Origin of the sequence: Catellatospora sp. KI3 (assembly GCF_029948125.1) — a bacterium.
GTDB lineage: Bacteria > Actinomycetota > Actinomycetes > Mycobacteriales > Micromonosporaceae > Catellatospora.
This window is the reverse complement of record NZ_JASAMB010000025.1, coordinates 1-57,671: the sequence shown is the minus strand read 5'-3', so window position 1 is coordinate 57,671 and position 57,671 is coordinate 1. Positions and strand designations below refer to the sequence as shown.

General features: G+C 72.5%; 47 protein-coding genes and 3 pseudogenes. 12 read left to right on the top strand and 38 right to left on the bottom strand.

All coding sequences use genetic code 11. The features are described from left to right. Window positions 1-165: 165 nt before the first annotated feature. On the bottom strand, window positions 166-843 hold the full coding sequence (locus QEZ54_RS30395; RefSeq protein WP_281308173.1) for a uridine kinase: 678 nt from the start codon (window positions 841-843) through the stop codon (window positions 166-168). A gap of 35 nt (window positions 844-878) precedes the next feature. Here QEZ54_RS30395 and QEZ54_RS30390 point away from each other — a divergent pair, with 35 nt between their 5' ends. Then, window positions 879-2,060: a nucleoside 2-deoxyribosyltransferase domain-containing protein gene (locus QEZ54_RS30390; RefSeq protein ID WP_281308172.1), complete on the top strand. Its 1,182-nt coding sequence runs from the start codon at window positions 879-881 to the stop codon at window positions 2,058-2,060. Between the two features lie 45 nt (window positions 2,061-2,105). Here QEZ54_RS30390 and QEZ54_RS30385 read toward each other — a convergent pair whose 3' ends face one another. Beyond that, the gene (locus tag QEZ54_RS30385; RefSeq protein ID WP_281308171.1) at window positions 2,106-3,005 is read right to left on the bottom strand and encodes an inositol monophosphatase; all 900 of its coding nucleotides are present in this window, start codon (window positions 3,003-3,005) and stop codon (window positions 2,106-2,108) included. A gap of 361 nt (window positions 3,006-3,366) precedes the next feature. Between QEZ54_RS30385 and QEZ54_RS30380 the strand changes: the two genes are divergently transcribed. Both QEZ54_RS30380 and QEZ54_RS30375 read left to right on the top strand, forming a co-directional pair. Beyond that, entirely contained in the window at window positions 3,367-3,666 is a 300-nt protein-coding gene (locus tag QEZ54_RS30380) for a hypothetical protein (protein ID WP_281308170.1), read from the top strand. Window positions 3,667-3,909: 243 nt separating this feature from the next. Beyond that, entirely contained in the window at window positions 3,910-6,402 is a 2,493-nt protein-coding gene (locus QEZ54_RS30375; RefSeq protein ID WP_281308169.1) for a DEAD/DEAH box helicase, read from the top strand. Window positions 6,403-6,560: 158 nt separating this feature from the next. Here the strand turns inward: QEZ54_RS30375 and QEZ54_RS30370 are convergent, their stop codons facing one another. Next, entirely contained in the window at window positions 6,561-7,793 is a 1,233-nt protein-coding gene (locus QEZ54_RS30370) for a threonine/serine exporter family protein (protein WP_281308221.1), read from the bottom strand. Window positions 7,794-8,150: 357 nt separating this feature from the next. After that, on the bottom strand, window positions 8,151-8,777 hold the full coding sequence (locus tag QEZ54_RS30365) for an alpha-ketoglutarate-dependent dioxygenase AlkB (RefSeq protein ID WP_281308168.1): 627 nt from the start codon (window positions 8,775-8,777) through the stop codon (window positions 8,151-8,153). 241 nt (window positions 8,778-9,018) lie between these two features. Between QEZ54_RS30365 and QEZ54_RS30360 the strand changes: the two genes are divergently transcribed. Then, window positions 9,019-11,193: a serine/threonine-protein kinase gene (locus tag QEZ54_RS30360; RefSeq protein WP_281308167.1), complete on the top strand. Its 2,175-nt coding sequence runs from the start codon at window positions 9,019-9,021 to the stop codon at window positions 11,191-11,193. Between the two features lie 4 nt (window positions 11,194-11,197). On the opposite strand, the gene mscL is transcribed toward QEZ54_RS30360, so the two are convergent. The 6 genes from mscL to QEZ54_RS30330 form a co-directional block, all read right to left on the bottom strand. Further along, entirely contained in the window at window positions 11,198-11,635 is a 438-nt protein-coding gene (mscL, locus tag QEZ54_RS30355; protein ID WP_281308166.1) for a large conductance mechanosensitive channel protein MscL, read from the bottom strand. An 84-nt stretch (window positions 11,636-11,719) separates the two neighbouring features. After that, on the bottom strand, window positions 11,720-12,751 hold the full coding sequence (locus tag QEZ54_RS30350; RefSeq protein WP_281308165.1) for an NAD(P)/FAD-dependent oxidoreductase: 1,032 nt from the start codon (window positions 12,749-12,751) through the stop codon (window positions 11,720-11,722). Next, entirely contained in the window at window positions 12,748-13,266 is a 519-nt protein-coding gene (locus QEZ54_RS30345) for an isoprenylcysteine carboxylmethyltransferase family protein (RefSeq protein ID WP_281308164.1), read from the bottom strand. Before QEZ54_RS30345 ends, QEZ54_RS30350 begins: the two co-directional genes overlap by 4 nt. After that, window positions 13,263-14,345, bottom strand: a complete 1,083-nt coding sequence (locus tag QEZ54_RS30340) for a type III polyketide synthase (RefSeq protein WP_281308163.1) — start codon at window positions 14,343-14,345, stop codon at window positions 13,263-13,265. Before QEZ54_RS30340 ends, QEZ54_RS30345 begins: the two co-directional genes overlap by 4 nt. Window positions 14,346-14,517: 172 nt before the next feature. Next, a complete protein-coding gene (locus QEZ54_RS30335) occupies window positions 14,518-15,093 on the bottom strand; it encodes an SRPBCC domain-containing protein (protein WP_281308162.1) in 576 nt (191 codons plus the stop codon). After that, window positions 15,090-15,452, bottom strand: a complete 363-nt coding sequence (locus tag QEZ54_RS30330; RefSeq protein WP_281308161.1) for a metalloregulator ArsR/SmtB family transcription factor — start codon at window positions 15,450-15,452, stop codon at window positions 15,090-15,092. Before QEZ54_RS30330 ends, QEZ54_RS30335 begins: the two co-directional genes overlap by 4 nt. Before the next feature lie 123 nt (window positions 15,453-15,575). On the opposite strand from QEZ54_RS30330, the gene QEZ54_RS30325 reads away from it, so the two are divergent. After that, window positions 15,576-15,785, top strand: coding sequence for a heavy metal-associated domain-containing protein (locus tag QEZ54_RS30325; RefSeq protein WP_281308160.1), 210 nt, complete (start codon window positions 15,576-15,578; stop codon window positions 15,783-15,785). Window positions 15,786-15,854: 69 nt separating this feature from the next. Here the strand turns inward: QEZ54_RS30325 and der are convergent, their stop codons facing one another. From der to QEZ54_RS30290, 7 genes are all read right to left on the bottom strand, one after another. Then, window positions 15,855-17,273, bottom strand: coding sequence for a ribosome biogenesis GTPase Der (gene der, locus QEZ54_RS30320; protein WP_281308159.1), 1,419 nt, complete (start codon window positions 17,271-17,273; stop codon window positions 15,855-15,857). Between the two features lie 76 nt (window positions 17,274-17,349). Further along, window positions 17,350-18,018 (bottom strand): (d)CMP kinase, encoded by a 669-nt coding sequence (gene cmk / locus QEZ54_RS30315; RefSeq protein WP_281308158.1) that lies wholly within the window; start codon window positions 18,016-18,018, stop codon window positions 17,350-17,352. Between the two features lie 177 nt (window positions 18,019-18,195). Continuing rightward, entirely contained in the window at window positions 18,196-18,525 is a 330-nt protein-coding gene (locus QEZ54_RS30310; protein ID WP_281308157.1) for a hypothetical protein, read from the bottom strand. Beyond that, on the bottom strand, window positions 18,512-18,940 hold the full coding sequence (locus tag QEZ54_RS30305; protein WP_281308156.1) for a YbaB/EbfC family nucleoid-associated protein: 429 nt from the start codon (window positions 18,938-18,940) through the stop codon (window positions 18,512-18,514). Before QEZ54_RS30305 ends, QEZ54_RS30310 begins: the two co-directional genes overlap by 14 nt. After that, window positions 18,921-19,571: an endonuclease V gene (locus tag QEZ54_RS30300; RefSeq protein WP_281308220.1), complete on the bottom strand. Its 651-nt coding sequence runs from the start codon at window positions 19,569-19,571 to the stop codon at window positions 18,921-18,923. The genes QEZ54_RS30305 and QEZ54_RS30300 overlap by 20 nt, the downstream gene beginning before the upstream one ends. A 66-nt stretch (window positions 19,572-19,637) precedes the next feature. Next, window positions 19,638-20,180, bottom strand: a complete 543-nt coding sequence (locus tag QEZ54_RS30295; RefSeq protein WP_281308155.1) for an NUDIX domain-containing protein — start codon at window positions 20,178-20,180, stop codon at window positions 19,638-19,640. Window positions 20,181-20,261: 81 nt separating this feature from the next. After that, a complete protein-coding gene (locus QEZ54_RS30290; protein WP_281308154.1) occupies window positions 20,262-20,981 on the bottom strand; it encodes a hypothetical protein in 720 nt (239 codons plus the stop codon). A 194-nt stretch (window positions 20,982-21,175) separates the two neighbouring features. Here QEZ54_RS30290 and QEZ54_RS30285 point away from each other — a divergent pair, with 194 nt between their 5' ends. The 5 genes from QEZ54_RS30285 (at window position 21,176) to QEZ54_RS30265 (ending at window position 30,168) form a co-directional block, all read left to right on the top strand. Further along, the gene (locus QEZ54_RS30285) at window positions 21,176-22,177 is read left to right on the top strand and encodes a hypothetical protein (RefSeq protein WP_281308153.1); all 1,002 of its coding nucleotides are present in this window, start codon (window positions 21,176-21,178) and stop codon (window positions 22,175-22,177) included. A 1,649-nt stretch (window positions 22,178-23,826) separates the two neighbouring features. After that, window positions 23,827-26,604, top strand: coding sequence for a hypothetical protein (locus QEZ54_RS30280; protein ID WP_281308152.1), 2,778 nt, complete (start codon window positions 23,827-23,829; stop codon window positions 26,602-26,604). Then, entirely contained in the window at window positions 26,601-27,371 is a 771-nt protein-coding gene (locus QEZ54_RS30275) for a hypothetical protein (RefSeq protein WP_281308151.1), read from the top strand. Before QEZ54_RS30280 ends, QEZ54_RS30275 begins: the two co-directional genes overlap by 4 nt. Window positions 27,372-27,467: 96 nt before the next feature. Further along, window positions 27,468-27,884 (top strand): hypothetical protein, encoded by a 417-nt coding sequence (locus QEZ54_RS30270; protein WP_281308150.1) that lies wholly within the window; start codon window positions 27,468-27,470, stop codon window positions 27,882-27,884. Between the two features lie 1,177 nt (window positions 27,885-29,061). After that, window positions 29,062-30,168, top strand: coding sequence for a S8 family serine peptidase (locus QEZ54_RS30265; RefSeq protein WP_281308149.1), 1,107 nt, complete (start codon window positions 29,062-29,064; stop codon window positions 30,166-30,168). On the opposite strand, the gene QEZ54_RS30260 is transcribed toward QEZ54_RS30265, so the two are convergent. The 14 genes and pseudogenes from QEZ54_RS30260 to QEZ54_RS30195 all read right to left on the bottom strand — a co-directional run bounded on the left by QEZ54_RS30260 (window position 30,112) and on the right by QEZ54_RS30195 (window position 48,718). After that, window positions 30,112-30,918, bottom strand: coding sequence for a pseudouridine synthase (locus QEZ54_RS30260; RefSeq protein ID WP_281308148.1), 807 nt, complete (start codon window positions 30,916-30,918; stop codon window positions 30,112-30,114). The genes QEZ54_RS30265 and QEZ54_RS30260 overlap by 57 nt on opposite strands. Next, window positions 30,905-31,561 (bottom strand): annotated as a pseudogene (gene scpB, locus QEZ54_RS30255) (SMC-Scp complex subunit ScpB); the annotation flags it as partial. The pseudogene scpB and the gene QEZ54_RS30260, both read right to left, overlap by 14 nt. Window positions 31,562-33,083: 1,522 nt before the next feature. After that, window positions 33,084-34,025: a segregation/condensation protein A gene (locus tag QEZ54_RS30250; protein ID WP_281308219.1), complete on the bottom strand. Its 942-nt coding sequence runs from the start codon at window positions 34,023-34,025 to the stop codon at window positions 33,084-33,086. Between the two features lie 78 nt (window positions 34,026-34,103). Beyond that, window positions 34,104-35,033 carry an AAA family ATPase gene (locus QEZ54_RS30245; RefSeq protein WP_212831028.1) on the bottom strand — a complete coding sequence of 310 codons (930 nt, stop codon included), beginning with the start codon at window positions 35,031-35,033 and terminating at the stop codon, window positions 34,104-34,106. A 219-nt stretch (window positions 35,034-35,252) separates the two neighbouring features. Continuing rightward, a complete protein-coding gene (ald, locus tag QEZ54_RS30240; RefSeq protein WP_281308147.1) occupies window positions 35,253-36,365 on the bottom strand; it encodes an alanine dehydrogenase in 1,113 nt (370 codons plus the stop codon). Window positions 36,366-36,602: 237 nt separating this feature from the next. Continuing rightward, entirely contained in the window at window positions 36,603-37,190 is a 588-nt protein-coding gene (locus QEZ54_RS30235) for an NUDIX hydrolase (protein WP_281308146.1), read from the bottom strand. A gap of 84 nt (window positions 37,191-37,274) precedes the next feature. Then, window positions 37,275-38,978, bottom strand: a complete 1,704-nt coding sequence (locus tag QEZ54_RS30230) for a CTP synthase (RefSeq protein ID WP_281308145.1) — start codon at window positions 38,976-38,978, stop codon at window positions 37,275-37,277. A 40-nt stretch (window positions 38,979-39,018) separates the two neighbouring features. Beyond that, window positions 39,019-41,187, bottom strand: a complete 2,169-nt coding sequence (locus QEZ54_RS30225) for a hypothetical protein (protein ID WP_281308144.1) — start codon at window positions 41,185-41,187, stop codon at window positions 39,019-39,021. Next, window positions 41,187-42,272: a glycosyltransferase family 4 protein gene (locus tag QEZ54_RS30220; protein ID WP_281308218.1), complete on the bottom strand. Its 1,086-nt coding sequence runs from the start codon at window positions 42,270-42,272 to the stop codon at window positions 41,187-41,189. Before QEZ54_RS30220 ends, QEZ54_RS30225 begins: the two co-directional genes overlap by 1 nt. A gap of 157 nt (window positions 42,273-42,429) precedes the next feature. Continuing rightward, window positions 42,430-44,058 (bottom strand): lipid II flippase MurJ, encoded by a 1,629-nt coding sequence (locus tag QEZ54_RS30215; RefSeq protein WP_281308143.1) that lies wholly within the window; start codon window positions 44,056-44,058, stop codon window positions 42,430-42,432. Between the two features lie 215 nt (window positions 44,059-44,273). Further along, window positions 44,274-45,107, bottom strand: a pseudogene (locus QEZ54_RS30210) (hypothetical protein); the annotation flags it as partial. Window positions 45,108-45,115: 8 nt separating this feature from the next. Continuing rightward, window positions 45,116-46,045: a copper transporter gene (locus QEZ54_RS30205; protein ID WP_281308142.1), complete on the bottom strand. Its 930-nt coding sequence runs from the start codon at window positions 46,043-46,045 to the stop codon at window positions 45,116-45,118. Window positions 46,046-46,070: 25 nt separating this feature from the next. After that, window positions 46,071-47,249, bottom strand: coding sequence for a putative cytokinetic ring protein SteA (steA, locus tag QEZ54_RS30200; protein WP_281308141.1), 1,179 nt, complete (start codon window positions 47,247-47,249; stop codon window positions 46,071-46,073). A gap of 122 nt (window positions 47,250-47,371) precedes the next feature. Next, window positions 47,372-48,718, bottom strand: a complete 1,347-nt coding sequence (locus QEZ54_RS30195) for a hypothetical protein (RefSeq protein WP_281308140.1) — start codon at window positions 48,716-48,718, stop codon at window positions 47,372-47,374. A 307-nt stretch (window positions 48,719-49,025) separates the two neighbouring features. Between QEZ54_RS30195 and QEZ54_RS30190 the strand changes: the two genes are divergently transcribed. Continuing rightward, the gene (locus tag QEZ54_RS30190) at window positions 49,026-49,349 is read left to right on the top strand and encodes a multidrug efflux SMR transporter (RefSeq protein ID WP_281308139.1); all 324 of its coding nucleotides are present in this window, start codon (window positions 49,026-49,028) and stop codon (window positions 49,347-49,349) included. Window positions 49,350-49,620: 271 nt separating this feature from the next. On the opposite strand, the gene recN is transcribed toward QEZ54_RS30190, so the two are convergent. The 7 genes and pseudogenes from recN to QEZ54_RS30155 all read right to left on the bottom strand — a co-directional run bounded on the left by recN (window position 49,621) and on the right by QEZ54_RS30155 (window position 55,958). Next, complete coding sequence (recN, locus tag QEZ54_RS30185) at window positions 49,621-51,369, bottom strand: DNA repair protein RecN (RefSeq protein WP_281308138.1); 1,749 nt, start codon at window positions 51,367-51,369, stop codon at window positions 49,621-49,623. Window positions 51,370-51,429: 60 nt separating this feature from the next. Then, window positions 51,430-52,332, bottom strand: coding sequence for an NAD kinase (locus QEZ54_RS30180; protein ID WP_281308137.1), 903 nt, complete (start codon window positions 52,330-52,332; stop codon window positions 51,430-51,432). A gap of 17 nt (window positions 52,333-52,349) precedes the next feature. Continuing rightward, a complete protein-coding gene (locus tag QEZ54_RS30175) occupies window positions 52,350-53,168 on the bottom strand; it encodes a TlyA family RNA methyltransferase (RefSeq protein WP_281308136.1) in 819 nt (272 codons plus the stop codon). Window positions 53,169-53,175: 7 nt separating this feature from the next. Next, window positions 53,176-53,403: a hypothetical protein gene (locus tag QEZ54_RS30170; RefSeq protein WP_281308135.1), complete on the bottom strand. Its 228-nt coding sequence runs from the start codon at window positions 53,401-53,403 to the stop codon at window positions 53,176-53,178. Then, complete coding sequence (locus tag QEZ54_RS30165; protein ID WP_281308134.1) at window positions 53,400-54,143, bottom strand: hypothetical protein; 744 nt, start codon at window positions 54,141-54,143, stop codon at window positions 53,400-53,402. Before QEZ54_RS30165 ends, QEZ54_RS30170 begins: the two co-directional genes overlap by 4 nt. Window positions 54,144-54,267: 124 nt before the next feature. After that, a pseudogene (locus QEZ54_RS30160) lies at window positions 54,268-55,053 on the bottom strand (HAD-IIA family hydrolase); the annotation flags it as partial. After that, window positions 55,050-55,958: a tetratricopeptide repeat protein gene (locus tag QEZ54_RS30155; RefSeq protein WP_281308217.1), complete on the bottom strand. Its 909-nt coding sequence runs from the start codon at window positions 55,956-55,958 to the stop codon at window positions 55,050-55,052. The gene QEZ54_RS30155 and the pseudogene QEZ54_RS30160, both read right to left, overlap by 4 nt. Here QEZ54_RS30155 and QEZ54_RS30150 point away from each other — a divergent pair. After that, complete coding sequence (locus tag QEZ54_RS30150; RefSeq protein ID WP_281308226.1) at window positions 55,860-57,581, top strand: hypothetical protein; 1,722 nt, start codon at window positions 55,860-55,862, stop codon at window positions 57,579-57,581. The genes QEZ54_RS30155 and QEZ54_RS30150 overlap by 99 nt on opposite strands. Window positions 57,582-57,671 lie beyond the last annotated feature (90 nt).

Here is a 57,671-nt window from a genome sequence, read left to right as displayed (position 1 = left end):
ATCACCACACCACCAGCCACCACCGCCCAGCGCAGCCCCGCCCCCGCCTCGCCCGCGCCCGCCCCCGCCTTGCCCGCGCCCGCCCCCGCTTTGCATCGACGTTGGCCTATTACGTAGACAAAATAGAGATCATCTTCTTCGTGATAGGCCAACGTCGATAACAGATCAGGACTCGATCGCGGGGTGGCGGGGGTCGTTGAGGGATACGACCACGTCGGCGAACGTGTGCGGGGCGACCTCGTCCTCGTAGCGGGCGTACGCCGGCAGCGTCCAGGCCTGCTCCGGTGGCGTACGGCGGGCCAGGGCCGCCGCCGAGGCGCGCAGGTGCACCGCCAGCTCGAACGGCAGCCCGGAACCCAGCAGGAACGCCCCGCTGACCAGCACCACCGACCCGGGCGGCAGCAGCTGGTACGGCGCCCGCGTCGCCCGGTCCACCGCCGCGTCCCACAGGCTCGGCAGCACCCGGCCGCTGCCCCCGGGCCCCGTCGGCTCCAGCACCTCCCGGCGCAGCCCCGCCTCGTCGACCCACCCCTCGTAGAACGAGTCGGGGTTGGTGCGGCCGAACTCCAGCCGCAGCGAGGCCGGGCGCAGGAAGTCGGCCGTGCGCACGTGCAGCACCGCGTGCCCGCGGGCCCGCAGCGGCCCGACCAGGTCGGCGGCCAGCTCGTCCGGCGCCGTCGCGACCGCCCCGTCGACGGCCACCCGGGTCCAGTCCCGCTGCTCGGCCAGCCCCGCGACGCGTTCGGCCAGTCCGTCCCGCAGCCGCTGCGGAGAGATCGCTCGCACCCGGCCACCGTACCGCCCGGCACACCCGGTAAGCCGTCCTAGGAATCTGGGCAGCATCCGCTGGAAACGTGGTGCGGCTAGGCTCCGCCCTCATGTCCACCCTGTACGAACCCACCGAGGTCGCCGTCGTCTACGCCGGGATGGAACCACCGGAGTGGTGGGACGCCGCGCTGTTCCTGGCCGGGCCGACGCCCCGCTCCCCCGACGTCGCCTCCTGGCGCCCGCAGGCCGTCGAGCTGCTGCGCGAGCTGTGGCAGGGCCCCGGGCGGCTGGCCGTGTTCGTCCCGGAGACGCAGGCCGGCGGGATGCCGCACGGCTGGGACGCCCAGGTCGCCTGGGAGGACGCCGGACTGCACCTCAGCGACGTGATCGTGTTCTGGGTGCCGCGCGACCTGGCCACCCTGCCCGGGTTCACCACCAACGTCGAGTGGGGCCGGTGGGAGGGCAGCGGCCGGGCCGTGCTCGGCGCCCCGCCCGACGCGCCCGGCCTGCGTTACCTGCGTCACTACGCCCAGGTGCACGGCGTGCCGGTGGCCGGCACGCTGGCCGCGACGCTGCTGGCGGCGCTGGCCGCGATCACCCCCGGGCAGCGGCGCGCGCAGGCGCACCGGCGGCTGCCGCTGCCGCTGTGGCGCGACGCCGCGGTGCGTACCTGGCTGGCCGCCCAGGAGGGGGCCGGCAACCGGCTGCGCTCGGCGCGGGTGGCCTGGACCTGGCCGGGGCCGGACGGGCGCCCGTTCTTCTGGGCCGCGCACGTCGCGGTGGAGGTCGCCGCCGAGGGCCGGATCAAGGACAACGAGGTGGTGCTGGGCCGCCCGGACATCAGCGTCGTGGTCGCGTACCTGCCCGCGCCGCGAACCGCCGACACGAAGATCGTGCTGGTACGGGAGTTCCGCAGCGGCGCGGTCACCACCGACGGGTACGTACACGAGCTGCCCGGCGGCTCCACCCGCCCCGGCACCGGCCCGGTCGACCCGCTGGCCACGGCCGTGGCCGAGCTGGCCGAGGAGACGGGCCTGCGCGTCGCCCCAGCGCGGCTGCGCCCCCACGGCGCCCGCCAGGTCGCCGCGACCCTGTCGGCGCACCGCGTCCACCTGTTCAGCGTCGAACTGACCGAGGCCGAGCTCGACGGCCTGGCCGCCGGACCGCGCGAACACGGCGTGACCGCCGACGGCGAGCGCACCACCGTGGAGATCACCACCTACGGCGAGCTGCTCGCCTGCCCCGACGTCGACTGGGGCACGGCAGGCCTCGTCACCACCGCCCTGCGGTAAGGAAGGGGCCCTTCTTATCGCATTCCGAGGTGGAAGGGTCCCTTCCTAACGCGCCGCGGGCGCGGGCGCCAGCGGGGCGGGCGGCTGGGTGGCCGGCGGGAGGTCGATGGTGAGGGGGTGGGCGGTGGCGGGTTCGTCGGCGAAGGCGGCCAGGACGGCCGCGGTGCACTCGGCGTCGGCCGCGGCGACCAGCGGCAGTGCGTTGCCGCCCGCCAGGCGGAACGGCACCCCGGCGGCGGTACGCGCGACGCCGCCCGCCTCGGCGACCAGCAGCAGCCCGGCCGCGTGGTCCCACGGGTTGTCCCAGGTCACCACGATCGCCCCGCGCCCGCCCCGGGCCAGGGCGATGTAGTCCAGGCCGGTGGTGTCGTAGTACGCCATCGACACGCCGCGCCGGGCCAGCGCGTGGAATCCGCGCCGATCGCGCTCCTTCCACCAGCGCGGGTTGGCCACGGTCACGTCCAGGTGCCGCAGTTCGGGGCCGGGCGGGCGGACCCGGACCCGTTCGCCGTCCACCCAGGCGCCGCCGCCGGCCCGGGCGGTCGCGATCAGGTCCAGCGCCGGGGCGTAGGTCCAGGAGGCGAGCAGCTCCCCCTGGTGGGCGAGCGCCACCAGGACGGTGAACCGCGGGCTGCCGTCGACGAAGTTCGCCGTACCGTCGATGGGGTCGATGATCCACGCGGGGGCGTCGCCCGCCAGCAGGTCCAGCACCCCCGGGTCGGCCGCGACCGCCTCCTCGCCGACCACCACCGAGCCCGGCAGCAGGGCGGTGAGCTCGCGGGTCAGTTCCCGCTCGGCCGCGTGGTCGGCGATCGTGACCAGATCGCCCGGTTTCTTCTCACTCACGTCGGCGTCGGCGAGGCGGCCGTACCGCGGCATGATCTGCTCCGCGGCCACCCGGCGCACCACCTGCTCGACCCGCGCCATGTCCCTGTCGTCAAACACCCGCCCAGCCTGCCACGACCTGAGCGAAGTACCCGCAACCGGCACGTTGCCAGACCGTTAACCGCGCGCGATCTTTGACCTTCCCGGCCAGGCCCGACGCCCCCCGTCCGCCGGTCCGGTCTGGACGGTCCGCCGCGCTGTCCCGCTGCGCGCCAGGCCGACCCGACCGCTGGCACCTGCCGCGAGTCGAGCGGTCCGCGGATTGGCACCCCGCCAACGAGCTGCCACCGGGAGGGGCGGCCGACCAGCCGATCTGTCGAGTATGTCCATTCCGTCCCCAACGCCACCCGGTCTCCCCTAGCGTGAGCCTGGGCCGATTCAGCATGGTGCTGCGGCCGTCAGCCGAGGAGGCAAGGCAACAATGGCGAAGAACAACCGACCCGAGCGCGATTCCCGCGCGCCCCGCCGCAACGAGGCACCGCGCGCGGCCCAGCCGCACACCAACCACGCCAGTGGCGGCATTGCGGCGCATCCGGCCGACCAGCACCAGGACGCCCAGCAGGGCTCGCAGCACCAGGGCGCCCAGCCCCAGGGTGCGCAGCAGCAGGCGGCGGCGACCGCCGTCGTCGCCGGCACAACCCAGCGCGAGCACGCCGCCCCGGCGCCGACGTCGATGAAGGCCAAGAAGGGCAACCAGCCCAAGCACAGCCCGAAGCGCTGACGGTTCACCACGGAGGGCCCGGGGCGACCCGGGCCCTCCGTCGTACCCGGTGACGGGTCAGGCGAGTCCGGCGGCGAAGGGGTCGACCGCCGCGTGCCGGCCGGGTCACCCGGGCGCGCCGCGGACCAGACGAACCCGCTCCGACGGGGCATGCTGGAGGCGGCGCGCACCACCAGCCGCGCCGAGCAGGCGTGGCTACGCGACGTGCTGGCCCGATTCGAAACGTGAGACAATTTGCGGACCATGTCGCTCACTGATCAGATCCCCGCGGAAACCGACCCCGACACCCTCTACGAGGCCTTCGCCGACTGGGCCGAGAGCCAGGGCTTCTCGCTGTACCCAGCCCAGCAGGACGCGCTCATCGAGATCGTCTCCGGGGCGAACCTGATCCTGAGCACCCCCACCGGCTCCGGCAAGAGCATGGTCGCGCTGGGTGCCCACTTCGCCGCGATGGCGCAGGGCAGGCGCACCTTCTACACCGCGCCGATCAAGGCGCTGGTCTCGGAGAAGTTCTTCGCGCTGTGCGCCGCGTTCGGGCCGGAGAACGTCGGCATGATGACCGGCGACGCGGCCGTGAACCCCGACGCGCCGATCATCTGCTGCACCGCCGAGATCCTCGCCAACCTCGCCCTGCGCGACGGCGCCGACGCCGACGTGGGCCAGGTCGTCATGGACGAGTTCCACTTCTACAGCGAACCCGACCGGGGCTGGGCCTGGCAGGTGCCGCTGATCGAACTGCCCGACGTGCAGTTCATCCTCATGTCGGCCACCCTGGGCGATGTCAGCCGGTTCGTGGAGGACCTGACCCGGCGCACCGGGCGGGCCACGGCCGTGGTCAGCTCCGGCGAGCGGCCGGTCCCGCTGATCCACTCGTACGTGACCACGCCGCTGCACGAGACGATCGAGGAGCTGCTGAGCACCAAGCAGGCCCCGATCTACATCGTGCACTTCACCCAGGCCGCCGCCCTGGAGCAGGCCAGCGCCCTGATGAGCATCAACATGTGCACCCGGGCCGAGAAGGACGCCATCGCCGAACTGATCGGCAGCTTCCGGTTCACGGCGGGCTTCGGCAAGACCCTGTCCCGCCTGGTCCGCCACGGCATCGGCGTGCACCACGCGGGCATGCTGCCCAAGTACCGCCGCCTGGTCGAGCTGCTGGCCCAGGCGGGCCTGCTCAAGGTCGTCTGCGGCACCGACACCCTCGGCGTCGGCATCAACCTGCCCATCCGCACCGTGCTGTTCACCGGCCTGAACAAGTTCGACGGCCAGAAGATGCGGCTGCTCAAGGCGCGCGAGTTCCACCAGATCGCGGGCCGGGCCGGGCGCGCCGGCTACGACACCCTCGGCACCGTCATCGTGCAGGCGCCCGAGCACGTGGTCGAGAACGAGAAGGCGGTGGCCAAGGCCGCGGGCGACGCGAAGAAGCTGAAGAAGCTGGTCAAGAAGAAGCCGCCGGAGGGCTTCGTCGGCTGGGCCCAGCCCACCTTCGAGCGCCTCGTGTCGGCCGAGCCCGAGCCGCTGACCTCCAGCTTCCACGTCAGCCACGCCATGGTCCTCAACGTGATCGAGCGCGGCGGCGACGCCTTCGCCAACATGCGCCACCTGCTCACCGACAACCACGAGACGCGTGCCGCGCAGCGCAAGCACATCCGCCGCGCCATCTCGATCTACAAGGCGCTGCGCACCGCGGGCATCGTCGAGCAGACCGAGGACGGCCGCATCCGGGTCACCAACGAGCTGCAGCTCGGCTTCGCGCTCAACCAGCCGCTGTCGCCGTTCGCCGTCGCCGCGATCGAGCTGCTCGACCCGACCGCGCCCGGCTACGCCCTGGACGTCGTCTCGATCATCGAGGCGGTCCTCGAAGACCCCCGGCAGATCCTCTACGCCCAGCAGGACAAGGCCAAGGGCGAGGCCGTCGCCCAGATGAAGGCCGACGGCATCGAGTACGAGGAGCGCATGGCGCTGCTCGAGGGCGTGACCTGGCCCAAGCCGATGGAGGAGCTGCTGGAGGTCGCGTTCGAGTCGTACCGCAAGGGGCACCCGTGGGTCGACGACCACCGGCTCTCCCCGAAGGCGGTCGTCCGCGACCTGTTCGAGCAGGGCATGACCTTCACCGAGTACGTCAGCTTCTACAACCTCGCCCGCTCCGAGGGCCTGGTGCTGCGCTACCTCGCCGACGCGTACCGGGCGCTGCGCCAGACCGTCCCCGAGGACGCCAAGACCGACGAGCTGCTCGACCTGATCGAGTGGCTGGGCGAGCTGGTGCGCCAGGTCGACTCCAGTCTGCTCGACGAGTGGGAGCAGCTCCAGTCGGGCACCTCGACGGCGGACAAGCTCGCCGCCGCGGCCGCCGCGGCCCCGCCCGCGGTCACCCGCAACGTGCGCGCGTTCCGGGTGCAGGTGCGCAACGCCCTGTTCCGGCGGGTCGAGCTGGCCGCGCGGCGGCGCTGGGACCTGCTCGGCGACCTCGACGCGGAGTCCGGCTGGGACGCCGACGGGTGGCACGAGGCGCTGGCGCCGTACTTCGAGCTGTACGACGAGATCGGCATCGGGCCCGACGCCCGCGGCCCGGCGCGCCTGATCCTGGAGCAGCGCGCCGAGATCTGGCTCGCCCGCCAGATCCTCGACGACCCGGAAGGCCACCACGACTGGGGCATCAGCGCCGAGATCGACCTGGCCGCCTCCGACGAGGCCGGCCACGCCGTAATCCGCATCACCGACGTCGGCCAGCTGTAACCCGCTCCCGCGCGCTCACCCTCGGGCCAGGCGCGCGGGTTCGGCGCGGGTTCGTGCAGTTTCAGGGAAAGTGCGGGAATCTTGGCCCGCATTCGTGCACTTTCCCCGAAACCGCACGAACGGTCGGCCCAGCCGGACGCCGCGCCCGCGCGGTCTGATCAGACCGCGCGGGCCGTCGCGAGGCGGGAGGATTCCTTGACGTTGGCCATGAGGCTGGAGCCGACGAGGACGCCGAGGGATACCGCGACCACCGTCAGCAGGGCGGTGACCAGGTTGGACTTGCCGCCGGGGGCCAGGGCGAGCAGGCCGGTCGCGCCCGTGGTGCCGATCAGGCCGAGTGCGCCGGGCACCAGCAGCCAGAACGCGGGCAGGAAGACCACCTGGGCGGGCGGGCCGCCCAGCCGCTGCACCACGATCGCCATCGGCACGATCACCAGGCCGCCGACGAAGGCGGCGAACAGGCTGTCGGCGAGCAGGCCGGCACCGTACTGGGCGCCGTACGCGATGAGCAGGGTGAGCAGCAGCCAGGGCAGCGAGCGGGCCGGGGCGGAGCTGTAGATGAAGATGCCGAGCCCGAACAGGACGACCCCCGCCCACGCGGCCCACAGGCCGAGCCGGTCGGGCGCCGGTGCGAGGGGGCCGGGTCCGGCCAGCTGCATGCCGGCGTAGATGCCGAAGGTGAGCAGCAGCAGCACGTACACCCCGGCGACCAGGCGGCTGGCGCCGCTGATGATCGAGCGGGTCACCATCTCCTGCGCTCCCAGCGTCAGCGCCGCGCCGGGCAGGAACGTGGCCAGCGGTGGGATCAGCAGGCTCGCGGGGTCGGTGCCCACCTGCGGACTGAACCGGTACGCCACCACGGTCACCGCCATCGCCGCGGCGACCGGCAGCGCCAGTGACAGCACGTGCACCCGGTCGGCGAGCAGCCGCAGGATGCCGACCAGCAGGCCGAGCCCGGCCAGGATCAGCAGCGCCCGCGCCTCGCGGACGAACATCAGGCCGATCCCGACGGTCAGCACCCCGTGCCCGAGCACGGACACGATCGCGCCGAACCGCGGCGGCGCCGCCATGATCTCCTCAAGCTGCATGATCGCCTCGGCGGGCGGCACCGGCACCGCCTTGACCTGCTCCATCAGCTTGTACAGCGCGTCGACCTGGTCCAGCCGCAGCGGGGCCTTGTCGGCGTTGGCGAAGTCGACGGTGACTCCGCCCTCTCCGGCCACCCGCACGAACACGCCCGTGGGCACCACCAGGAACTCCACGTCGCGCAGCCCGTACGCGTCGGCCAGCGCCGACAGCTCCTCCGGGATGCGGCTGGCCGTCTCCCCGGCCAGGCACAGGGCGGCTCCGCACTTGCGGAAGAACTCCAGCATGTCCTCGGGGGGCAGCATCACCGCCGCAGTATCACCCAAGATCCTCCCCCGCAGAAGCCCCCGCCCACAGGTAAGGAAGGGACCCTTCTTATCGCAATACGTAGTGGAAGGGGCCCTTCCTAACGCCGCAGGCGGGCGAGGAGTCGGAGGGCCTGGCTGGGGTTGCCGTTCATGGTGGTGAGGGCGACGGGCCCCTGGCGCAGCGGGTCGCATTCGGACAGCAGGGCGCGCAGGCGGGCTGGTTCGTGATCGCGGCAGACCCCGCCGTCGCGTCGACGCCGGTGAGTTCGGTGAATCCGAGCCCGGCCAGGTCGTTCACCACCCGGCCCTAGCCGATGCGGGTCCCCATGCCGCTGCAGTCTGGCGGCGGACGGGTCAGGCCACGTTCACCGGGCGGAACTGCACGCTGACGCGCGGGCCGACGTGGCGGGCCGTCTTCGGGATGCAGTGCTCCCAGGTGCGCTGGCAGGAGCCGCCCATCACGACCAGGTCGCCGTGGCCGAGCGGGAACCTGATGCTGTCGCCGCCGCCGCGCGGGCGCAGCAGCAGCGGCCGGGGCTCGCCGAACGACACGATCGCGACCATGGTGTCCTGCCGGGCGCCCCTGCCGAGGGTGTCGCCGTGCCAGGCGACGCTGTCGCGGCCGTCGCGGTAGAGGCACATGCCCGCGCTGACGAACGGCTCGCCCAGCTCGGCGGCGTAGTGCGAGCTGAGCCGCTCGCGCGCCTCGGCCAGCACCCGGTGCGGCAGCGGCTCGTCCGGGCCGTACCAGCGCAGCAGGCGCGGGACGTCGACGTCGCGGTCGTACATCTCGCGGCGTTCGGCGCGCCAGGCGACCTCGTCGAGCAGCGTCTGCAGCACCGTCTCCGAGCCGGCGACCCAGCCGGGCAGATGGTCGACCCAGGCGCCCCGGGCCAGCTCGTGCCGGGTCGGGGCGAGCGGTCCCAGACTCGCCTGCTCGGCGAGGTCGAACATCGACGGCTGATGCGCGACTGGGGCCATGGCTGCGATGATACACCCGATCTAGCACAGGCGTTCTAACGGGTGAGCCTCGCGGCGGTCCGGGCGGACGGCCGCACGGCCACGATCGGGGGCCGCCGAGCGGTCAGCCCGTGACAGCGCCGGTACCGGCGACGCGGTCCGTCCGATCCGGAAATAGGTCCGTGTCGCAGTGTGCGAATCGAGGGATCGACGGGGATAGTATGCCGCCGGGATTTAGTTGAATCGTGTATGAGGGTGAGCTATGCGTCCGCTGGAAACCTCAGACCCCATCTCCGTCGGCTCGTACCGGCTGGCAGGGGTCCTCGGTGGCGGCGGCATGGGCCGCGTCTACCTGGGACACTCCCCCAGCGGACGCCGCGTGGCCGTCAAGGTGATCCGGCCGGAGCTCGCCGCCGACCCGGTGTTCCGGCGCCGGTTCGCCCGCGAGGTCGCCGCCGCGCGCTCGGTCAGCCCGCTGTTCACCGCGGCCGTGGTCGACGCCGACACCCAGGCCGAGGCGCCGTGGCTGGCGACGGCGTTCATCGACGGCCCCAGCCTGGAGCGCCAGGTGGCCGAGCAGGGGCCGCTGCCGGAGCCGGCGGTGCTGACGCTGGCGACCGGACTGGCCGAGGCGCTGGCCTCGATCCACCGGGTCGGGCTGACCCACCGCGACCTCAAGCCGGCCAACGTGCTGCTCGACGACGACGGCCCGCACATCATCGACTTCGGCATCGCCCTGGACGCCGCCGATGAGCGGATGACCACCAGCGTCAACGTGGGCACGCCGTCGTACATGGCGCCGGAGCGGATCCAGGGCGAGGAGAGCGGCCCGCCAGGGGACGTGTTCTCGCTGGGCGCGCTGCTGTACTTCGCCGCCACCGGCCGCACGCTGATCTCCGGCGGCAGCATGTTCGAGCAGATCAACCAGGTCACGCAGGGCCGCTTCGACCTGAGCAGGCTGTCGCCGACGCTGCGGCCGTTCATCGTACGGTGCATCAGCCTGCGCCCGCAGGACCGGCCGACCGCGGTCGAACTGGCGCGCATCCTCATCGGCACCGGCGTGTCTGGCCCCACCCCCGGCTGGTACGAGGCCAAGGCGCCTGGGGCGCTGCCCGGCGGCGGGCCGCTCAACCCGCCTACCCCGCCGGAGGGCTGGCCGCACCCGGCGCCCTCCCGGCTGCCGCGCCTGTCCCGCCGTACCCTGTTCATCGCCGGCGTAGGCGGCGGGGCCGCACTCATCGCCGGCGTCGGCTGGGCCCTGGGCCGCGGCTCCGGCTCCCCGAACGCTCAGGCCAGCCCGCAGCCCAGCCTGCACATCGTCTCCGACGAACCGGACCCGAGCCGCACCGGTGACACCGGCGGCCGGGGCGACGTGGTGGCCCAGGCCGCCTCGCACGCCACGGCGGAGAAGCACCGGCTGGTCATCGACAGCAAGGGCCGGATCATCGGCGCCCGCGGCACCCGCGTCTTCGCCCGCGACGTCCGCGACGACAAGGAGGTCTGGACCAGGCAGCTCAACGGCGCCCAGCAGCTGTCGGTGTACGACTGGGGCCCGTCGGTGCTGGTGACCGGCGGCTCGAAGATCTGGCGGGTCAACGCCAGCTCCGGCGGCGTCGAGTTCGACGTCGACACGACCGGCACCGTCACCGCCGCGCTGACCAGCCCCGAGCTGGCCTTCATCCAGCAGAACGCGAAGCTGCTCGCGTACACCCGGGCCGGGGTGCGCAGTTGGGAGCTGCCGTCGCCGGAGCAGCCGCTGACCGCCGACTCGCGCTGGCTGGTCACCCGCAGCCAGTCCGGCAGCACCGTGACCATCACGCTGCGGGCAGCGGGCTCGGGCGACCGCGCCTGGCAGCAGCAGTTCCAGGCCGGTCCGGACCAGGGCCCGCACGGTGGCGGCCCCGGCGGACCGGGAGACGGACCCGGCGGACCCGGCGGACCGGACGGGCCGCCGCCGGACCAGGGCTGGGCCGTCGCCGAAGCGCGCCTGGTCGGCGAGCAGCTGCTGGTACGCGACGGCGCCGAGGTCCGGCTCATGCGGCTGTCGAACGGCAGCCTGGTCTGGCGGCGCGAGTGGGACAAGCCCGTGGCCACCATGACCCTCTTCGGCGACCAGGTGGTCCTCGGTGCCGACCGGATCGTGGCGTTCCGCCTCGCCGACGGCGACGACGCCTGGCTCGGGCCGAACCTGCGCGGCTCGCGCCTGGCCGTCGCCCCCGACAGCAGGACGCTCTACGTCGTCGGGGAGGAGCACATCGCGGCGATCACCCCGGACGGCCGGACCGCCTGGAACGCGCCGCTGCCCGCCGCCGACGAGGGCGCGGTGGAGGTGCTGCTCATCCGGCCGCCGCTGGCGTACCTGGTGCTGCGCCAGCCGCCGTTCCCCGACTCCAACGAGCCCGACGTGCTGGCGGTGGCCCTGGAACCGCAGCCCTGACCGGTCAGCGGTCGGCGGACTGCTCGGCCTCGGTGCGCGCGGCCTGCGTCGGCACCCGCCCGGCGACCAGCGCGTCCCGGATCTCCGTCAGCAACCGGATGTCCTCGGTGATGGGCTTCGGCTCGGGCTCCTTGCCCTGGTCCCGCCGCTCCGCCAGCTTGTTCATCGGCAGCACGACCAGGAAGTACAGCACCGCCGCCGTCAGCACGAACGTGATCACCGCGTTGATGAACGCGCCCAGGTCGATCGCGTTGTTCACGCCGGGCAGCTCGAATTTCAGACCGGAGACGTCACCACCAGCGCCGATCATCTTGATCAGGGGCTGCAGGAACGAGGCGGTGAACTGGTTGACCAGGGTCGTGAAGGCGGCACCGATCACCACACCGACCGCCAGGTCGACCACGTTGCCGCGCATGACGAAGTTCTTGAAGCCGTTCAGCATGCACCTCACCGTACGTCAGCAGCGGTGATGCTCCCAGCCACGACACCGGTTCCGGGAAGATGATCTCCGGTGAACCGGCTCACATCAGCCCGCGAGCAGGTTCACGATCCGCCCGAACAGGGCCGGGGCGGCCGCGCACGCCGGCACCACCGCGCGACGCAGCGGGCGCGGCACCGTGGCCAGCACCAGACCCCGGGTGAGCAGCCGGTACGTGCGGGTGCCGCGCCGCCACTGCGCCTCGTAGCGCTCCGGCCGCCCGGCCACGATCACGGCCACCGCCGCCTCGGCCTGCCCGAACGCGAGGCTGATCCCCTCGCCGGTCAGCGCGTCCTCGTACCCGGCCGCGTCGCCGACCAGCAGCACCCGGCCCCGTACCCGTTCGCGCACCCGGCGCCGCAGCGGCCCGGCCCCGTGCACCGGTCCGGTCGGCGCCGCCCCGGCCAGCCTGGCCGCCAGCCCCGGAAACCCCGCCAGCAGCTCCGCGTACGACGCCCCGGCCCGGCGGTGCAGGATCGCGACGCCTACCTCGTCGGGCGCGACCGGGGTCACATACGCCTCCGCGTACGGCGACCACCACACCTCGACCAGCTCCGACCAGGGCGCCACCCGCCAGTGGCGGCGCAGGCCGTAGCGGCGCGGCGAGCCGCCGGACGAGGCGATGCCCGCCGCCCGCGCCACCCGGGAGTGCAGGCCGTCGGCGCCGACGAGCCAGTTCGCCCGTACCCCCGCCGCGACGACCGCACCGGGCTCCTGCACCAGGCCGGTGACCCGGTGGCGCACCCAGCCGACCCCCGCCCGCTGCGCCGCCGCGTGCAGCGCGGCCTGCAGCACCGTGCGGCGCACGCCGCGGCCCGGACCCGCCGCGAACCTGGCGTCGACCACCCGGTCCGGGCCCCGGTAGGCGATGCCGTGGAGCGGCACCCCGGCCGGATCGACGCCCAGGTCCAGCAGCCGGGCCAGGCCGCCGGGCATCAGGCCCTCGCCGCAAGCCTTGTCGATCGGCGCGTCCCGGGGCTCGGCGACCACCACCGACAGCCCGGCCCGCCGGGCCAGCAGCGCGGTGGCCAACCCGGCCGGACCGCCGCCGACGACCAGCAGGTCGGCGTCGCGGCTCACGCGGCGGCCTGCGCCAGCGCCGCGTTCTCCACCCGGATCCGCACCGCCAGCACCGCGGCGTTGGCCAGCGTGAACAGCAGCGCCGTCACCCACGCGGTGTGCACCAGCGGCAACGCGATCCCCTCGACCACCACCGCGACGTAGTTGGGATGCCGCAGCCACCGGTACGGGCCCCGGTCCACCAGCGGCAGCCCCGGCACCACGATCACCAGCGTGTTCCAGCGCGGTCCCAGCGTGGCCACGCACCACCAGCGCAGCGCCTGGCTCGCCGCCACCAGCGCCAGCATGCTCCAGCCGAGCACCGGCAGGAACGGCCGGTCGGCCAGCCACACCTCGGCCACGCAGCCCACCAGCAGTCCCGTGTGGATCGCCACCATCGCCGGATAGTGCCCGCGCCCGAACTCGCGGCCGCCCCTGGCCAGCGCCCAGGCGGCATGCCGCCGGGAGACGACCAGCTCCACCACGCGCTCGACCCCGACCGCGACGACCAGCATCGTGTACGGCAGCACGCTCACCACTCCAGCAGCACGAGCTCGGAGCAGAACCCCGGACCCATAGCGATCATCAGGCCCGGCGTACCCGGCGGCGGCGGATCGGCCACGCCGGCGTGCAGCACGTCCAGCACCGACACCGACGACAGGTTCCCGCGCGCCGACAGCGACCGGCGCGTCGGCTCCAGCGCCACCGCGGGCAGCCCCAGCACCCGCTCCACCGTGTCGATCACCTTCGGACCCCCGGGATGGCACACCCACGTGCCGACATCGCCCGGGACCAGGTCGAACTCGGCGAGGAACCCGCGCACGTCGTCGCCGAGATACCGCTCGGCGATCGGGGCGACCTCGGTCGACAGCACGATCCGGAAGCCGGTCGACCCGATCCGCCAGCCCATCACCTGCTCGGTGTCCGGGTACAGGCGGCTGCGCGTGGCCAGCACCCGCGGCCGACCCGGCCCCGGCACCGGCCGGTCGCCGCCCACCAGCACCACCGCCGCCGCCCCGTCCCCGAACAGGCTCGTCGCGACCAGGTTCGCCGCCGTGGTGTCCTCCTGCTGCAGCGTCAGCGAGCACAGCTCCACCGCCAGCAGCACCGCCGTATGGCCCGGCCAGGCGCGCAGGTAGTCGTGCAGCCGGGCCACTCCGGCGGCGCCCGCGACACAGCCCAGCCCGAACAGCGGCAGCCGCTTCACGTCCGGGCGCAGACCCACCCGCTGCGCCAACCGCGCCTCCAGCGACGGCACCGCCAGGCCGGTCACGCTGGTCGTCGCGATCAGATCGACCTCGCTCGCGTCCACTCCCGCCTCGTCCAGCGCGGCGCGCAGCGCCGCCTCGCCCAGCTCCAGCGCGATCTCGATGAAGTGGTCGTTGGCCTGGGTGAAGCCGGTCAGGCCGGCGTAGCTGTCCAGGGGCAGGGCCAGGTGCCGGGTGCGTACGCCGGTGTTGCGGCCGAAGCGGGCGAAGACGTCGCGGGAGGGGTGCGGGGCGGGCAGGCAGAGCTGCGCGAACTCGGCGACGATGTCCTCCTGCTGGTAGCGGTGCGCGGGAAACCGTACTGCCACCGACGCCACCTGCGGGGCGCGGACATCGACGTCACTCATCACCCGACCCTACCGCGCCCACCCGCCCGGCCGTCTCACCCCGACACCGCGTCGCGGCCGCGGCACCTGGCGCGGGTGGTGGGTGGCGTGCAGTTTCGGGGAAACTGCACGAATCCGGGCGCCCATTGCCGCAGTTTCCCCGAAACCGCACACTCGAACGCGCCTGCCCCGGTCAGCGGTTCTTGTCCTTTTCGATCAGGCCGGCCAGGGTGGACATGGCGTGTTCGATGGCGGGGCGCAGGTCTTCGCGCAGGTGCAGCTGGGTAGCGTCCACCTCGCCGAGCACCCCGGCCAGGTAGCGGTCCAGCGTGACCAGGCGCGGGCCGTACCCGCCGCCCATGCAGTACACCGCGTCGAACAGCTGCCCGCCGATGCTGTGCTCGGTCAGCGTCGTGGCGTGCTCGAACTCCAGGATCGTGGTGCCGTCCGGGCCCTGCGACAGGCGCAGCTCGATCTCGTCGGGGGCCGGGTCGCCGCCGCCCAGCGCGACGGTCAGCAGCCGCGGCGCCTCGCAGCGCACCACCCGGCCGGGTCCGAAGTCGCCCTGGGTGAATTCGCCGCCGGGCCGCAGGTCGCCCTGGACCGGGGCGTACCACCGGGCCAGCCGCTCAGGGTCGGTGCAGGCGTCCCACACGTCCTCGATGTCGGCGTCGTACACCCGGCGGAACACCGCGCAGCGGGCCTCGCCCGCGGCGATCTCGCGACGGTACAGCTCGATGTCGGTCCTGGCGTGCTCGGTCGTGCTCATGGGTGCTCCTTGCCGTTGGTGGTCGGGTCGGCGTCGCGCCGCTCTCGTCTGCCCCGGGCCAGCTCGGTGGCCAGGGCGTCCAGGCGCTGCGTCCAGAAGCGCCGGTAGGGATCGAGCCACTCGTCGACCTGCCGGAGCGGTTCGGCGTCGACGGCGTAGAGGCGGCGCGTGCCCTCGGCACGTACCGTCGCGAAGCCGTTGTCCCGCAGCACCTTCAGGTGCTGGGAGACGGCGGGTTGCGAGATCCCGAACTCGGACCCCACCACGGCGGCGAGTTCGCCCGCGGACCGCTCACCGGAGGCGAGCAGTTCGAGGATCCGACGCCGGACGGGGTCGCCGAGAATGTCGAACGCGTGCACGTACCGACAATATACGTCGCACCTTATATAAGCAACGCCTAAAATAGGCTCGCCTCGGTCACCCCTGCCCGCAAATCGCCGTTATCCCCTCGAATCCCCCGCCGACGCCAACCGAGGAGCCACATGGGCAAGCACGCCTTCGCCGTCTCCGGCATCCACTGCGAGAACTGCGCCGACCTCATCGACCAGGCCGTATCCCGGCTCCCCGGCGTCCTGGCCACCCGCACCAGCCACACCGCCGCCCGTACCGAGGTAGACCTCTCCCCCGCCACCACCCCCGCCGACGTAGCCGCCGCCATCACCCACCACGGCTACCCCGCCATCCCCCTCTGACCGCCCCCGCCGACGCGAAAGGGCCGGTCCCGCGGGTGCGGGGCCGGCCCTGGAAGGTGCTGGTGGCGGTCAGCCGTGGGTCTTGCCGCGGCCGCCGGGGCCCTTCTCTTTACGAGGCTTGACGGAGATGTCGATGGGGCTGCCGTCGAAGCCGAACTCCTCGCGGAGCTTGCGCTCGACGAAGCGGATGTAGCCGGGGTCCAGCGGAGCCGTCGTGAACAGGACGAACTTCGGCGGGGCGATGCCGGGCTGGGTGGCGAACAGGATGCGCGGGGCGCGGCCGCCGCGCACCGGGTGCGGGGTCGCCTGCACCAGCGCGGTCAGCCACTGGTTGAGCTGGCCGGTCGGGATGCGCTTCTCCCAGCTGGTCAGCGCGGTACGCAGCGCCGGAGCGATCTTCTCGACGGCCCGGCCGGTCTTGGCGGAGATGTTGACGCGCAGCGCCCACGGGATGCGCTTGAGCTCCCGCTCGATCTCCTTGTCCAGGTAGTGCCGCCGGTCGGCGTCGACGAGGTCCCACTTGTTGAAGGCGAGCACCACGCCGCGGCCGGCCTCGGTCACCATCGACAGCAGGCGCTGGTCCTGCTCGCTGATGACCTCACTGGAGTCGAGCAGCACCACGGTGACCTCGGAAGCCTCGATCGCCGCCGCGGTACGCAGCGACGCGAAGTACTCCGTGCCGCTGGCCTTGCCCACGCGCTTGCGCAGCCCGGCGGTGTCGACGAACTGCCAGGTCTCGCCGCCGATGACGACCAGCGAGTCGACCGGGTCGACGGTGGTGCCGGCGACGGCGTCGACGACCGAGCGCTCCTCGTTGGCCAGCCGGTTGAGCAGGCTGGACTTGCCCACGTTGGGGCGGCCGACCAGCGCCACCCGGCGAGGGCCGCGCGGCCCGGCGAGGAACGTCTCGCGCGGAGCCTCCTTCGGGAACGCCTCCAGCACCGCGTCGAGCAGGTCACCGGAGCCGCGGCCGTGCAGCGCCGACACCGCCCACGGCTGGCCGAGACCCAGGCCCCACAGCGCGTGCGCCTCGTGCTCCATGGCGTTGTTGTCGGCCTTGTTGGCGACCAGCAGCACCGGCTTGGAGCTGCGGCGCAGCATCCGTACGGCCTTCTCGTCGACGTCGGTGGCGCCCACGGTCGAGTCGACCACGAACAGCACCACGTCGGCCATGGCGACAGCCGCCTCGGCCTGCGCGGCGATGGCCGCGGCGCGGTCCTTGGCGTCGGGCTCCCAGCCCCCGGTGTCGACCACGGTGAACCGGCGACCGGCCCACTGCGCGTCGTACGCGACGCGGTCGCGGGTCACGCCGGGGATGTCCTCGACGACCGCCTGGCGGCGGCCGATGATGCGGTTGACGAGGGTGGACTTGCCCACGTTGGGGCGGCCGACCACCGCCAGGACCGGCTGCGGAGCGACCGGACCGGCCGCCTCCTCCGGCTCCGCCGTCTCGACGACGGCCAGCTCGGTCCACTCAGAGTTGCTCATGCCGTTTCCCCGCTCCGCGCGGAAACGGCATGAGGCACAAGCCGCCCTGCGCCCATGATTCGCTCGCTACGCTCGCTCATGCTGCCTTCCTTGTCGTCAGCAGCCGGTGCAGCTCGCTGACGACCTCATCGATGCCCAGCTCGGTCGAGTCGAGCACGACCGCGTCGGCGGCCTGCTGCAACGGGTCGACCTTGCGGGTGGAGTCCAGGTGATCACGGCGGGCCAGGTCGGCCTCGGTCGCGGCGTGATCGGTGGCGTTCTCGCTGCTGCGACGGCGGGCGCGCTCGGCCGAGGAGGCGGTCAGGAAGACCTTCAGGTCGGCGTCGGGGGCGACCACGTTGCCGATGTCGCGGCCTTCGACCACGATCCGGGCCGACTCCTCGATGAGCGCGCGCTGGCGGGCGACCAGGACCTGCCGCACGAACGGCACGGCCGACACCGCCGACACGGCGGCGGTGACCTCGGGCCCGCGGATCGGCGCGTCGACGTTCTCGCCGTTGGCGCTGATCGAGGGGTGCGCGGGGTCGGTGGTGATCAGCAGTTCGAGGTCGATGACGACCTTGGCGATGCCGTCGGCGTCGGCCAGGTCGACCCCGGCCTGCAGCACCGCCCAGGTGGCGGCGCGGTACATGGCGCCGGTGTCCAGGTAGCGGGCGTCCAGCCGCTGCGCCAGCCGACGCGACACCGTCGACTTGCCCGAGCCCGACGGACCGTCCACCGCCACCACACAGCGCAGCTCAGCCACGACCTATCCTCCGCCCCTAGGTTTGATGCTCCCATTCTGCCCGGTCCGTCCGGAGGGTGAGCAGGCAGCCGGGGGCGGACGCGGCGCAGAACACGTCCCACCCGTCCCCGCCTGCGCACTTGCCCCGCATTTCACAACACCACCAGCAGGTGCCGCGATCCCCGCCGGTGACCGGCCTCACAATCCGCCCGTCCGGTCCAGGCGCCGCGCACCCGCCTCGTCGACCGCGGCCGCGCGCCGGGCCGCCGCGACGATCTGCTCACCCATCAGCGCGGCCCGCCGCGCCGCGTCGTGCCACAGGCGCAGGACCGGTTCGGCGTACGGGTCGTAGTTGGCGGCGAACGCCTTGCCGAGCGCGTCGCGTCCCCACGGCGAGGCGGCGCCGCCCGTCGCGAGCAGCTCCCCGGCGCCTTCACGCAGGCGGGTCATCCGCTCGGCGGCGTCGTGCAGGTCACTGCCGGCCCGCACCGCCGCGTCGAGGTCGAGCCGCAGCTCACCCCCGTCCATCGTCGCCTGCCGGGCGCCAGCCGAGGGCCTCGTCATGGCGGCGCAGCAGCCCGCCCAGGTCGCCGCCGCGCAGCAGCTCGGCCACGCCCGCCTCGGCGGGCACCACCTGCGCGGTCAGCCGCAGCACCGCCGCACCCGCGGCGGTCTCGGCCTTGCGAGTCGTCTCGGTGATCAGGTCGGCGAGCCGCTCCGGGCGGTGCGCGTACGCCCTGTCGTGCAGGCGCAGCTTGGTGAGCTGGCCCCGGGCGCCGACGGCCACGGTGACGGTGCCGTCGGGCGACTTCGCCGTCACCTCCAGCCCGTCCAGGCGGCGCTTGAGTTCGGCGACGTTGTCGCGCAGGTGGGTGTAGCGCGCGTGGACCTCGTCGAAACGGGCCCGCAGCGCGGCGTTGGCGTCACGGTCGGTCGGTGGCATACGCGCCTCCCAGCACTCGTCGGGACAGGTGGTCGGCCTGGCGGGTGGTCTCCGGCAGCCGGAAACCGCGGCACAGGGCCAGGGTGAGGTCGGTGGCGGCGTCGATGCCGACGCGGTGGCCGACGGAGACGAAGACCGGTTTGACGCCTGCCCGGGTACGCAGCGCCCGCCCCAGCACCTGCCCGTCCTCGACCAGCGGCGACCAGTCCCCGCGCGCCGGGCCGGGGGCGGCGGAGGCGCTCGCGGTCCCGTCGGGGCGGGCCAGCGGCGGCGGCGTCTTGGCCACCCCGAAGGTCGGCAGGCCGGTCAGGATTCCGACGTGGCAGGCCAGGCCGAAGCGGCGCGGGTGGGCGATGCCGTACCCGTCGCAGACCAGCACGTCCGGGGTGACCGTGAGCCGTCGCAGCGCCTCGACCAGCGTCGGCAGCTCACGGAAGGCGAGCAGGCCGGTCATGTACGGGAAGGTCGCCTCGCCGGGGACGGTCACCGCCTCCAACACGCTCAGGTCGGGCAGGGCGAGCACGACCGCGGCCGCCACGACGCGCGCGGAGTCCGGGTCGTACGACACGTCCAGCCCCGCCACGGTCCGCGCCCCGGTGACCTCCCCCTCGGCAACAACCCGCGCCCGCAGCGACAGCTGGACGCGTTCGGCCTCCTCGGCGTCGCGCGGCCACGGTTCGTGCTCGATCAGCACGGCTCAGCCCAGCCGGCGCAGCGCGTTGGCGACGACCCGGTCGGTGTCGGTGCCCAGCGGCGCGGGCAGGGCGGCCGGGTCGAACCAGCCCAGCTCGTGCGACTCCTCGCTGACCTGCGCCTCGGCGTGCGGCGGCGCGTACACCAGGAAGATCACGTCGTGGTGGCGGTTGGCTCGGCCGCCGCACGGCACCTCGTGCACGTCGACGTCGACCGGCACCGGGTCGACGGTCAGTCCGGCGATCCCGGACTCCTCGGTCGCCTCCCGCAGCGCGGCCCCGGCCATCGTGTGGTCGCCGGGCTCGCAGTGGCCGCCGACCTGGCACCAGATGTCGTGCTTGCCGTGCAGGCACAGCAGCACCCGGCTGCGGTCGTGCGACACGATCACCGCACTGGCGGTCACATGGCCCTCGGGATGCGGCTTGGCCATCACCTGCGGTCCCAGTTCGAGCAGGTCGAGGGTGCGGCGCCAGTCGGTGTGCGCGTCGGCGGGCGGCTGCCATCCGGTCAGCAGGGCGAGCGCGTCGGCGTGCAGGGTCTCGTTCACCCGGCTGATGGTAGACATCTGCGGCCCCGCCCGTTCGGAGCCTGTGGATAACTCGCCGACCAGCCAGAACCGCGACTGTCGTCAATCCTTGACGAGGATCGCCGCCCGGATCTCGCGGAGTGCGGCGGCGCTGGCGTCCTTCGTACGCCCGCCGTAGAAGAGCCCGACCCCGACGCTGCCGTGGTCGAACCACGCGCACACCACCACCGCGGTGCCCTGGTCGTCACGGGTGTCGCCGCAGCGCAGCTGCGCGTCGCGCGCTTTCAGCTGGTACGACCGCACGTCGGTGACCCGGCCGTCGCCCAGCCCGCCGATCGCCTTCTTCATCTCCGCGGCCGGATCCCAGACCAGCCGGGTCGCCCCGAACACGACCACGGGCCGCCCGGCGTCGGCGGGATCGTTCAGCTTCGCCGCGAACGCGCCGTCGGCGCCCTGCTCCGCCTTGATCCGCGCCACGATCTTGGCAGCCTGGGCGCGGACCTCGGGGTCGGGGTCGACCACGAACCCGGCGATGCGACCGTGGATCTCGGCGTGCACGGGGAACTGCGCCCGGATCGGCTCGGTCACCACCGCGACCAGGGCGCAGGCGGCGAGGCTGAGCACGGCGAGCACGCCCAGCACCCACGGCCAGCGGCGGCGACGCGGCCGCTCGACGTACACCACCTGGGGCTGCGGCAGTACGCCGGTGGGCTCGGGCCGGGGCGGCAGGCCCACCATGCCGACGTAGTTGATGGCGGTGTCGTCCTGCCCGGCCCACGGGTCGACCGCGGGCGGCAGCGGCCGCGTTGGGCGCTCGGTCACGCGCGGCACTGTACCGAGCCCGCGCTCGCCCCGGCAGGGTCGGCCGGAAAGCCTTACCTGATCCCAACATTCGTCCAGGCGGGCAAAGTTTCTCAGCACAACTCACCGTAATTCGCCCTAAATCGGGGCGGAGCTGGAAGAAAACTGAGCACAACCCTTTTGACCTGCGGTTTTGCGTCTCTACTATTCCCGGCATGCCCCCGCGTGACCCCCGTGAGCTGCCCTTTGGCGAACAGGCGTCGTTCCGGCGCGCCACCGCCCCCGCAGCGCTCCAGCCGACCGCCCTCGTCCGTCCGCGCACCTCCGGCGCCGTAGCCCCGGCCCGGCGCGGCCGTCACGGCGGATACGAGCCCGCCCACCGGGCGACCCCCACCGCGCTGCAGCGCGCCGTGGCACCGCTGCTCACCACCGCCGCACTGGTCGGCGTGGGCACGTTCGCGCTGCTCAGTGGCGCCAACGGCGGCAGCACCGACCCGGACGCGGCGGCGCAGCCCGCACCGACGCTGACCGTGGAGCGGGTCGCCACCACCGACGACAACGGCAGCCGGTCGCTGCTGCGCCGCTCGCCCAACCTGGCCGGACCCGCGCCGAGCAGGTCCCCGTCGCCGAGCGCCTCGCCCAGCCCCAGCGCCTCCCCGACGCTCAGCCCCTCGCCCAAGCCCAAGCCCAAACCGAGCAGGTCGGCGACGCCGAAGCCGACGGCCGCCAGCAAGCCCTCCCCCAAGCCGACGCCGAAGCCCAAGCCGACCAAGCGCGTGGTCAGGCCGGTCGCGGGCCTGGACCAACTGCAGATGGACAACGCCGCGGCGATCGTCAAGAAGGCGCAGAACATGGGCCTGCCGAAGCGGGCCATGGTGATCGCGGTGGCCACCGCCATGCAGGAGAGCGCGCTGTACAACCTGGCCAGCTACGCGGTCCCCGAGTCGCTGGACTACCCGCACCAGGGCACCGGCGCCGACCACGACTCGGTCGGCCTGTTCCAGCAGCGGGCCAGCGGCAGCTGGGGCACCGTCCAGGAGATCATGACGCCGTCGTACTCGGCCGGCGCGTTCTACGCCGTGCTGGTCACCGTCGACGGCTGGCAGAACCTGCCGCTGACGGTGGCGGCCCAGTCGGTGCAGATCTCCGCCTTCCCCGACGCGTACGCCAAGCACGAGGACAACGCGACCACGGTCGTCGACGCGCTGCTCGGCTGACGTTCCAGTCCCTCCCCGGCGGGTTATCCACAGGCGCGAACGAGTTCGTGACGCGCGGCACCGGAGTCGATTACGGTCACGCCAGGGGCTCCTGGGGAGGGACTGACATCGATGCCCGCGTTAGCGTCTCCGATTCCACATCCACTCACATTCTTCGATACGCCTGATTGGGCGCACACCGCGCTGGAATGGGTCGTCGGGGTCGACTGGCCCGAAGGCGACGAGTCCGCCATGCGCGAGCTGGCCGACGGCTGGCACGCCGCCGGGCAGGCCATGGGGCCGCTGCTCGACGACGCCGACGACGCGGCGCTGGCCGCGATCGCCGCCAACGGCGGTGCCGACGGCGAGGTCGCCACCGCCATCCGCGACCTGTGGGCGCAGCTCGGGCGCGGCGGCGACCAGGCCGCGATCGGTGCCGTCACCGACCTGCTCGGCGAGTTCGGCACCCTGCTCGACGCGGGCGCCAACGACGTCGAGGGCGTGAAGATCGAGTTCTACGTCGAACTCGGCCTGCTGCTCATCGAACTGATCACACTGGCCGCGACCGCCACGGTGACCCTCGGGGCGTCGATGGCCGGCGCGGGCCCGGCGATGCTGGGCACCCGCTTCGCGATCCACCAGGCGCTGAAGGCCGCCGCCAAACGGCTCGTCGAGCGCGGCGCCCGCAAGGGCCTCACCGACCGGCTCAAACACGCCGTCCGCGACCGCATCGCCCAGCGCGTCCGGTCCAAGGTCGCGCTGGAGATGGGCGAGGAGGCCGTCGAGGAGGCGGTCCAGGAGTCCGTCACCTCGCTGGGCACCCAGCTCTACCAGGTTCAATCCGGCAACCGCAGCGGCCTCGACGGCTCCGACCTGCTGACCTCCGCCGGGTACGGCGCACTGGGCGGCGCCGTCGGCGGCCTCGCCTCCCTGGGCCGCCGCCACGGCGCAGGACTGCTCGGCAGCTACGCCGAGCACTCGCTGCGCGGGGCGGGCGGCGAGATCCTGGCCGAGAGCGCCGTCGGCCTGGCCAGCGGCCAGGGCGTCAGCCTCCAATCCCTCGGTATGGCCGCGACCTCGGCCACCACCGGCGCCGTCACCGGCAACACCCAGCACCTGGCCAACCACCACCTGGCCGCCGCGCACCTACCGGACCTCGACGGTGTCGAGCTCGCCGACCTCCACCCGGGCGGCCTCTCCGCCGCCGCGGCAACGGCGTTCGACGCCTCCGGGGTGACCGGAGAGCCGCGGCCGGCCGACTCCGGCCTCCCGCCCGCCGCCGGACCGCCAGAGCCTCAGCAGCAGCAGCCGGAACCGGAGCCGCGGGAAGCCGCCTTGGGGACTGCTCCGGAACACACCGATCACGCTGTGGCTTCCGTGGGCGGCACGAGCCAGAGCCCGCCGCCCAGTGGCGCGCCACATGCGGTCGGCGCGGTCGGTGAGCAGGCCATCGCCTCCTCCGCCATGGCGGTGGATCCGGCTCCGGCCGCCCCGGTCGGTTCGGTCGGCACGGTCGGCACGGTCGGCACGGTCGGCACGGTCGGCGCCGATGCCAGCCTGCCGGAGCTGCGGCAGAGCAGCATGGACCCGGCGACTGCCGCAGCGGACGCGCACGCCCCGTTCGGCCATCCCGGCTCTCATCCGGCAGTGCGTCCACGCAGGCGGGACCGGTGCTGGCCGATGCCATGTTCGGCGACCCGGCGGGCGGCAGGTTCGCGGGGCTCGACGTCGGCAGCGCCACCGCGCGCGATCTCAACCTCGACCCGAAGGAGCTCAGCCAGGACCGCGCGCGCATCGCCGCGGCACTGCCGCAGACGGTGCTGCTGCCGCCGACCGAACTCAACTACACCCAGCGCGCGGCAGCGGTGAAGGTGAACAATCAGACCTCGGTCGCGCTGGAGACCGGGTACGCGCTCGACCGCTGGTCCGGCCTACCCATCCACGCCGTACGCTGGGGCGACGGCAGCCTCGCCGCGCTGGACAACGAGCGGCTGCGCGCCGCCCGGCGGGCCGGGCTGGACCGGGTGCCGGTCGCGGTACACGGGCCCTCGGAGCGGCTGTCGGACTGGCCGCACGAATTCACCGCCAAGCAGCTCGCCGCGCTCGCCCCGACCGTCGACATCCGACGGCGCCCCGACGGCAGCCTGGCCGTCGGCGGCAGCACCGGCGAAGTCGTCCACCCGCGCGGGGTGCCGCCGCGCACCTGGGGCGAGCTCGCCCTGTTCCAGGCCGCCCAGCAGCGCAGCCTGCTGCCGACCCAGCTCTACGGCACCAGCCACGAACCGATGCTGCTGCCACCGCCACCGTCGCAGCGGCGCCCGCTCGGGCAGCGCGTCCAGGCGGCACTGCGCAACCTGATCCGGGGCGCCGAGCAGGCGGCGCCGGTGGTCGAGGCGGACCTGCGCGGGCTCGGGCTCGCCACCGCCGGGCAGCCGCACGTCATGTCGTACGAGACCCTGGCCGCCACCTTCCTCGACCAGAACGACCGATTCCACCAGGACCTCGACGCCTTCGTCGCCGACCACGGCGACCGGGTGCTGCGCCTGACCGTCGAACTGCCCGGCGGCGCCGGCTACCCCGACGGCGTCGAGTCGTCGCTGGCCGCGATGCTCGAACGCGGCTACGGCCAGGACGGACCGATCCGCAACCTGTGGGCCGACGGCAACCCCCGGTACGGCGTCGAGGCGACTCTGCGCACCCCGCAGGGCCAGCGGTTCCAGCTGCGGTTCACCACCGCCGCCGCGCTGGAGGCCGACCGGCGCACCGAGAGCCTGCACGAGGTGCTGCGGCGCGACGACGAGCGCCCGGCCCGGCGCGTACACGCGCTGCTGCAGATCATGGCGGTCAACCGTGAACTCGGCCTCGACGCGACCCTGGCGAGTACGCCCGCGGGCTGGCCCGCACCGCAGCGCACCGGCCTGGCCGGCTGGATCACCGAGAACCGAGCAGACTGGGCCGACTACCAAGCGTGGTTGGATTACCACGGCCGCGGCTTCCCCGACGTCGTCGCGGAGTTCGGCCTCACCAGCGCAGACCTGATGAAGGGGACCGATGGACACCCAGCGCGAGCTGTACTACTACGCGCTCTATCGCACGGCGCAGGGCTGGACGGCGGGCGAGCCGCCGATCAACATCATGGTGGAGACGACGGAACCGGGCCAGGAGTACCGCTACCACGCCATGCTGTGGAGCCACCGGAACCGGGGCTGGGACTACGACCCGGCGGGAGCGCGGCGGATCATGCGGGACGAGGCGTACCGGGAGCGGCGGCTGCCGATCGACCGGGCGCAGGCCGAAGCGGCGACGCCGGGCTTCACGGACGGGGAGCTGCTGCCGGACGAGGACACGATCCGGTGGTTCTTCCAGTGGCAGGGGAACCCGCCCCGGAGCTGACCGCCACCTGGGCACAGGCCGGGCACCTGCTGCCCGGCGACGGCTCGGGCTACCGCGTACACCCGGACGAGGCCGACCACCTGCGTGTCGTCCCCGACGCGGTGGTCCGCTGGGCCGCCCGCATCGCCCCGCTGGGCATGACCGAGACCCAGTTCCGCCGGTTCGCCGCCACCCTGGCCGAAGCTCTCGCCGCTCGCGGAGTCACCACCGACCAGGTCGACGCCCGGTTGAAAGGCTCGTCGGCAGAGTTCTTCTCCGGCCCCCACAAGGCCATGCCGCACGAGAGCGACCCTGACTACGTCAAATCAAGGTATTCGTACCTCCCCGGGAGGCTGCGGTCCTGGTTCGCCGCCCGCCAGCGGCCGATGCGACGGCCGTTCGACTCCATGTACCGGCTCGGACTCGACAAGGACCCCAGCGACTACGACCTGCAGTTGTCCAGCGATGCCATGGCGGCTCGAACCGCGCAGATCCGCCGCCTGTTCTTCCCCGACTCCCCGCTCAGCAACGACAAGTACAACTTCCTGAACAAGTCGAGCGTCGAGCTGGCCTTCCCGGAGCTCTACCGCTGGGCCCGCGTCTGGGAACTGGAGACAGGCCGCGAGGTGGCCCCCGCCGTGTTCGTCTCGGCCGGACCCCCGGACAAGTCGCCAGAGCAGTCGTCGCACTTCCGCGACACCGACTGGGTCGTCGACCTTGCCCCCGGGCCCGGTGCCTCCGAACGCGCCGGACGCCGCGCCGCCGCGCTGACACTGCCCGAGTTCGCGGCCGCGGTGCGACGGCTCCAGACCGCGGGTGCCGACGCCGCGGTCGACCCAGACGCGCTCGTACGCGCCGTGAGCGAAAACGACGACGCGGTCGACCTGCTGCTCGACTCCCCGACACTGCGACGGGCGCTGACCGACCAGCCCGACGTCCTGCTGCGGCTGTGCCGGACGCCGCAGGCCACGGCCGCGCTGCATCACGCCGTGTTCACCCGGGACACCCCGACCGACGACACCCTGACCGCGATCGCCGACCGCCTGCGCGCCGACCTCCCCGGGAGCAACCAGTGACCATCCAGACCTCGTTCCCGCCGTGTGGACCAGCCGAGATGCTGGCCAGGCTGCGAGCGGTCACCGTGCACCTGCGCGGCACCCTCACCGCCCAGACGCTGGCCGAACTGTGCCGGCCCCTGTCGCTGCGTCCGGTCGCGGACCCGCAGGACGGCAGCGTCGAACTGCTCGCCTCGCGTGAGCTGCCCGTCGCGGACTGCCGGGGGCGGCTTGAGCTGTTGCGGGGTACCGCCGACGGGCGCTGGGCGGTGGACCTATGGGTCGACCGGCTGCGGGTCAGTGCCGCCGAGCCGCCACTGGTCGACGACGAGACGGTACGGCAGCACCTGCAGGAGCTGATCCAGGCCGTGATCGTGGTGTGCGAGCACTTCGGACTGGAGCTGGCAGACATGGGGGTACGGCCGGACGTGCCGATCGCGGACAGTGCGACCGAGCCGCAGCCGCGGCGGTGGCTGCTGCGGTTCCGGCATGTGATGACACCGGCGGCGCTGGAGACGTTGCGGGGGCGGATGGGGATGCTGCCTTATGGGGAGCTGGGGGTTGTGCAGGACGTGATGTTCGGGGATGTGTTGACGGCGGTGGGCGGGGAGGGGGTGGTGGTGGATCTGACGCGTACGCCGGGGACGGACTGGTGGTGTCTCGGGGTGGCCATGTTCTCGGCTCGGGATGCGGCAGTGCTGGGGAGGGAGGTGGCGTCGCTGGTGGAGCAGGGGAAGCGGGCCATCATGGAGATCGGATCCACTGTGGATTCATACGAGACGCGATGAACAGCAGCATGGCTGTACTGAGGGTGGCCGATCCGTTACTCTGCCCGATGGCCAGGGGCAGCGAGAAGTACAGAACGTTCGCAGGGGGAGGCGACGATGTCTGACATACCAACGACACGGCAGGTCAGGGTGGACTTGGCGGGGTTGCGCGAAGTCGGGGCCGAGGCGCGGCGCCAGGCTGGCGACCTGGCACCCGGACTCGATCGGTGCAATGTCCTACTGCATCAGGAAGTTCGATTCGGGCTGAGATCTCCCAGCGGCTTCGCCTACGCGGCGCGCTACCAGTTGGCGAACGCCATCGGGCAACACTATGCCAATGGGGTACAGCACCTCGCCGGCGCAAAGGCGCTGACCGCAGCCATAGACCACATCTTGGCGAGCTACGCGCACGCTGATGAACTTTCGGTCGCCAAGGTTGATGCCCTCCAACGAATCATCTCAGACGCTATGGCCGCCGCAGCACCAACACGACAGTTCGATGTCGATGAGCATCAACATGGGGACGTCGCATGACCGAGAGCAAGACTCCCGGAGACACAACCGTGCATCGGCCCGGCGACACCTGGTGCACCGACTGGTCGGCGTATGACGTACCCAGGATCTGGGACAGCCTGAACGACCACGATCAAGAAGCTGCTCATACATGGGACCAGGTCAAAGGCTTCGAACGACTCAGTCAACTCCTGGACGAGCATGCCAAACGTCTGATGATGCAACGTGAGGCCGTACTTCAAGCGTGGCCTCCGTCGTCGAATCCAGGATCGGTCGCCCTCGTCGCTGTCATTGACTATCAAATAAAAGCCATGGTTGAGGATGCCACCGCAGCGGCCACTACAGCTCGAGCGCTCGACGGCATCATGCGGACTCTTACAGAGGCGAAGAAGCAAATCGAACCATTGGCGCGGAGATGGTTCTCGCTCGGGTCGAGCCGAAATCCGCGTCCTGGCCCTTTCTGGAACTCGACCACAAGCCACCTCAACGACCAAGCACAGGTAATCATGGGAAAGGCAGACGGCGCGGTAAACGAGTACCGCTCCAGAATTGCGCCGCCGCCCCCCGCACAGGAACTTTTCCGAAGCGAACTCGACGCCAGTCGCGACGAGCCTCCACCTGGCACGCAAAAGGGGCCGGGGCGACCCACGCTTCCCCGGTCATTGACCGTTCCGCCCGTGCCGGGCCGCTCTCCGGTCTTAGGCCCCGAGCCCGAATTGGAAGGAATCCCGACTCCCGTACCGGCTATTCCGGGACAACCTGTCTCCATGTTGCCGATTCCGCCAGGAAGCGCATACCTTCCAGGCGGAGGAGCCTATGTGCTCCCCGGTCCCGGAGTTGGGCAAAGAGGATTTGTGGTTCCGATGGCTGGTCAGTCAGCAGCCAGTGGATCGAGCAGCAGCTTTTCGCGGACCGGCTCGGGCGGCACGATGATGCCCATGCCAGTTGGAGGCGGGTCCCCCATGGCGCAGCGCAACGGTGGCGGATCGACCTACCGTCGCTCACCGGACACGACCTGGCCAGTTGCACAGGGCGTCCCGCCTGTTATCAACTCTGAATCGAGGCCAGGGCTCGAACCAGACCCGGAGCATGAGGCTGCTTTCAAAGACTGGTACACGGAGTTGGCGATGCCGTGGCGGATGGACGGTGATTCCGGCCCTGCACCTACGGTAATCATTAGACGAGGAGCAGACGATCAGTGAGCCGCTCGAAGCACATACCTTTCAGGGTTGCGCTTGCCACTTCCGTCATCGCGGCCAATCTTGCGGTCGGCCAGATCGCGGCGGCGGCAGATCAAACGTCAGACGGCCAGTGGTTCCACGGATTCCTTCACACCGCACAGGCTCAGAAAACATCACGCGGAGCGGGTGTCGTTGTCGCAGTCATCGACACCGGCGTTGCTCATCACGGCGATCTCGATGCCGCCGTCAGTGACGGCCTGGACCTCACCGGCCTGGGCTCTGACGATGGCCGCACCGACCTGGTAGGTCACGGTACGGCCATGGCAGGTTTGATCGCCGCTTCCGGCAGGGTGAACGGAATCGCTCCAGCCGCGAAGATCATCTCAGTGCGAGCCACCGGCCTGGGGAACGGCATCGGCGCTGGAGGCCGAATCGAGGAGGGCATTCGATGGGCCGCTGACCATGGTGCCACAGTCATCTCGATCTCGCTGGCCACCGTTTACACCCCCGAGGTCGACCGCGCCATTCAGGAAGCCATGGCAGCGGACATCGTTGTGGTCGCTGCCATCGGAAACTCACCTCCAGACGTAGCCGCGACCTACCCCGCTGCACTCCCCGGTGTTGTGGCCGTTGGCAGCGTCGACCGGGCCGGCAGACACTCGCCTAGATCTGTCGTATCTCCAAAGGTTGTGGTCTCCGCACCGGGAGTTGATATCTCCAGCACTTATAAAGACGGCCGTTACTCCTATGGCACCGGCACTTCCAATGCCACTGCGATCGTCGCAGGCGCCGTGGCGCTTGTCCGATCCAAGTATCCCAACATGCCCGCCACCGAAGTCATCCACCGCCTGACGGCCACCGCCACGGACAAGGGGCCCAAGGGGCGGGACGACCAGTACGGCTACGGCGTCATCAACCTCGTCGCCGCCCTCACCGCCGACGTCCCCCCGCTCACCCCTTCCGCGGCTCCGAGCACCGCCCCGTCCACCGCACCAAGCAAGAATGCCGAGGCCCCAGCGGACGAACCGCTGAACCTCGGCATCCTGCTGGCCGGTCTGGCCGGTCTACTAATCCTCGTAGCCCTCATCGCCGGCGCCGTCATCCTCGCCAGCCGCCGCAGATGAAGCCCCACGCTTCCGGTCGACGAGCTTGAACAGGGCCGCCGTCTCCCCGGCATTGAGCCGACGATGGCGGCCCGCCCGCAGGTCACCCAGCTTGATCGGCCCGATCGCCGTACGCACGAGCCGCTGCACCGGGAACCCGACCGCGTCGAACATCCGCCGTACGATCCGGTTGCGTCCTTCGTGCAGTGTCACCTCGACCAGCGCCAGCTTGTCGATCGCCTGCACCAGCTTGAACCCGTCGAGCCGCGCGGGCCCGTCCGACAGCTCGACTCCGGCCAGCAGGTCCCGACCGACCGCCCGCGGCAGCGGCCCCACCAACTCCACCAGGTACGTCTTCGGCACCTCGTACGACGGGTGCATGAGCTTGTGCGCCAGCCCTCCGTCGTTGGTGAGCAGCAGCAGCCCTTCACTGTCGGCGTCGAGGCGCCCCACGTGGTACACGCGCGTCGTGAGGTTGCCGAGGTAGTCCGCGACCGCCTCGCGCCCCTTGTCGTCAGCCATCGTCGACAGGACGCCGCGGGGCTTGTTCATGGCCAGGTACACCAGGCGGTTGTCGGTGACGATGCGCTGCCCGTCGACATGGATGATGTCGTTGATCGGATCGGCCTTGTCGCCGAGCTTGGCGACCTTGCCGTTCACGGTGACGCGCCGTGCGGCGATCAGCTCCTCGCTGGCCCGCCGCGACCCGACACCGGCGGCGGCCATCACCTTCTGCAGGCGATCCAGGCCCTCGGTGTCAGCGCTGCTCATCGGCGATCTCCTCAACGTTGTCAGGCAGGAACGGTGCCAGTGGCGGAAGCTGCTCGACCGAGTCGAGCCCGAGCTTCTCCAGGAACAGGGTGGTGGTGCGGTAGAGGAACGCGCCGGACTCGGGCTCGGTGCCGCACTCTTCGATCATCCCTCGGGTGACCAGGGTACGGACGACACCGTCGCAGTTCACACCGCGGATGGCCGAGATCCGCGAACGGGTGACCGGCTGCTTGTACGCGATCACCGCCAGCGTCTCCAGCGACGCCTGCGTCAGCCGCAGCTGCTGCCCGTCGAGCACGAACCGCTCGACATACGGCGCGTAGTCGGCGCGCGTGTAGAGCCGCCAGCCCCCAGCCGCGCGGCGAAGATCAAAACCTCGGTTCTGCCGCGTGTACGCAGCAGACAGCTCGATCAGCGTCGCGGCGATCTCCTCGGCGGGCGTGTCCAGCACCTGCGCCAGCGTCAGCTCGCTCACCGGCTCATCCACGACCAGCATGATCGCCTCAAGAGCCGGCACCAGATCCAGCGGCGACAGCCCGGGCGGCGCAACCCCCAACTGCGCCGCCACACCGACCTGATCCGCTACGCCACTCTCAGCCCCGGCAGTAGCACCAGACGGCGACCCGCCGCTCGGATCCCCACCGAAGACGACCGCATCAAACGCCGCGCTGTCCACCGTCTCGATCCCGGCGACTTCGTCATCACCGGCAACGCCACCAGCATCATCGCCACGAGCACCCTGCTCAGCAGCGCCCGCTTCAGCGGCATTCGCGGCGGCAGCGTCATCGTCACGAGCACCCTGCTCAGCAGCACCCGTTTCAGCGGCATTCGCGGCGGCGGCGGCTCCGTCAGCATTCCCCGAGGCAGGGTCCCCATCAGCAGCATCAGTAGTGGCGGCATTCCCGGCCACAGCATCCGCGCCAGCGTTGTCCCCGTCGGCGGAGTCTGCAAAGGCAGCGGCCGCGAAATCAGAAGGTGCAGCGGCTGCGGACTCGAGGTTCGGTGACCGACCGGCGACGGCCTCGGCAGCGACCTGGCGTTCACCGGACAGGTCAGCGCTGCTCGATCCCCCGACCGCAGCCTCGGCAGCAGGCGACCGGCCGTCGGAGGCGTCGCCGCCCACCGTGGCGGCATCCGCACCGCCGCCGAGCGCAGGGTCGCCATTGCCGAGCGCCGCCCCCACCGGCTGCCCCGCGTCCACCACCAGCTCAAGTTCATGCTCGAGCGACGGCGCTTCGCCCTCATCTCCGCGCTGCCGAGGAACGAAGGCATCCGCACCGCCGACACCCTGCTCGACCAGATCGTCGTCTCCGGTCACAACCTCGCATCCGGCCTCGGCTTCCGACACGAACTCGTGATCATCGTCGGCAACCGCAACCGCGTCGTCCCCCGACCGACCCGCCCAGCCCGTCACCGCACTGCGAAGATCACCGCCTGCGGCCACACCACCAGCGCCCACGCCGGTTTCCGACCGCAGATCCAGATCATCACCAGCCGGGTCCACTGCGCCGCCCGACGTGTCTTCGGGACCGCCAGCCGCGTCCAGACCACCAGCCACGTCCAGACCACCAGCCGCGTCCAGACCACCAGCCGCGTCCAGACCACCGGGCACGTCCAGACCACCGGGCACGTCCAGACCACCGGGCACGTCCACCCGGCCGTCACGAACGCCCGCCGATCCGCCCGGCACCTCGACCGGGCCACCCGGCTGTTCCGCCTGCGCCGAGCCAGCATGATCACCGTCTACGGTCGAAACCTCGACCACGGTTGCAGCTTCCGACACGAAACGGCGATCATCGTCCGCCCCCAGCGCCGACTCCCGCCCGGCTCCAACCGGAAGATCGACCTCTGTGGTCGCTCCGTCGACCTGGAGCCCACCTTCTGACCGCAAACCGTGATCATGGCCCGCCGCCAGCAGTTCCCCACCCCTCGCCACGGTCGAAACGCCGTCGCCGCCCGACGTGGCCGACACGGCCGACGTGGCCGACGTGGCCGACGCCCCGTCGCCGCCCGACGTAGCCGACACGCCCGACGCCCCATCGCCGTCCGACACGCCCGACTCGCTGTCGCCGTCCGATGCGGCCGCTGGTCCGTCGGTGTTCTCCGGGGCGGGGCGGGCCCATGGGGGTACCCACGCCGCGGCCTGCTGCTGCAGCGATTCCTGGTCACTCATCGTCGTCTCCCCCACCCTCGCCGGGCTCTTCCTCCGGCTCGGTCTCCTGCGCCACGGCCGCCGAGGCGGCCTCCGCGTCGGCGGCGGCCATGGCCTGGCGCGCGTCGCCGTCGCCGTCGTACTCCTCGACCGCCAGTTCCACGTCCGCGGCCGCGCCGCCGATCCAGCTGACGGTCAGCTCTCCGAGCGCCATCTCCTGGTCGAAGGAGACCAGCCCTTCCCGGTACAGCTCCAGCAGCGCCAGGAACCGGGCCACGATCTCCAGCGTGTTCTCGCACTCGGCGGTGAGTTCACGGAAGGTGACCTTGCCGAGCTCGAAGACGAGGTTGCGGATGATCTCGGCGTGTTCGCGGACGCTGACGCGGATCTGGTGGATGTGCGCGACCGACACGGTCGGCGCGACCCTCGGGGTGAAGACTTTGAGCGCGAGTTTGGCCAGCCGGTCGGGGCCGATGCCGAGCACCAGGTCGGGCAGGGCCTCGGCGTACTGCGCTTCGAGGGACACGGCGCGTGGCCAGCGGCGTGCGCCGTTGACTTCGAGGTCGGCGATGAACGCGGCGGCCTGCTTGAACGCCCGGTACTGCAGTAGCCGGGCGAACAGCAGGTCGCGGGCTTCGAGCAGGGCGAGGTCCTCCTCGTTCTCGACCTGGGCGGTGGGCAGCAGCCGGGCGGCCTTCAGGTCGAGCAGGGTGGCGGCGATGACCAGGAACTCGCTGGCCTCGTCGAGGTCCCATTCCTTGCCCATGGCGCGGATGTGGGCGATGAAGTCGTCGGTGACCCGGTGCAGCGCGACCTCGGTGACATCGAGCTTGTGCTTGCCGATGAGCTGCAGCAGCAGGTCGAACGGGCCTTCGAAGTTGGTGAGCCGTACGGTGAAGCGCCCGGAACCGGACGGTTCGGCGGACTGCTCGGCCGCCGGGGCGGCCGTCACCAGAGGATCACTCACGTCGGACAGTATCCCAGCAGCTCAATCAGACCGCGCAGGCCGGTCGGCCCGTTTTGGCGGGGCCGTTCAGCGCCGGGCCGCCTCGGCCGCGATGACCTCGCGGGCGAGCTGGCGGTAGTTGCGGGCGCCGGAGGAGGCCGGGTCCAGCGAGGTGATGGGCGCACCGGCGACGGTCGACTCGGGGAACTTGACCGTCTTGGTGATCACGGTCTGGTACACCTTGTCGCCGAACGCCTCGACGACCCGCTGCAGCACCTGGCGGCAGTGGGTGGTGCGGCTGTCGTACATGGTGGCGAGGATGCCTTCGAGTTCGAGGTCGAAGTTGAGCCGCTCGCGCACCTTGTCGATGGTATCCAGCAGCAGGGCCACGCCGCGCAGGCTGAAGAACTCGCACTCCAGCGGGATGAGCACGCCGTGGGCGACGGTGAGTGCGTTGATGGCGAGCAGGCCGAGCGAGGGCTGGCAGTCGATCAGGATGTAGTCGTACTCCTTGCGGACCGACTTGAGCACCCGGGCCAGGGCCATCTCGCGGGCGACCTCGTTGACCAGCTGGATCTCGGCCGCGGACAGGTCGATGTTGGCGGGCAGCAGGTGCAGCCCGGCGACGTCGGTCTTGATGATGACGTCCTCGGCGGTGACGTCGTCCTGCATGAGCAGGTTGTAGACCGACAGGTCGAGGTTGTGCGGGTTGACGCCGAGGCCGACCGACAGCGCGCCCTGCGGGTCGAAGTCGACCAGCAGCACCTTGCGGCCGTACTCGGCCAGGGCGGCGCCCAGGTTGATGGTGGTCGTGGTCTTGCCGACGCCACCCTTCTGGTTGGCCATCGCGATGATGCGGGACGGGCCGTGGCGGTCCGTCGGCATCGGTTCGGGGATCTCCTTGCGCGCGGTGTAGGCAGACGGATCCGCTGGACCCAGGTCAGCACCGAGGTCCAGAGCGGACTGTTCCGCTCGCAGCGTCGAGGTCCATGCCTCCGCGCGCCCGTTGCCTGCCATCTCCGTTACGCCCTTCCCGACGACTTCCGACCGTCCGGTTCAGGCGCCGTCGTGAGTCGGGCCATCAGCTTCCCAACCGGCCGTTTGTTGTCGTCGTCGTCCGACTGTACGTCACCGGAGAGCTTCGGCGTACCGCACGGCTCGGCGTGTCGGCCATACAGGATCTCGACATGGTGACGGCGGTGGCGCAGGTCGCCACCGCCGTCGTAGAAGTGCAGGTCAGAGCAGGTCGTCGAGGCTGACCGGGGTGAGGCCGTGCGCCTCGGCCACCGGGCCGTAGACGATCTCGCCCGCGTGCGTGTTCAGGCCGAGCGCCAGGGCCGGGTCGCGCCGCAGCGCCTCGCGCCAGCCGTGGTTGGCCAGCTCCACCGCGTACGGCAGGGTGACGTTGGTGAGGGCGTAGGTGCTGGTGTGGGGCACCGCGCCGGGCATGTTCGCCACGCAGTAGAAGATCGACTCGTGCACCTTGTACACCGGGTTGGCGTGCGTGGTGGCGTGCGAGTCCTCGAAGCAGCCTCCCTGGTCGATCGAGATGTCGACGAGCACGCTGCCGGGCTTCATCCGGGACACCAGGTTGTTGCTGACCAGGGTCGGGGCCTTGGCACCCGGGACCAGCACGGCGCCGATGACCAGGTCGGCCTCCAGCACCGCGTTCTCCAGCTCGAACGCGTTCGACATCACGGTGCGGACCTGGCCGGCGAACTGCTGGTCGACCTCGCGCAGCTTCTTGATGTTCTTGTCGAGGACGGTGACCTCGAAGCCCAGGCCGTGGGCGATGGTGGCGGCGTTGAGGCCGGACACGCCGGCGCCGATGACGACCGCCTTGGCGGGGCGCACGCCGGGCACGCCGCCGGGCAGCACGCCGCGGCCGCCCGCGAACTTCATCAGGTGGTACGCGCCGACCTGCGGGGCGAGCCGGCCGGCGACCTCGCTCATCGGGGCCAGCAGCGGCAGCGCGCGGTCGGCGGTCTCGACGGTCTCGTACGCGATGCCGGTGACCTTCTGCGTGATCAGCGCGTCGGTGCACTCCTTGGACGCGGCCAGGTGCAGGTAGGTGAAGAGCACCTGCCCCTCGCGCATGCGGTGGTACTCCTCGGCGATGGGCTCCTTGACCTTGAGCACCAGCTCGGCCTGCTCCCAGACCTCGTCGGCGGTGTCGAGGATGCGGGCGCCCGCCGCGGTGTACTCAGCGTCAGTGATCGACGAGCCCAGCCCGGCACCCGTCTCGATGACGACGTCGTGCCCGTTGCGGACGAACTCGTGGACGCCCGCCGGGGTGATCGCCACCCGGTACTCGTGGTTCTTGACCTCGCGGGGGATACCGACCTTCACGATGCACCTTCCTCGAAACCTGCTGCCGGAGTGCCGTCGGCGCCGTTGCCGGCGGTCCACCCCTGCGGCGGCAGTCTAGGCTCGGCGCGAGCGCCGGGAGCCCTGACAGAGTGCAAGGCGATCAACCATCGGCCTGACACTGTGTTGCGCATCCCTGGTGGGATCGCCGCCCGCAGCTGTCCTCAAGGATAGTGCCCAAAAGGAAAAATGCCTTTTACCGGGTATGACGGAAGTCACTCACCTCGGCAGCGGCGCGTCGGCGGGCCGCAGCCCGGTGAAGCCGGTGTCGCGGGCACGGGCGGCGGCCAGCAGCCCCGCCACGGCCGCCGCGTTGGTGATCCGGCCGTCGGCGACCATGGCCAGCGCCTCGTCCAGCGGCACCCGATCGGTCTGCATGTCGGCCTCCTCGTCGCCGCGCACGTGCCGGTCGGCCGCCGGGATCTCGGCCAGCTCCCGGGCCAGGAACACGCGCACCAGCTCGTTCGAGAAGCCGGGTGAGGTGTGCAGGTCGAGCAGCAGGTCCACCTTGCCGGCGGTCAGGTCGGCCTCCTCGGCCAGCTCGCGCAGCGCGGCGGTGGCCAGGTCCTCGCCGGAGACGTCCATCAGCCCGGCCGGCAGCTCCCACAGGTAGCGGCCGACCGGGTGCCGGTACTGGCGGACCAGCACCACCCGGTCCTGGTCGTCCAGGGCGGCCACCACGACCGCGCCGACGTGGCTGACCACGTCGCGCGGGGCCACCGAGCCGTCCGGCATGGTCACGCTGTCGGTACGCACCCGGAAGACGCGTCCGGTGAACCGGTCGGTGCTGTCGACGACGTCGTACACCCGTACCCCCTCGAAAGACGAGGCGGCCGCGACCGGGCCGGAAAGCCCTGGTCGCGACCGCCGCGTGGTGTGTGGTTGCGGTGCTTAGCGCTGTGCCGCCACCGGTTCGGCCGCCTCGGCGACGCCCGGCAGCTGGTCGGCCTGAGCATAGGTGATGGCCGCACCCACGAGTCCACTGAAGAGCGGGTGCGGGCGCGTCGGCCGGCTCTTGAGCTCCGGATGCGCCTGCGTGGCCACGAAGTACGGGTGCAGCTCCCGGGCCAGCTCCACGAACTCGACCAGGCGCCCGTCGGGCGAGGTGCCGGAGATCTGCAGGCCCGCCTTGGCCAGCGCCGGACGGTAGGCGTTGTTGACCTCGTACCGGTGCCGGTGCCGCTCGCTGACCTCGGTGCCGCCGTAGACCTCGGCCACGATCGAACCCGGCGTCAGCTTCGCCGGGTACGCCCCCAGCCGCATGGTGCCGCCGAGGTCGCCCTTGCCGGCGACGATGTCCTGCTGGTCGGCCATGGTGGAGATCAGCGGGTCCGGGGTGCGCTCGTCGAACTCCAGCGAGCTGGCCTTGGCGATGCCCCCGACGTGCCGGGCCACCTCGATGGCCATGCACTGCAGGCCCAGGCACAGGCCCAGGGTCGGGATCCGGTTCTCGCGGGCGTACCGGACGGCGCCGATCTTGCCCTCGATGCCGCGCACGCCGAAGCCGCCCGGGATGACCACGCCGTCGACGTGCGCCAGCGCCTTGGCCGCGCCCTCGGGCGTCTGGCAGTCGTCGCTGGGCACCCACTGCAGCTTCACCTTGGCGCGGTGGCCGAACCCGGCCGCCCGGATCGCCTCCGACACCGACAGGTACGCGTCCGGCAGGTCGATGTACTTGCCGACCAGCGCGATGGTGACCTCGTGCACCGGGTGGTGCACCCGCTCCAGCAGGTCGTCCCACGAGGTCCAGTCGACGTCGCGGAACGACAGGCCCAGCCGGCGCACCACGTACGCGTCCAGGCCCTCGCGGTGCAGCACCTTCGGGATGTCGTAGATGCTCGGCGCGTCCGGGGCGGCCACCACGGCCTCGACGTCGACGTCGCAGTACAGCGCCAGCTTGCTCTTGACGCTGGCCGGGATGTCCCGGTCGCTGCGGCAGACCAGCGCGTCGGGCTGGATGCCGATGTTGCGCAGCGCCGCCACCGAGTGCTGGGTCGGCTTGGTCTTCAGCTCACCCGACGGCGCCAGGTACGGCACCAACGAGACGTGCAGGTAGAAGATGTTGTCCCGGCCGATGTCGTGCCGGATCTGCCGGATCGCCTCCAGGAACGGCAGCGACTCGATGTCGCCGACCGTGCCGCCCACCTCGGTGATCACCACGTCAGGGGTGCGGCCATGGCCGTCAGGCTCGGCCATGGCCCGGATCCGGGACTTGATCTCGTTGGTGATGTGCGGGATGACCTGCACCGTGTCGCCGAGGTACTCGCCGCGCCGCTCCTTGGCGATCACCGCCGAGTAGATCTGGCCGGTGGTGACGTTGGCCTTGGCCGACAGGTCCCGGTCCAGGAAGCGCTCGTAGTGTCCGACGTCGAGGTCGGTCTCGGCCCCGTCCTCGGTGACGAAGACCTCACCGTGCTGGAACGGGTTCATCGTCCCCGGGTCCACGTTCAGGTACGGGTCGAGCTTCTGCATGACCACGCGCAACCCGCGAGCCGTGAGGAGATTGCCGAGGCTGGAGGCCGTCAGGCCCTTGCCCAGCGAGGAGGCGACGCCTCCAGTGACGAAGATGTGTTTGGTCGTCCGCGCTGCTACCACGGGGTTTCACCCTAACACGGCCCCCCGGTTCATCCGGCGGCTACATCCCGGAAACCCCCACCGGAGTGTCGGCGCTCACCGACTCCTCCACGATCCGGGTGCGGTCGGCCGCGTGGCCGAGCACCCGCATCGCCCCGAGCGTCAGCAGCGGCAGCGCGGTGGCCGCGGCGGTGCCCGCCACGTTCAGCGCCGCGCCGCCCAGCAGGCCCGCCAGCACCGACGACACGGCGATGCCGAACACGGCCGCCTTGATCGGCGGGTAGATGCCGTACAGCCGCTTCAGCCCGCCCCACGGGCGCATCAGCACCGCCCACATGAACACCGCGGCCACCAGCGCCAGCACCGTCAGCGGGCTGGTCACCAGCGCGATGCGGTTGGCGCTGCCGAGCCGGTTGAGGGTCAGCCCGGACGTGCCGTCGGCCCACTGGGCCAGAAACCGGCCGAGGCTGCCCTGCTGCTCCACCGGGCGGTGCAGGTCGACGTAGGCGAAGCCCACGGCCACCACCAGGCCGATGCCGAGCGCGACGGCCAACCGGCGGAAGCTCAGCCAGCCGCCGGGGCAGAACGCGGCGGTGAGGCACACCCCTGCGGTGAGGGCGATCGCGCCGCCCGCGTCGGCGCCCCACGCGGGCGTGCCGACCAGCAGGACCGGCACCACGCCGACCACGCCGACCAGCAGCGGGCGGCGCCGCTGCGGCACCAGCTGGGCCAGGCAGGCGGCGGTGAGCAGGACGGCGGCGAAGAACACGCCCATGCCGACCATGCCGATGCCGGAGTAGCGGCCGCCCTCCAGCGCCGAGTAGCCCGCGACGCCGTTGAGCTGCAGCCGGGCCCCGGTGATCAGGTCCAGTCCGACGACGGCGGCGGCGATGGCCGCGACCGCCCCGACCGGGCCCAGGGTGCGCGTACGCGACACCGGCAGCCGTACCGTGACCAGCGTCAGCACGGCGAGCACGGCGCCGGTGACCGCGAAGAAGATCAGCCCGCGCTGCCCGAAGCGCCACCACGGCACGATGCCGGTGATCAGCGCGGCGGGCACGGCCAGGGCCGCCCCGACCAGCAGCAGCTCCAGCAGCCGCACCAGGCGCTCGGGCGGCGGGGTGGGGCCCGTCGGCCCGGCATGGCGGTAACTGCGCCGCAGCAGCGGCACCACGGCCGCGAAGAGCAGGATCTGCGCCGCGGCCAGCAGCAGGAAGAACCAGGCCGACACGTTGCGGGCGGCGGCCGCCTGCCGGTCTGCGTCGGTGCCCGCCGCGGTGGCCTCGCCCAGGTCGTCCGGGCGTCCCAGCGCGTGCGCGGCCGGGTGCCCGGCCATGACCTTCTTCGGCACCTCCTTGCCCAGCAGGCTCAGCGCCGTCGGGGCGAGGTCGACCAGCTCCAGGTAGCCGGGCCGGTTGGTGCTGGCCGAGGTCAGCCAGCCGCCGCGCCAGCCCTGCCCGTCGGCGATGACCACGTGCAGCCGGGAGGTGCGGTCGGTGTCGGAGACCCCGGCGACCAGCAGCGTCGACCGCTCCGGCCGGGCCTTGAGGATCCGGGCCAGCAGTGCGTCGGCCGCGGCGACCTGCTTCGCCCGCCGCTGCGGGGTCAGCCCGTCCACCGCGCCCAGGTCGACGATGCTGAGCAGGCACTTCGACAGGGTCGAGGTCGGGTCGGCGGGCAGCTCGGGGGCGTACCGGTCGACCCGGCCGAACGAGTGCGCCGCCGCCACCGCCGCGCCGGGCCCGACCGCCGTGGTGCAGCGCACCGACTCGGCCAGCGCACCGGGCACGGTGCCGAACGACAGCTCCCGCTGCCGCTCCACCACCGCGTGCTGGTCGGGCAGGGACGCCCCGATCGCGTCGGGCAGCTCGATCGCCACGTCCAGACGCGGGCACACCTGCGCGACCTCACTGCGGGTGCGCTCGGCGTAGTTGCCCGCGCCGAGGGTGAGCCAGCCGTCGCCGGGGCAGGTCGGCACGTGCGCCGAGCGGGTCGACAGCGACCCGATCGCGCCCCGCTCGGCCAGCGCCCACAGCGTCGGGGTGCGCTCGACGTCGATGTCGTCCCAGCGCAGCCCGGCCGCGCCCGCGATGATCACGTAGTCGGACTCGTCGTCGGAGAGCGGGACCGTCCTGGGTCCGGCCGTGGCCGGGAGCGCGGACGCGCCGAGGCCGAGCAGTGCCAGAAGCGAGACGACGGCGGCCAGGAGGAGAGGTGGCGGCCTGCGCATCAGTCCTGTCCCGCCCGGTCGGTCAGCTCGGCGTAGACCGCGCGCAGCTCGGACATGGTGGCCGTCTCGTCGGGCCAGGTGGCGGCCTGCGCCCGGCCCCGTTCGGCCAGGCCCGCGCGGGCGCCGGGGTCGGCCAGCAGCTTACGTACGGCCGTGTCCAGCGCGTCCGGGTCGTTCGGCGCGATCAGCACCGCGCCGTCGCCGACCAGCTCCGGAATGCCGCCGACGGCGGTGGCGACCAGCGGCAGCCCGCCCGACAGGGCCTCCTGGGCGAACAGCTGGCGGGCCTCCCACACGCTGGTGACCACGGCCAGGTCGGCGGCGGCGATCAGGTCGCCGACGTCGTTGCGGTGCCCGAGCAGGGTCACCGGGGCGCGCAGCTGCGAGATCTGCGCGGCGAGATCGAGGTAGGTCGGGCCCTCCCCCGCGATGAGCACCCGGGGGGTCGGGGTGAGGTCGCGCCAGCGCGCGGCGACGGAGACGAGCACGTCGTACGCCTTCTGCTCGTGCAGGCGCCCCACGGACAGGATCAGCGGCGCGCCCTCAGGCACGCCGAGGCTGCTACGCACCGAGGCGGCGCTGCGGCGGGTGCGGCGCAGCGCGGGCGCGGCCACCGGCGCCAGGCGCGCGTCGGCGGCACCGACCGCCTTGGCGCGCGCGACCAGGTCGGCCGAGGCGCCGAGGGTGACCGTGCTGGCGCGGGCGACCAGGCGCTCGACCAGGGTGTGCACCCGGCCCTTCAGCCCGGCCCGCAGCGGGGCGTTGTGCCAGGTGACGATCAGCGGGCAGGCGGGGCGGGCCAGGGCGGCGGCCATCCCGGCGCGCAGCCCGTGCGCGTGTACGACGTCCGGCCGCACCGCGGCCAGCTGGGCGCGCACCTGGCGCACCGCGCGCGCGTCGCCGGGGTGCAGGTTCGCCGGGATCTCCACCGGGTGGAACCGCGCCCCCCGGTCGGTGAACCGGAAGTGCTCCTCGGTCGCGGCGGGGCCGCACACGGTGACGGCGCACCCGGCCCGCGACAACCCCTCGGCCAGGCTCGCCACATGCTGGCCGATGCCTCCGATGCTGGAGGCGAGCACGAGCATGACGCTGCCGGTCCAGTCCTGCCCCGCGGTCACGACAACACCCCGATCTTGGGCCTGCCCTCGTTCAGCCCGCTCCACCTGCTCGCGCACGTCCTGCCCGTCCCTCCGCCGCCGACCCGCCCCAGGCGGTCCGGCGGCTCCCCCGTTACCGGTCGCGTCACCGCCGCCCGCGCCTGGCCACCCGCTCGATCAGGGGCCGCAGGTCCGGCCGGTCGAGCAGGGCGCACACGCACAGGTACACGGCGAGTGACACGCCACCGGACAGCATGCCCTGTCCGACCAGAGCAATGATGCCTGGGGTCGGCCCGATCACCAGGCGCCCCGCCTCCCAGCCGAGCACCGCACCGGCCAGCGCCGCCACACCGGCGGCCAGACCGGCCCGGACCAGGCCGGACAGGGCGGGACCGCCCACCCGGGCGCGGACCGCCCACGCCAGCGCGAGGCCCATCACGAGCATGCCGAGCGAGTTGGCGGCGCCCAGCGCCACCGCCCGCTCCGCCGGGGGCAGCACCGCCGACAGCACCAGCGCGGCCACGACGGTGACCGTCCAGCCGGCGCCCACGCCGAGCGCGGCCAGCCGGTTGGCGCCGACCGCGTACAGGGTGCGCTGGTGCAGCGCGGCCAGGCCGTAGCCGAGCAGGCCGGGCGCGAACGCGACCACGGCGCGGGCCAGCGCGGGCGCCGACGTGCCGGGCAGCATCAGCGCGGCGGCCGGGTCGGACACCGCGATCAGACCGGCCGTGCCGACTCCGCTGAGCAGCAGCACCGCCCGTCCGGTGCGCGCGGTGGTGACCCGGAGCCCGGCCGTGTCGGCGGTGGCGTGCGCGGTCGCGATCGCCGGGTACGCCGCCGTCGCCGCGGGCACCGCCAGCACCGCCCAGGGCAGCAGGAACAGCGTCTGGGCGAAGTTGTAGACCGTGTTGGTGCCGTCGGGGCCGCCGAAGGCGAGATGGATCACGACCAGCAGCGCGAGCTGCTGCGCGGCGACCGTGGCCAGGCCCGCCGCGGCCAGGCCGCCGATGCGGTACCGGACGTCGGGCTCGATCCGGTACGTCGGCCGCAGCCCGAGCCGCAGCCGCCCCACCGGGATCACCAGACACAGTGACAGCACCACCACGCCCAGCGTGGTGCCCCCGGCCAGGATCGCCAGTTCGCGCCCGCCGAGGCTGCCCAGCGGGGCGTCCGCCCCGGCGACGGCCGCGAAGGTGAGGTACGTCGCGATGACGGTGAGGCTGGACAGCAGCGGGGCCAGCACCGGCCAGGCGAAGCGCCGGTGGGCGTGCAGCACGCCGGTGAGCACGATGCCGATCCCGTACAGCGGCACCTGCGGGGCGAAGACGCGCAGCATGTCGGCGCCCGCCGCGACCTGCGCCGGGGTCGCCTGCCCGGCCAGCAGGCCGATGACCAGGTCCGCGCCGAGCCACAGCAAAAACGCGACCGGGATCAGCGCGGTCAGGGTCCAGGTGAGCAGCACCGAGACGGTACGGCGCACGGCGGCCCGGTCACCGGCGGCCAGCGGCCCGGCCAGCAGCGGCACCACCATGCCCGCCAGCGCGCCGCCGGCCACGATCTCGAAGATGATGTTGGGGATGGTGTTGGCGGCCAGGTAGATGTCGCTGAGCTGCTTGTCGGTGACGGTGTGGCCGAACACGTACGTGCGGGCGAAGCCCGCGATCCGGCTCGCGACCGTCAGCAGCGCGATCAGCGTCGCGGCACCGGCGATGCGAGCCGTCGCCGGGCCGCCGGAGGCCGCGGCGCCGACGGGGGTGTCGGCGGCCACGGTCATTTCGCGGTGTTGCGAGCAGCGCGCGCCCGGGTCGGCTTCGGCTTGGCGGCCGGTGCGGCGGCCTGCTCGGTCGCGCCGTCCTTCGCGGCGGCGACGGCGATCCCGGTCGCGTCGTCGAGCTCCGGCGGCTCGGCCGGGACCTGCTGCTCGACCACGGCGGCGACGATGGCGGCCGGCCCGGTCGGCTGCGCCGCCACGACGGGCTTGCGGTCGGCGGGCAGGCGGCCGAAGGCGTCGATGTCGCGCAGCACCGGCGTACGCTCGATGACCTTGGTGAAGCTGACCTTCTCGCTGGCCAGCGTCAGCGCGCCGATGCCGGTGAGCAGCACCGCGCGGCCGAACAGCCCGGTGCGGGCGGTGGCCGCCACGCCCAGCAGCGCGCCGAGGGAGTTGGCGCCGGAGTCGCCCAGCATGATGTTCTCGCCGAGGTCGTCGGGGAGCAGGCTGACGCTCGCGCCGACCGGTCCGGCCACCAGCCCGCCCGAGCGGGTGGCGGTCAGCGGCACGCCGAGCAGGATGCCGGCCTTCAGCGCCCGGCCGGGGCGCAGGTCGAGCAGGTTCATCAGGTTGGCGCTGCCCGCGATCACACCCGCGCCCAGCGCCACCTCGGCCAGCCGCCCGACCCTGCCTCGGCCGCGCCGGTTCGGCAGCAGCGCGGCGGCGACCAGCGCGCCGGCGCCGACTCCGGCGATCTTGACCAGGCCGCTGGTGACCCGCCCCTCGCGCAGCGCGCGCAGGTGGCCGCGGAAGCCCTTGTCGCCCTTCTGGTCGGGCCGGGCGCCCACGATGTCGTCGTAGAGGCCGACCGCGCCCGCCGACAGGCCCGCCGTCGCGGCGGCGGCGCCGGTGCGCGCGTCCCCCGCGCCCAGGGCGCTGGTCAGGCTGGCCGAGATCGCCAGGGCGGGGCCGCCGGCCAGGGTCACCGTGCGGCCCCGGAAGTTGGTGCGCTCGAGCTGCCCGGCCTGCGGCCGGGTGTTCACCGTACGCAGCGCGGCCCGGGCGCCGTAAGCGCCCAGGCCGATCAACGCTGCCCTAGCCAGCAGGCCCAATGTTCAGCTCACTTCGCCTCTTGGGGCAGCAGGGCCGTCGCGTTGGTGCCGACGCCGTAGTGCCCGGCCTTGTTGTCGGAGATCTGCTCGGAGACGGACAGCGCCGTGGCGACCTGGCCCTGCGCCGTGTCGGCGTTGTCGACCGTGGAGATGGTCTTGGCCAGTGTGGCGTCGTCGCGCACCTCGAGCATGAGGTTGCCCTCGCCGCCCAGCACGCCCGCGACGACCGCGATCCCGGCGTGGTCGAACTGCACGGCGGTGGTGACCACCGACGCGTTCTCGCCCGACGCCTGGCTGTCGGTGTACGGCGACCCGGACACGAGCACGACCGCCTCGGCGGGGCCGGAGATCGTGTTGTCGAAGTTCAGGTAGCCGAGCTTGTTGAACGCGCTGAGCACGGCCTGCCGGTCCGGGTTCGGCACGGTCGGCGAGCGGTCCAGTAGCACCGCCGCGAGCAGGGCGCTGGCCGTCTCGACGCCGTCGCTGTTGGTGGGGATGGCCGAGGTCGGCACCGTGGCGGGCTCGGCCTTGCTGGCCAGGTCCAGCAGCTCGGCGCTGTTGTCCGGGTTGAAGAACTTGTCCTGCAGCTCGACCGTGCCGACGATCTTGGAGTCGGCGGTCTTGAGCATCGCGGCGACGCCCGGCACGTGGTCGCGGCCCGAGGGCAGCGACACCAGCACCACCCGGCGGCCGGTCAGCTTGCCCTTGAGCATGATCGGCGCGGCCTCGGTGACGAACTGCTCCTCGCGGTTGGCCTGGTCGCGCAGGCCGGTGACCTGGTCGCGCAGCTGCGAGTTGGTCTTGCGCAGCGCGTTGACGTTGTCCTCCAGCGCGTCGGCGGCGGGGCCGTTCAACGCCGCCGTACCGACCACCAGGCCGATCGCCAGGGCCAGGAAGACCGCGGTCATCGACACCACGTGGTATCGGAAATTGATCACGTCGAAGCCTATCGTCCCGGGATGCCTAGAAGAATTTCTGGAGCTTGAACATCAGCGCGTCCCACTGCTCCGCAGCCAGGGACAGGTACGCCTTGCCCACCGTCGACACCGCCACCGCGGCGGCCATGGCCGCGATCGCGGACAGTACCAGCAGCAGCAGCGAGGATCCTGAGATGCTCTGGCGGTACAGCCGGCTCACGCCCTTGGCGTCGACCAGTTTGCCACCCACCCGCAGCCGGGTGAGGAACGTCGATGCCATGCCGCCGCGGCCCTTGTCCAGGAACTCCACCAGCGTGGCGTGCGTGCCGACCGCGACGATCAGGGTCGCCCCCTTCTCGTCGGCCAGCAGCATCGCGATGTCCTCGCTGGTCGCCGCGGCCGGGAAGGTGATCCCGGACACGCCCAGCGAGTGCACCCGGTCCAGGCCCGGCGCCCGCCCGTCCGGGTACGCGTGCACGACCACCTCGGCGCCGCAGCGCAGCACGTCGTCGGTGACCGAGTCCATGTCGCCGATGATCATGTCGGGCGTGTAGCCCGCCTCGACCAGCGCGTCGGCCCCGCCGTCCACACCGATCAGCACCGGCTTGAACTCGCGGATGTAGGGCCGCAGCACGTCCAGGTCGGCCTTGTAGTCGTAGCCGCGCACCACGATCAGGCAGTGCCGCCCCGAGATCTGCGTCTTGACGTCCGGCACGCCGACACCGTCGAGCAGCAGCTCGCGCTCCTGCTTCAGGTACTCCATGGTGTTGGCGGCGAACGCCTCCAGCTGCACCGACAGCCCTTCACGGGCGTCGAGCATGGCCTTGCTCACCGTGTCGGCGTCCTGGCGCGTCCCGTGCGCCACCGGCTCGCCCTTGACGTAGACGGTGTTGCCCTCGATCCGGACCGAGTCGCCCTCGCGGATCTGCTGGAACACCCCCTCGCCGAGGTCGTCGATCAGGGTGATGCCCGCCTCCACCAGCACCTGCGGACCCAGGTTCGGGTACCGGCCGGAGATGGACGGCTTGGCGTTGAGGACCGCGGCGACTCCGACGGCAACCAGGGAGTCAGCCGCGACCCGGTCCAGATCGACGTGATCGATCACGGCGATCTCACCGGGGCGCAGACGACCGACCAGACGCTTGGTCCGGCGATCGAGCCGTGCGGTGCCGGTCAGGTTTCCCGGTTCGGCAGTCCGGGTCCGGCGCAAGGTGGGAAGACGCATCGCTGCCATCCTGGCATGTCAGTTCGGGGTTGGCGTGTACGACACCCCTTGATCGGCCGATACCGACCGAATTGTGATGTGGGAAATGTGCTGGACACCGCATCGACACCGGCGCGCCGCGGCTACCAGCGCCAACCCGCCGCCAGCCGCCGCAGCCGGGGTGCGGCCGCCGCCGCGGCCCGCAGCAGCGCGGGCAGCAGCGGCCATGCCAACCGGACGAAGACCACCACGAAGAACACCAGCTCCGCCCAGCGGAACCAGGGCAGCGCGGGCCAGTGCCACAGCGGATACCACAGGTCGCTCTCCACCACGCCGAACCGGCAGTAGTCCTCCTGCGGATCGATCGGGTCGTAGCAGCGCGGCGGCGCTGTGGTCTCGAACACACTGCTGGCGGCCGCCACCCACACCGACAACGCCAGCACCGCCAGCAGCCCCAGCCGCACCAGCGGGCGCGGATCGGGCCGGTGCAGCCACACCGCCAGGCCCAGCGCGGCCGGGAACACCGCCACCAGGAAGAAGCGCGGGCCCCAGTAGAGGTCCCCGCTCCAGGCCCACCAGTTCGCGTACACCAGCGCCAGGCCCAGCACGAACAGGCGCCAGCCGCGCAGCACCGCGGGCAGGTCGAGCCGGTCGGCGTCGTACAGCCCGGACAAACGGTCACGTACCGGCAGGAACAGGGCCGGCACGAAGAAGACCAGCCCCTTGCCGAACGACAGCACGATCGCCAGCAGCCCCAGCGCCATCGGGAAGTCGAAGTGCTCGCCCGTGTACCCCTGATCCAGCGGATCGCCCCGGCGCAGCCACGCCTCGGCCAGCACCACGACCAGCGCCGCGAGCACCGCCAGGCCGTAGCGCAGCCGGCGTACCCGCACCGCGTGGTCGCCCAGCACCAGGCCCAGCCCCGGCAGCGCGGCCGGGGTGTTCGCGGCGCCCAGCACCAGCCCCGCCCAGCCCAGCGCCCGCAGCACCGGCCCGCTGCCCACCCGGTGCAGCACCACCAGGCCCAGCATCACCGCCACCGCGGTGAACATCTCGCCGTAGAAGTTCGCGATGTGCGCGGGCACCATCCCCGCCACCACGAGCAGCAGCAGGAACCGCCGCAGCAGCACGCGGTCCACCCGGTCGCGCAGCAGCAGGTGCAGCGCCAGCAGGCCCAGCCCAAACAAGATCAGATTGTGGTATCGCAGCAGCGGCTCCGCACCCACCGTCACCCGGCCCAGCCACCACAGCGGCGCCGCGAACAGCGGCCCGATCAGCGGGTACCGGTCCGGGGAGAGGCCGTCGCCGGACAGCAGGCCCGACAGGGCGTCGAACCGGAACCGGCCGTCACCGGTGATCCGGTGCCGCGCCAGCACCATCGTCAGCAGACCCAGCGCGAGCAGCGAATAGTCCAGCCACGCGGCGGACCGGTCGGCTCGCCGAGCCGGACCGGCCACGACGGCGCCCTTCACCTCGACGACCCCCAGCACCCGCGCACGCTAACAGAATCCCCACCCCCACACGTCCCTCGCCGCCCCCACACCACGCCAGGCCACCGGTCGGCGCCGGGCCACTGGGCCACGCTGGGCAGCGCTGGGCAGCGCTGGGCAGCGCTGGGCAGCGCCTGGCCACCGGGCGCCAGGCCACCGGGCCGCGCCAGGCCACCGGGCCGCGCCCAAGATCCGTGCAGTTTCGGGGAAAGTGCGCGAATAGAGGCCGAGATTCGTGCAGTTTCCCCGAAACTGCAGCGGCCTGGGGACCGGCCGCGGCGCCCGACGCGCTGTTTACAGTGATCGGATGGCGTATCTCATGCTGGCGGGCGCGATCCTGGCGGAGGTCGCCGCGACCGTGTGCCTGCGCGCTTCGGCGGGTTTCACCAGGCTGGTCCCGTCGATCGTGGTCGTGGTCGGCTACTTGACGGCATTCGCCCTGCCGAGCCAGGTACTCAAACGCGGCATGGCCCTCGGCCTCGCCTACGGCGTCTGGGCCGGGATCGGCGTCGCCCTCGTCGCTATCGCCGGAGTCGTCTTCTTCCACGACAAATTCACCTGGATCCAGATCGCCGGCCTGATCCTGGTAGCCGCAGGCGTAGCCGCCCTCGAACTCGGCCAATCCCACTGAAACACCGCCACGCCACGCCACGCCACGCCACGCCACGCCACGCCACGCCACGCCACGCCACGCCACGCCACGCCACGCCACGCCACGCCACGAATAGACATTGGCCTATTACGAGGACTCTCGCAAGATCAAAGTCGACGTGATAGGCCAACGTCTATAACAAGCCGGGCGGGGCGGGCGGGACCCCGTTGCGGATTTCGTTGCGGGTCTGGATACGCGTCAGCCCCGGCCGCCGCCGGGGCGGGGGTCGGGGCTGACGGGTGGGGACGGGTCAGTCGGCGGTACGGTCGCGGGCGGCGACCGCCAGCAACTCCTCCGCGTGCGCGATACCCAGGTCGGAGTCGGGCAGGCCGGCCAGCATGCGGGCCAGCTCGCGGGCCCGCTCGGTCTCCTCGACCACGCGGACGCCACTGGTCGTGATCGCGCCGCCGGTGTCCTTGGCCACCACCAGGTGCCGGTCGGCGAACGCGGCCACCTGCGGCAGGTGGGTCACCACCAGCACCTGGTGGTTACGGGCCAGCCGGGCCAGCCGCCGTCCGATCTCGACCGCGGCGCGGCCGCCGACCCCGGAGTCGACCTCGTCGAAGACCAGCGTGGGCGGGCCGCCGACCCCGGCGAACACCACCTCGATGGCCAGCATGACGCGCGACAGCTCACCGCCGGAGGCGCCCTTCTGCAGCGGCAGCGCGGGCGCGCCGGGGTGGGCCAGCAGGCGCAGCTCGATGTCGTCGGCGCCGTCGGGGCTCACGCCCGACTCGACCCCGCCGACCACCAGCGTGATGTCACCGGCCGCTCGTGGCACGACCAGCACCTGGATCCGCGCGTGCGGCATGGCCAGACCCGCGAGTTCGACGGTGACCTTGTCGGCGAAGCGCCCGGCGGCCTCCAGCCGCGCCGCGCGCAGCTTCTCGGCGACCACCGCGACCTCGCCGGCGAGCCGGTTCATCTCACGCTCGAGCTCCTCCAGCAGCTCGTCGGAGGTGTCCAGCGCGGCCAGCCGGGCCTTGGCGTTCTCGGCCCAGACGATGACGCCCTCGACGTCGTCGGCGTACTTGCGGGTGAGGGAGCGCAGGGCGGCGCGCCGCTCGTAGATGAACTGCAGGCGGGCCGGGTCGGCGTCGAGGCTGGCCAGGTACGTCGACAGCTCCACGGACACGTCGCCGAGCAGCGTGGCCGCCTCCTCGAGCCGGGCCGCGAACTCGCCGAGCTTCGTGTCGACGGTCGACTGGGACTCCAGCGTGCGGCGGGCGGTGCCGACGAGGCTGGTCGCGTCCTCGCTGTCGGTCTCGCCGCCACCGGCGATCGCCTGGTGCGCGATGTGCGCGGCCGTACGCAGACCCTCGGCGTGCTCGAGGCGCTGGGCCTCGTTGCGCAGCTCCTCGTCCTCGCCGGGCTGCGGGTCGACCCGGGTGATCTCGTCGAGGCCCAGCCGCAGCAGGTCCGCCTCCTGCGCCCGGGTGCGCGCGTTGGCGCGCCGGTCGGCCAGGTCGTCGGCGACACCGCGCCAGCGGCTGAACAGCTCCTTGAACTCGACGAGCAGCTTCTCGTGCTCCGGCCCGGCGAAGCGGTCCAGCGCGCCGCGCTGCTCGGACGGGCGCAGCAGCCGCAGCTGGTCGGACTGGCCGTGCACGGCGACGACCAGCTCGCCGACCTCGCCCAGCAGCGCCACCGGCACGGTGCGGCCGCCCACGAACGCCTTGGACCGGCCCTCGATGGTGACGGTGCGGCTCATGAGCAGGCTGCCGTCCACGTCGGCCTCGGCTCCGGCGTCGGCGACACGCGCCGACACCGCGGAGGCGGCGTGCCCGTCCAGCCGCAGCCGACCCTCGACCGACGCCCGGCCCGGATCCTGCCGGACCCGGCCCGCGTCGGCCCGGCCGCCGAAGAGCAGCCCCAGACCGGTGACGACCATGGTCTTGCCGGCGCCGGTCTCACCTGTGATGACGTTCATGCCACGGGTCAGCGGGAGCGTGGTGTCCTCGATGACGCCGAGACCGGTGATGCGCAACTCTTCCAGCACAGCAGATGACAGTAGTCCGCCCCTGTGACACTGTCACGCTGGGAGGGGCCCGTCACCTGCTCAGTGGGTCGCGTGTCGGTCGCCGTGACCGCGCCAGCCCTCCACCGGGAGGCCGAACTTGGCCACCAGCCGGTCGGTGAACGGCTGCGTACGCAGGCGCGCCACGCGCACCGGCAGCGCCCCGCGACGCACCGTGACCTGCGCGCCCGGCGGCAGGTGGAACACCCGGCGGCCGTCGGCGCACATCACCGCCTGCTCGGTGTACGGGTCGATGGTGATCTGGATCAGCGAGCTGGGTGCCGTCACCAGCGGGCGGCTGAACAGCGCGTGCGCACTGATCGGCACCAGCAGCAGCGCCTCGACCTGCGGCCACACCACCGGCCCGCCCGCCGAGAACGCGTACGCCGTCGAGCCCGTCGGAGTGGCGCACACCACGCCGTCGCAGCCGTAGCGCGACAGCGGCCGACCGTCCACATCGACCAGCAGCTCCAGCATCCGCTCCCGGCTGGCCTTCTCCACGCTGACCTCGTTGAGCGCCCAGGACTCGGCGATGGTCTCGCCGGCCAGTTCGGCGGTGACGTCGATGGTCAGCCGCTCCTCGACGCTGTAGGCGCGCGCCACCACGTCGCGTACCGCCAGATCCAGGTCGGCGATCTCGGCCTCGGCCAGGAAGCCGACCCGGCCCAGGTTGATGCCCAGCAGCGGGGCGCCCTCCGGGCGGGCCAGCTCGGCCGCGCGCAGCAGGGTGCCGTCGCCGCCGATGGCGAACACGATCTCGGCGTCCCGTGCCGCGCACGCCCCGGAGACGGGCGCCACGCCGGACAGGTCCAGCTCCCCGAACTCCTCGGCGACGACCCGTACCGTGAAACCAGCCGCGATCAGGTCGCGCGCCACCGTCCGGGCGTGGTCGGTCGAATCCTTGCGCCCGGTATGGGTGACCAGCAGCGCCACGCGCTCCGTCACCGTGCCTCCCCCAGTCGTCACTGCCCGCTCTCAGTCTGCTCGGGCACCCCCGCCTCGACCACCTCGCGGATGCGCTCAGGGTCGGGCGCGGGCGCGTCCCGGCGGAACCACACGAAGAACTCGACGTTGCCCGACGGCCCCGGCAGCGGGCTCGCGGTGACACCCGCCACGCCCAGGCCCAGCTCCGTCGCGGCGGCGGCCACATCCAGCACCGCGTCGGCGCGCAGAGCCGGGTCGCGGACGACCCCGCCCGGGCCGACCCGCTCCTTGCCCACCTCGAACTGCGGCTTGACCATCAGCACCAGGTCGCCGTCGGTGCAGGCGGCCAGCGCGGGCAGCACCAGCCGCAGCGAGATGAACGACAGGTCCGCCACGGTGAGCCCGACCACGCCGCCGATCAGCTCGGGCGTCAGCGTGCGCACGTTGGTGCGCTCGTGCACCTTCACCCGCTCATCGGTACGCAGCGGCCACGCCAGCTGTCCGTAGCCCACGTCCACGGCGACCACCTCGGCCACCCCCGCGCGCAGCAGCACGTCGGTGAAGCCACCGGTGGACGCCCCGGCGTCCAGGCAGCGGCGCCCGGCGACGACCAGCCCCAGCGGGACGAACGCCGCCAGCGCACCGGCCAGCTTGTGCCCGCCCCGCGAGACGTACTCGTCCCCCGGGGCGTCGACGACCCGTACCGCGTCGGCGGGGTCGACCATGGCCGCCGCCTTGTGCGCCGCCGTGCCGCGTACCTCGACCCGGCCCGCGGCGATCAGCTCGCCGGCCTGCTCGCGGGAGCGGGCCAGGCCGCGCCGGACCAGCTCCGCATCCAGGCGGGTGCGCTTGGCCACGGCGGCCTCAGGCCGCGTCGATAGCGGTCAGCACCTCGCGCAGCGTGCGGTGTGCCGCCTCATACGCCTCCAGCTGCTCCGCCAGGGGCAGCTCGGCGGTGTTGGCCACCGCGCGCACGGCCGCGTCGACCGCGTGGTGCCCGGTCGGACCGGGCATCAGCGTGGCCGGGCTCGGCGCTGGGCGCGGTGCGGGCGCACCCGTCGAGAACGACAGCGGCAGCTGCGGCGAACTCATGACCCGGCCCTGCCGGCGGCCGTCTTCTTGGCCGGCGTCTTCTTAGCCACGGCCTTGGCCGGTGCCGCCTTGGTCGCCGCGGCCTTGGCGGGCTCGGTCTTCGCGGGCACGGCCTTGGCGGCGCCCTTCTTGGCCGGGGCCTTCTTCGCCGCGACCGGGACGTCGTCGGCCGCCTTCGGCGCGGCGACAGGCTCCTCGGCCACCGGCGCGGCGGGCTCGGCCGCGGTGGGCGACCCCACCGGTCCGAGCGAAGTGGCCTTGGCCACAGCCTTCTTGGCGACGGTCTTCTTCGCCACCGCCTTGGCGGCGGGCTTCGGCTCAGCGGCCTTGGGCTCGGCAGCGGCCGTCGCGCCGGCCGGGGCGGACACCGCGGCGGCGGGGGCGGCGGCCGCGGCGTGCGCCTCGTGCAGCTCGCGCTCCAGGTCCTCGATCCGGGCGGTCAGCGTGGCGACCTCCTCGGCGGTGGCCAGGCCCACCCGGCCCAGCGCCCGATCGAGCTCCAGCCGCACGATCCGGGTGACCGCCTCGCGGTTGGCCAGCCCGGTGGTGACCAGGTCCTCGGCCATCGCCTGCAGCTGCGTCGCGGTGGCGCCGCTCTTGCCCAGCAGTTCCTTGGCCGCCTTGCGGACGGTCTTCTCGGCCTTCTTCTTCGACGCCTCAGTTAGCCCGAACGCCAGCTCAAGGTATGCCTTGACCACGTCCTGGACCGGTTCACCCGACTTGTTCGCCACTGCTGTCACCATCCATCCCTGCCGACTGACGCACCCGGAAAGGGCCCGCCCACGACCGCGCCGAACAGCGGTGGTCGGGGCAGGCTCCGGCCTACGCGGGTCAAAACTACCGTGCCGGCACCGCGGGCGCGGTGAAGAGGCCCCCGAGATCAGCCGCCACATAGGTGGGCCGCTGCTGCCCGTCGGCCTTGGCCGCCTCGACCGCGGTCGAGACCCCGGTCAGCACCAGCAGGCTGTCCATGCCCGCGCGGTGCGCCCCGGCGATGTCGGTGTCGAGCCGGTCACCGACGACCAGCGCCCGGTGCGCGCCCGCCTGGCCGGCGGCGGTGGCGAACAGGCCCGGCTCGGGCTTGCCGACCACCACGTCCGGCTGCCGCTCCAGCGCCGAGACCAGCACCGCGACCAGGGAACCGTTGCCGGGCAACGGTCCGCGCAGCGTCGGCAGCGTACGGTCGGTGTTCGTGGCGACCCACCACGCGCCCGCCCGGATCGCCACACTGGCCTCGGCCAGTTGCGCCCAGCCCACCTCGGGACCGAACCCCTGCACCACGGCGCGCGGATTGTCCTCGGCGCTGTCGACCGGGCGCAGGCCCGCGTCGACGACCTCGGCCCGCAGCGCGGCCGCGCCGACCACCAGCACCGGCGTGCCCGGCTCCAGCCGCTGCGCCAGCAACGCCGCCGCCGCGCCCGCCGAGGTCAGCACCTCGTCGGTCTGGGCGTCGATGCCCATGCCGCGCAGCAGCGCGGCCACCTCACCGGCGCGCCGCGACGCGTTGTTGGTCGCGAACCGGACCGGCATGCCCTGCGCCCGCAGCTTCGCGAGCGCATCGACCGCCCCGGCAATGGGGCGGTCGATGAGGTAGAGCACACCGTCGAGGTCGAAGATGACCAGGTCATAAGCCTCGACAAGCGCGGTCACTTGGCAGGATCCGCCTTCGGCTCGGTCTTGTCGGCCGAGGCCGCGGGCGACTTCGAGTCCTTCTCGTCGAGGCCGTCTTCGTCCTCGTCTTCGTCGTCCTCGTCGTCCTCGTCGTCGCGGTCGTCGTCTTCGTCGTCGAGGTCGTCCTCATCCTCGTCGTCGTAGTCGTCGTCCTCGTCGTCGTCGTAGTCATCATCGTCGTCTTCGTCGTCCTCGTCCTCCTCATCGGAGTCGAGGTCGTCGGCAGAGTCCTTGGCGCGAGCGGCGGGACGGTCGTCGTCCTCATCGGACTCGTCCTCGAGCTCCACACCGTCGAGCTCCAGCAGGCGCTCAGCCGCGTCCGTCACCGCGTCGGTGTCGGCGGCGGCGGCCTTGGTGAACCACTCCCGCGCCTCGTCGCTACGGCCCGACGCCAGCAGCGCATCGGCGTACGCGTACCGCAGCCGCGGCGCCCAGTCCTCGGTGGACTCGACCGTCAGCTCGCGCACCTGCAGCATCGCGGCCGCGGCGTCGTGCTGACCCATGTCACTGCGGGCACCGGCGGCGACGATGAGCAGCTCCAGGGCCTCGCCCTGGCTCATCTTGTCGCGCTCGGCGGCACGGAACAGGTCGATCGCCTTCTCCGGCCGGCCCAGCGCGCGCTCGCAGTCGGCCAGCACGGCCAGGTGCGTCTGCCGCCCGGTCATCCGGTGGTACGTGCGCAGCTCCGCGATGGCGCTGGCCCAGTCACCGGCCTGGTACGCCGCCAGCCCGACCGCCTCGCGGACGACCGCGATGCGCGAGGCCAGCCGACGTGCGGCCAGTGCGTGCTGCAGTGCCTGCTCCGGGTCGTCGTCGAGCAGCTGACCCGTGGCGACCAGGTGCTTGGCCACAGTGTCGGCGACCGGCTTGGCCAGCGACAGCAGCTCGGCACGGACGTCGGCGTCCAGGTCGGACGCGGAGATGTCGGCGGGCAGCTGCGGACCCGGACGGCCCGCGCTCTCCTCGTGCTCGTCGCGCGGCGCGTCGGCACCCTTGAACCCGGCCCGGTCGTCCGAGCGGGCGAACTCGCGCCGCTCGGTGCCGCGCTCGCGGTCGCCGCCACGGAAACCAGCGCGGTCGCCGCCCTCGCGACGGTCACCGCCGGGACGGTCGCCGCCACTGCGGAACCCGCCCTCACGCCGCTCGCCGTACGCCGGCCGGTCACCGCCGGAGCGGAAACCACCCTCACGGCGGTCACCACCGGGACGGTCACCACCGCGGAAGCCGCCCTCACGGCGGTCACCGCCGCCGAAACGCTCGCGGTCGCCACCCGGGCGGTAGCCGCCCTCACGGCGGTCGCCGCCCTCGCGACGGTCGCCGTAGGAAGGCCGATCGCCACTGGGGCGGTAGCCGCCCTCACGACGGTCACCGCTGGGACGGTCGCCGCCGCTGCGGAACCCGCCCTCACGACGCTCGCCGTACGCGGGCCGGTCACCGCCGGAGCGGAAGCCACCCTCACGACGGTCACCACCGGACGAAGGACGGTCGCCGCCACGGAAACCGCCCTCACGACGGTCACCGTACGAAGGACGGTCGCCGCCGGGGCGGTAGCCACCCTCACGACGGTCACCGCTGGGACGGTCCCCGCCACTGCGGAACCCGCCCTCACGCCGCTCGCCGTAGGCCGGCCGGTCACCGCCGGAGCGGAAACCACCCTCACGACGGTCACCACCCGGACGGTCGCCGCCACGGAAACCACCGCGGTCGCCGCTGGGGCGGTCGCCGCCGCCGAAGCGCTCGCGGTCGCCGCCGCTGCGGAACCCGCCCTCACGACGCTCGCCGTAAGCCGGCCGGTCGCCACCGGAGCGGAAACCACCTTCACGACGGTCACCACCGTAAGAAGGACGGTCGCCGCCGGGGCGGTAGCCGCCCTCACGACGGTCACCGCCGCTGCGGAAGCCGCCCTCACGACGCTCGCCGTAGGCCGGCCGGTCACCGCCGGAGCGGAAACCACCCTCACGACGGTCACCACCCGGACGGTCGCCGCCACGGAAACCACCGCGGTCGCCGCCCTCACGACGGTCACCGTACGAAGGCCGGTCGCCACCCGAGCGGAAGCCACCCTCACGACGGTCACCGCCGGAGCGGAAACCACCCTCGCGGCGGTCGCCGCCGGGACGGTCACCGCTGCTGCGGAAGCCGCCTTCGCGGCGCTCGCCGTAAGCCGGGCGGTCGCCACCCGAGCGGAAACCACCCTGGCGGTCGCCGCTGGGACGGTCGCCGCCACTGCGGAAGCCGCCTTCGCGGCGCTCACCCGATGCCGGGCGGTCGCCGCCGGAGCGGAAGCCGCCCTCACGGCGGTCGCCGCCGAAGTTGCCGCGCGATCCGCTGCGGTCGCCGGTGTTGCGGGGGCGGTCGTAGCCGCCGTCGAAACCGCGCGCGCGGTCGCCGTCGCGGCGGAAGCCTTCACGCTTGCCGTGGGAACGGTCGTACCCGCCCCGGTCGCCACGCTGTCCGCCAGCGTCGCCGCCGGAATGCCCTCGCTCGCCGCGGGGCTTGTCGTCTGAACTCACGGGTACATCCTTCCTGATGCGGCCAAAAAACGGCGGCACAACGCACAGAGGGCCTACCCCTTGCGGGGAGGCCCTCTGTGGAAC

Bases quoted from the DNA above. Each gene is read 5' to 3' on its own strand.
- QEZ54_RS30395 (WP_281308173.1), bottom strand. From the start codon at position 843: ATGCTGCCCAGATTCCTAGGACGGCTTACCGGGTGTGCCGGGCGGTAC.
- QEZ54_RS30390 (WP_281308172.1), top strand. From the start codon at position 879: ATGTCCACCCTGTACGAACCCACCGAGGTCGCCGTCGTCTACGCCGGG.
- QEZ54_RS30380 (WP_281308170.1), top strand. From the start codon at position 3,367: ATGGCGAAGAACAACCGACCCGAGCGCGATTCCCGCGCGCCCCGCCGC.
- QEZ54_RS30375 (WP_281308169.1), top strand. From the start codon at position 3,910: ATGTCGCTCACTGATCAGATCCCCGCGGAAACCGACCCCGACACCCTC.
- QEZ54_RS30370 (WP_281308221.1), bottom strand. From the start codon at position 7,793: ATGCTGCCCCCCGAGGACATGCTGGAGTTCTTCCGCAAGTGCGGAGCC.
- QEZ54_RS30365 (WP_281308168.1), bottom strand. From the start codon at position 8,777: ATGGCCCCAGTCGCGCATCAGCCGTCGATGTTCGACCTCGCCGAGCAG.
- QEZ54_RS30360 (WP_281308167.1), top strand. From the start codon at position 9,019: ATGCGTCCGCTGGAAACCTCAGACCCCATCTCCGTCGGCTCGTACCGG.
- mscL (WP_281308166.1), bottom strand. From the start codon at position 11,635: ATGCTGAACGGCTTCAAGAACTTCGTCATGCGCGGCAACGTGGTCGAC.
- QEZ54_RS30340 (WP_281308163.1), bottom strand. From the start codon at position 14,345: ATGAGTGACGTCGATGTCCGCGCCCCGCAGGTGGCGTCGGTGGCAGTA.
- QEZ54_RS30335 (WP_281308162.1), bottom strand. From the start codon at position 15,093: ATGAGCACGACCGAGCACGCCAGGACCGACATCGAGCTGTACCGTCGC.
- QEZ54_RS30325 (WP_281308160.1), top strand. From the start codon at position 15,576: ATGGGCAAGCACGCCTTCGCCGTCTCCGGCATCCACTGCGAGAACTGC.
- der (WP_281308159.1), bottom strand. From the start codon at position 17,273: ATGAGCAACTCTGAGTGGACCGAGCTGGCCGTCGTCGAGACGGCGGAG.
- QEZ54_RS30310 (WP_281308157.1), bottom strand. From the start codon at position 18,525: ATGGACGGGGGTGAGCTGCGGCTCGACCTCGACGCGGCGGTGCGGGCC.
- QEZ54_RS30305 (WP_281308156.1), bottom strand. From the start codon at position 18,940: ATGCCACCGACCGACCGTGACGCCAACGCCGCGCTGCGGGCCCGTTTC.
- QEZ54_RS30285 (WP_281308153.1), top strand. From the start codon at position 21,176: ATGCCCCCGCGTGACCCCCGTGAGCTGCCCTTTGGCGAACAGGCGTCG.
- QEZ54_RS30270 (WP_281308150.1), top strand. From the start codon at position 27,468: ATGTCTGACATACCAACGACACGGCAGGTCAGGGTGGACTTGGCGGGG.
- QEZ54_RS30260 (WP_281308148.1), bottom strand. From the start codon at position 30,918: ATGAGCAGCGCTGACACCGAGGGCCTGGATCGCCTGCAGAAGGTGATG.
- QEZ54_RS30245 (WP_212831028.1), bottom strand. From the start codon at position 35,033: ATGGCAGGCAACGGGCGCGCGGAGGCATGGACCTCGACGCTGCGAGCG.
- QEZ54_RS30225 (WP_281308144.1), bottom strand. From the start codon at position 41,187: ATGCGCAGGCCGCCACCTCTCCTCCTGGCCGCCGTCGTCTCGCTTCTG.
- QEZ54_RS30220 (WP_281308218.1), bottom strand. From the start codon at position 42,272: ATGCTCGTGCTCGCCTCCAGCATCGGAGGCATCGGCCAGCATGTGGCG.
- QEZ54_RS30215 (WP_281308143.1), bottom strand. From the start codon at position 44,058: ATGACCGTGGCCGCCGACACCCCCGTCGGCGCCGCGGCCTCCGGCGGC.
- steA (WP_281308141.1), bottom strand. From the start codon at position 47,249: ATGCGTCTTCCCACCTTGCGCCGGACCCGGACTGCCGAACCGGGAAAC.
- QEZ54_RS30190 (WP_281308139.1), top strand. From the start codon at position 49,026: ATGGCGTATCTCATGCTGGCGGGCGCGATCCTGGCGGAGGTCGCCGCG.
- QEZ54_RS30170 (WP_281308135.1), bottom strand. From the start codon at position 53,403: ATGAGTTCGCCGCAGCTGCCGCTGTCGTTCTCGACGGGTGCGCCCGCA.